This window comes from Allobosea sp. GW821-FHT03A12 (assembly GCF_058986765.1).
In genome coordinates this window covers 1-55,678 of the sequence record NZ_JBYSVZ010000011.1, presented here as the reverse complement: position 1 = coordinate 55,678, position 55,678 = coordinate 1, and the positions used below count along the sequence as shown (strand labels likewise).

Genomic DNA, 55,678 nt, shown 5'->3' with positions numbered 1-55,678 from the left:
CGGCGGTGCCGAGCCGGACATAGCGCAATTGCTCGATGGTGATCGCGTCGCTCATAGCCCGAGATGCTCTTTCTGAAGGTCCTTGTCGGCCAGCAGCATCGCCGATGGCCCGTCGAACACGACGCGGCCATGGTCGAGGACCAGCGACCGTTCGGCCAGCTTCAGCGCCATGGCGAGGTTCTGCTCGGCGATCAGCAGGGTATAGCCCTCGCCGCGCAGGCGCCCGACCGTGCCGATGATGACCTCTTCGATGGCGCGAGGCGAGAGGCCCTCGCTCGGCTCGTCGAGCACGATCAAATCGGCTTGCGTCAGCAGGGCCCGCGCGATCGCGAGCAATTGCCGCTCGCCGCCGCTGAGCGCGCCGCTGGAGAAGGAGCGGCGTTCGGCGAGGCGCGGGAAATCCTCGTAGATGCGCTCCTTGACCCAGCGCCGGTTCGGCTGCTTGCGCGACCACAACGCCGCCATGGTCAGGTTCTCGTCGACGGTGAGGTTGGCGTAGACGCCGCGGCCCTGCGGCACTAGCGCGACGCCGAGCCGGGCGATGCGGTGGCCCGGCCAGCCGGCGACCTCCTGGCCCTTGATCGCGATGCGGCCGGTGACTTGCGGCTCCAGCCCGAACAGGGCCGAGCAGAGTGTGCTCTTGCCGGCGCCGTTGCGGCCGAGCAGCGCCACCGCCTCGCCCTGCGGCAGCGAGAAGTCGACGCCGTGCAGGACGCGCACGCCGTCATAGCCGGCATCGAGTCCCACAACCTCAAGGTACGTGGCGGGAGCCGCCTGCTGCTGTGCCTGTACGGACATCATGCGGCCTCCCCGAGCGAGGCGCCGAGATAGGCGGCCTGCGCGCCCTCATGCGCCTTGATCGCGTCCGGCGTGTCGCAGGCGATCAAGCGGCCGAGATCGAGGACGGCGACGCGGTCGCAGACGCCGAAGACGATATCGAGGTCATGCGCGATCAGGATGGTCGAGAGGTCCTCGCCGAGCGTGCGCACGACCTCGATCAGGTGCTCGCCTTCCGCTCGCGACAGGCCGGCGGTGGGCTCGTCGAGCAGCAGAACGCGCGGGCCCATCGCCAGCGAGACCAGCACATCGACGATGCGCTGCTCGCCATAGGACAGGCCGGCGACCGGCAGTTCGGCCCGATCGCGCAACTGGGCGCGCGTCAGCAACTCATCGGCGGCTTCGTCCGCCGCAGTGACCGCCTTGCGGCTGCCGAACCAGCCATAGCCTTCGCCGGCCCGAGAGCGTGCGGCAAGCGCGAGGTTCTCGCGGACACTCAGCTCCGGGAAGGCCATGCTCTTCTGGAAGGTGCGCACTAGCCCGGCGCGGACGCGAACGTCCGGCTTTGCCCTGGTGATGTCCTCACCCGCGAAGGCAACGCGGCCATGGTCCGGGATGAGGAAGCCGGTGACGATGTTGAACAGGGTCGTCTTGCCGGCGCCATTGGGGCCGATCAGGCCGAGGCATTCGCCCTGGCCGAGCGTGACCGAGACATCACTCAGAACTTTCAGCCCGCCGAAGGACTTGGCGACGCCCTCGATCGCGAGGGCAGGGACCGTGTTCGCGCTCATGAGCGGCCCTCCGCATCCTTGCGCCGTCCGAAGGCGGCCTTCAGCCCGGCGACGACGCCCTTCGGCATGATCATCACGGTCAGCACGAAGACGAGGCCGACGACCAGCTGCCAGCGATCGGTGTAGGACGAGACATAGGTCTGGATGCCCAGATAGATCGCTGACCCGATGAAGGCGCCATAGAGCGAGCCGACGCCGCCGATCACCAGCATGATGATCATCATCGCCGACATCGTCCAATGCACGGCGTTGGGGCCGACATACTGGTTGACGAAGGGATAGAGCGCGCCGGCCGCGCCGGCGATGGCGCCGGAGGCGAGCAGAGCCATCAGGCGGATGCGCGGGATCGAATAGCCGAGCGCGCTCATCCGGAGCTGGCGCTCGCGGGTGCCGAGCAGGGCTCGGCCGATCGGTGCGTCGACGAAGGAGCGGGCAGCGAGATAAGCGGCGAGCGCCAGCACCAGCGCGGCGAGGTAGAGCGCGACGCCGTTGTTGAGCGGGATGGTGGCGAAGCCGGTGTGCAGCGTCAGCACCGGAAAACCGCGCAGGCCGTCGGCGCCGCCGGTGACCTCACGCCAGTGGAAGACCACCTCCCAGACGATCTGGCCGACGATCAGGCTGAGGATCAGGAAGAACAGCGCGATGGTGCGCATCACCACGACGCCCATCAGCAGCGCCGCCGCGATGCCGGTCGCAATGCCGACGGCGAGCATCACCACGATATCGGCGCCGAGCGTCTGTGCCGCGATCGCCGCCGCATAGGCCGCGCCGCCGAAGAAGACGGCATGGCCGAGCGAGACCAGCCCGCCGAAGCCAACCAGGAGGTCGAGGCTGAGCACAGCGGTGCCGATGATCAGGATCTCGGCGAGGAAGCGCAGCTGGTAGTCACCGGCGAACAGCAGGGGGATGGCCGCCGCCAGCGCGAGGAGCGCGAGCTTCACGGTCATAGGCAGGCTGCGCCGCTCACTGGCGGGGGACGCCTTCACGCGGTCGGTCCCGTCGGCGATCGAGCTCATACCTGCCTCATCTTCCTGGCAACCAGGCCTTCCGGCAGCGCGACCAGGAGCGCAGCCATGACGGCGAGGGCGACGACATTGGAGAATTCCGGCACCCAGACCTTGGAGAAAGTCATGGCGAAGCCGAGCAAGAGCGCGCTCAGCACCGTGCCGCGGAAGGTGCCGAGCCCACCGGCGACGACGACGATCAGCGCCAGGATGAGCACCTCCTCGTCGAGGCCGGGATAGGCCGAGAGAATGCCGGCGCCGAGCGCGCCGGAAATGCCGCCGAGACCGGCCGAGATCACCAGCACGGCGGTGAAGATCCGGCGCGTATCGAGGCCGAGCGTCTCGACGAAGCCGCGATCGGTGACGCAGGCCCTGACCACCGCGCCCCAGATGGTGCGGTCGATCACGAACCAGAGCGCGAAGGCGAGCGCCGCGCCAAAGCCGATGATGAAGAGCCGGTAGATCGGGAACGGCATGTCCATGATGAAGACGACGCCCCGCAATGCCTCCGGGATTTCCGCCGAGAGGATCTGCGCGCCAAAGCCCCAGCGCATCAGGTCGGCGAAGATCACCGAGAGGCCATAGGTCAGCAGCACCTGCATCAGATGGGTTCGCGCGTAGAACTGCCGGAACGGGAAGCGCTCCAGCAGGAAGCCGGCGAGGCCGGCCGCCAGGAAGGCGACCGGGAAGGCGAGCCACCAGGGCGCGCCCGAGGCGAGCCAGTAGACGCCGACATAGGCGCCGAGCAGGAAGAAGGAGCCGTGAGTCAGGTTGACGAAATTCATCAGGTTGAGCACCACCGACAGGCCAAGCCCGGTCAGCAGCAAGAGCATCGAGAACGACAGCGCGTTCAGGCTCTGGACGGCGTAGAAGCCCACGGAAAAGCTCCTTCGTAGACCTTAGGCCACCGGGCCCGGATCGCGCACGGCCTTGTAGGTGTGGATCACCTGGTTGACCGGGCCGCCAGCGCCTTCCTTGATCTCGTTGACGTAGATGTCGAGGATCGCCTGGTTGTTGCGCGGATCGAACGGCATCGGCCCGAACACGGTCTCGACCTCCTTGGCGAGCAGCGCCTCCTTGACCTTCTCCTTGTTGGAGAGATCGCCCTGGACGCGCTCGACCGCGGCCTTGATCACCTGGCCGGTGACATAGCCGGCCGTGCCCATCTCGCCAGGCATGGCGTTGCGAGCCGCCTGATAGGCCTTGGTGAAGGCGGCCGAGCTCGGCGCTGTCGGCGACTGGTTGCAGGTGTTGAGCCCACCGAGTGCCGCTTCCTTGACGGCGGAGACGACGTCTTCCTGGTCGAACAGCGCGCCGCTGCCGATCAGCTTGACCTTGCCGTGCAGGCGGTACTCGCGCATCTGGCGCAGGAAGCGCACCGCATCCGAGCCGGCGAAGAAGGAGAAGATGAACTCCGGCTTCTCGGCTGCGATCGTCGTCAGCAGCGGCCCGAAATCGGTGGTGCCGAGCGGGGCCCAGAGCTGCTTGCCGACCTTGCCGCCCTGCTGCTGGTAGCTCGCGACGAAGTCACCGACGGATTCGCGCCCCGCGGCGTAGTCGGCGGCGATGGTCAGGCAGCCGGACTTGCCGAGCTTTTCGAAAGCCCACTGGCCGGCGGTGTGGCCGAGCATCCAGTTGGTCTTGGTCGGCCGGAAGACGAAGGGGCTCGCCGCCTTGCGGGCGAGGTCGTTGGCCGAGCCGGCCGAGATGAAGGTCAGTGCCTTGGCCTCGGTCACCACGTCGCGGACGGCGAGCGCCACGGCGGAGGAGATCACGCCGGAGACGATGTCGACATTGTCCTGCCCGAGGAGCTTGCGGAACTTGCGCACGCCTTCGTCGGGCTTGGCCTGATCGTCCTCGACGATCAGTTCGACGGCGCGGCCGGCGAGCTTGCCGCCATTCTCGGCCAGGAACATCTGCATGCCGGCGCGCATGCTCTCGCCGAGCGCAGTGAAGGGCCCCGATAGCGAGGTCACCATGCCGATCTTCAGCGGCTTGCTGGCGCCCTGTGCCAGAGCGGGTGCGCTGATCGCACCGGAGAGGGCGGTGGCACCTGCAGTCGCGAGGAAGCTGCGGCGGGACAGCGGAAAGCGCTCGGTCATGGGACGTCCTCCAACGGGGCGATCTTGGCGCCACTCGATTGGCCGGCATCCGATCAGAACGGCTTTGGCCTGTCAATATTATTTCGATATTTTTTCGACATGCAGAATTCTCGTTCAGGCGGCCTCTTATAGAGAGTTCCTTGAATTATAGGAATTAAAGGGATTCTGCTCCGCTGAGATTGGTGCCGTCAGGGTTGTAATTTCGAAATTTGATGCTAGAGAGGGTTATCGACAACGGGAGCTGCGTGCTTCGGAATGTCTTCTTCCGACAAGACCCTGGCCGACCGGACCTACCGCCAATTGCGCGGCGATATCGTCAATGGCCGCCTCGCGGCCGGCAGCAAGCTGAAGCTCGAAGGTCTGGCGCAGGACTATGAAGTCGGCATGTCGCCGCTGCGCGAGGCGCTTGCTCGCCTGATGGGCGACCTGCTCGTCGTTTCGGAAGGGCAGCGCGGCTTCTGGGTGGCGCCGCTCTCGCTCGACGAGCTCGACGACGTCTCGCGCGTACGTGCCCTGATCGAGACCGAGGCGCTCAACGCCGCGATCCGCAATGGCGATGCGGCGTGGGAGCGCGAGGTCACGGCGGCGTTCGAGGCGTTGGCGGCGGTCGAGGAGCATCTGCCGCATACCAGCGAGGCGCTGCCGCCGGGGCAGATCGAGATCTGGGAGGCGCGCAACCGCGCCTTCCATGCGGCGCTCGTCTCGGCTGCTGGCTCGCCGATGCTGATCAAGCTGCGCGATCTGCTCTACCAGCAGTCCGAGCGCTATCGCCGCGTCTCGCTCAACGTCTCGCGCGGCTGGCGCAACGTCCATGACGAGCACCGCGCCATCTATGACGCGACCATGCAGCGCAATGCGCTGCGGGCCTGCCGGATGACCGAACTGCATCTGTCGCGCACGGCCGAAGAGGTGCGCAAGGCGATGGCCGCGCTGGCGCGGGACGACGACCAGATTTTCGGAGGCAAGGCGTGAGCGGTTTCGATCTGAGCGGGAAGAGCATTCTGGTCACCGGCGCGGCCGGCGGCATCGGCGCGGTGACGGCGCAGGTTCTGGCGGGCCTCGGTGCCAAGCTCATCCTCACCGACCGGGTCTCCTGTGCCGCGACGATCGCGGGGCTTGGCGAGAAGGCGGGCGCGGCCAGAGAGATCGTCATCGACCTGCTCGACAGTGATGCGCCGCGGCGCCTGTCGGAGCTGGCCGGGCCGATCGATGCCGCCGTCCTCGGCGCCGGCATCTACCGCCCGCTCGACTGGGACGCGGATGGCTGGGAAGAGGTCGCCGAGACCACGCTGTCTCTCAACCTGATGGCGCCGATGCGCCTGGCGCGCGAGCTCGTGCCTGCCATGGCAGCGCGCGGGGGCGGGCGGGTCGTCCTCGTCGGCTCGATCGTCGCCGCGACCGGCGGTTCCTTTCCTGGCGTCGGTCCGCACTACGCCGCGTCCAAGGGTGGCCTGCACACGCTGGTGCGCTGGCTCGCGGCCCGTTTCGGCGGGCAGGGCGTGCTCATCAACGGCGTTGCGCCGGGTGTCACCGACACGGCCATGGTCGGCGTCCACGACCTTTCGGCGACGCTGGCGAAGCATCCGCTCGGCCGGGCCGCCCGGCCGGAGGAGATCGCCTGGCCGATCGCCTTCCTCTGCTCACCGGCGGCGAGCTTCGTCTCGGGCGCCATCCTCGACGTGAACGGCGGCGCGATGATGCGCCCATGACGACATAACCAGACCGGGAGTGAGACGATGAACAGCGCCGTTCCGCGCTACCAGAGCGCTGCCGCCAGCGCCGAGACCGCCCGCCTGTCGCATTTCATCGACGGGCGCTTCGTGCCGGCCGGCCGGAGCAGCTTCGAGAACCGCCACCCGGCGACGGGCGAGCTGATCAACCTCGTGCCGGAGGCCGACTCGGCTGCGGTCGACGATGCGGTCAAGGCGGCCAGGCGCGCGCTCAAGGGCCCGTGGGGCAGGATGAGCGAGCAGCAGCGCTCGGCGATCCTGCGCAAGGTCGCCGACGGGATCATGGCCCGCTTCGACGACTTCCTCGCCGCCGAGGTGCTCGATACCGGCAAGCCGAAGAGCCTCGCCTCGCATATCGATATTCCGCGCGGCGCCGCGAACTTCAACGTCTTCGCCGACCAGGTGCTGACGCTCTCGACCGAAACCTTCCGCATGGCGACGCCGGACGGCGCCGGCGCGCTGAACTATGCGATCCGCGGGCCGCGCGGCGTCATCGCCGTGGTCTGCCCGTGGAACCTGCCGCTGCTGCTGATGACCTGGAAGGTCGCTCCGGCGCTCGCCTGCGGCAACACTGTCGTGGTCAAGCCCTCCGAGGAGACGCCGACCACGGCGACCATGCTCGGCGAGATCATGAACGAGGCCGGCGTGCCGCCCGGCGTCTACAATGTCGTGCACGGCTTCGGCGAGGACAGCGCCGGCGAATACCTGACCAGCCATCCTCTCGTCGACGGCATCACCTTCACCGGCGAGACCCGCACGGGCGAGGCGATCATGCGCGCCGCGTCGAAGGGCGTCCGCCCGGTCTCGCTTGAGCTCGGCGGCAAGAACGCCTCGCTGGTCTTCGCCGATTGCGACATGGACAAGGCGATCGAGGGCGTCGGCCGTGCCGTCTTCGCCAATTGCGGCCAGGTCTGCTTGGGCACCGAGCGCGTCTATGTCGAGCGGCCGATCTTCGCTGAGTTCACGCAGCGCCTGAAGCAGGCGGCTGAGAAGCTCAAGCCCGGCAATCCGTTCGAGGCCTCCACCACGCTCGGCCCGCTGATCAGCCAGGCCCATCGCGACAAGGTGCTGTCCTACTACGCCAAGGCGAAGGCGGAAGGTGCCGAGATCATCACCGGGGGCGGCGCGCCCGAGCTGCCGGCCCCGTATTCCGCCGGCTCCTTCGTCGAGCCGACGATCTGGACCGGCTTGTCCGGGGATTCGGCGGTGATGCGCGAGGAGATCTTCGGGCCCTGCTGCAACATCGTGCCCTTCGACGAGGAGGACGCCGTCATCGCGCTGGCGAACGACAGCCCCTATGGTCTCGCCACCTCGATCTGGACCGAGAACCTGACGCGGGCGCACCGCGTCGCGGCGCAGGTCGAGGTCGGCATCACCTGGGTGAATTCCTGGTTCCTGCGCGACCTGCGCACACCCTTCGGCGGCTCGAAGCAATCCGGCATCGGCCGCGAGGGCGGCGTGCACTCGATGGAGTTCTACACCGAGATGCGCAACGTCTGCATCAAGCTCTGAGGGCTCTTCGCTTTCTCCGTACACCCGGCGGTCGCAAACGACCGTCGTCTCCACAAGCGCGCTCGGCGCCGCAAATCATAGGAAACGTCCATGCTGACCGAAGCCCAGCGCGCGCAGGTGGTGCGCTCTTTGCTCGAGAGCCACCGCACCAAGAAGCAGGGCGAACGGCCCTCGCAGATGTTCCCGGAGATCGAGATCGCCGATTCCTATGCGATCTCCTCGGCGGTGGCGCAGGAGCGGGTCAAGGCGGGGGCCCGCATCATCGGCCACAAGATCGGCCTGACCTCGAAGGCGATGCAGGCCTCCTCGAAGATCGACGAGCCCGACTATGGCTATCTCTTCGACGACCTCCTGCTGAACGACGGTGCCAAGGTGAAGTTCGAGAACTTCTGCGTGCCGCGCGTCGAGCCGGAGTTGACCTTCATCCTGAAGGAGCCTCTGAAGGGGCCGGGCATCGGGCTGATCGACGTGCTCAGGGCGACCGAATATGTCGTGCCCTCGATCGAGATCATCGATGCGCGCGTCACCGAGCCGCGCAAGATCTTCGACACGGTCGCCGACAATGGCGCCGCCGCCGGCATCGTCCTTGGCGGCCGGCCGGTGCGGCCGGAGGATGTCGACCTGCGCTGGGTCGGCGCGATCTTCTACCGCAATTCCGAGATTGAGGAGACCGGCCTCGCCGCCGGCGTGCTCGGCCACCCCGCCATGGCGATCGCCTGGCTCGCCAACAAGCTCGCGCCCTTCGACATCACGCTGCAGCCGGGCGACCTGATGCTGTCGGGCTCCTTCACACGGCCGGTCTGGGCGGCTAAGGGCGATACGCTGCACGCCGATTTCGGGCCGCTCGGTAGCGTCTCCGTGCAGTTCGTCTGAAAGGGAGCGCCATGGATCTGCCCCGCAACGCCTTCAAGGCCGCGCTTGCCCGCGGCGAATTGCAGATCGGGCTGTGGAGCAGCCTGTGCAGTCCGATCGTCGCCGAGATCATCGGCCATAGCGGCTTCGACTGGATCCTGGTCGACACCGAGCATTCGCCGAACGAGCCGCCGGCCGTGCTCGCCCAGCTCCAGGCCCTGCAGGCCGGCACAGCGACCCCGATCGTGCGCCCGGCCTGGAACGATCCGGTGCTGCTGAAGCGCCTGCTCGACATCGGCACGCAGGCGGTGCTGGTACCCTTCGTGCAGAACGCGGAGGAGGCGGCCAAGGCGGTCGCCGCCTGCCGCTATCCGCCGGCCGGCATCCGCGGCATCACCGTGAGCGGGCGCGGCAGCCGCTATGGCCGCGTGCCCGATTATCTCAAGCGCGCCGATGCCGAGATCTGCGTCCTCGTCCAGGTCGAGACCGGCGAGGCGCTGGCCCAGCTCGAGGCGATCGCCTCCGTCGACGGTGTCGACGGCGTCTTCATCGGCCCCGCCGACCTTTCCGCCTCGCTTGGCCATATCGGCAATCCCGGCCATCCCGAGGTGCAAGCCGCGATCAAGGGCGCGGTCGATCGCCTCACGGCGGTCGGCAAGCCGGCCGGTATCTTGACGCCGTCCGAGGCCGATGCGCGCCGCTATATCGAATGGGGCTATCGCTTCGTCGCCGTCGGCTCCGATCTTGGCCTGCTGACTAAGCATGCCGACGCGCTGGCGAAGACGTTCCGGTAAGTCGAGCCCCGCCCTGTCTGAAAGGGCTTACGGCGTCACTCTGTGGAGCGGGAGAGAGACGCCCAGGCGGTCGAGCATCAACCCGAACTCGGCCGCGCTATAGCGCTCATTCTCGGTGACCAGCGCGAGGACAGCGCCGGTGCCGGGCACCGCATGTGATGCGACCGCCGCGATCGCGTCGTCGAGCGGGTCGAACAGCGGACGGCCAGGGCGGGCGCGCTCGATGAAGGCGCGCAACCAGGGCAGGTGCGTGCTCGACAAGGTGAACGCAGCGATATCGGGATGTTGTCCGTCCAGCGCGTCGAGGAAGGCGTCGACCTGCGCCTGCGTCCGCTCCGGCGCGAACAGGAAGGCGCCGCTCTCGACCAGCTCGACCAGCGGCGATGCATTGACCAGATGGACCTGCGCCTTGCGCTCGCCCGCCTGCATGTCGGCGTAAAGGCGCAGCTCCGGGCTCTCCACCATCGACTGCACGCCGAGCACCGCGATGGCGCGCGGGCCGGCGACGGCTAGGGCTGCCGGGATCGGCGGGCGGACGCCGAAGACAGGCGGGTTGATGATCCCCATGAGATCGTCGAGCACGGTGATGGACGGTGCATTCGAGGCGACCAGCACGGCAGCCGGATCGAAGCTGTCGAGATAGCGCAGCGTGCGGTGCAGGATGGCGAGAAGCTCCTGCCGTGACTTGCCGCCATAGGGAAAGCTGGCGCGATCCGCGAAATAGAGGATGTCCTGCTGCGGCAGCAGGCGCTGGATGGCCGCGACGGCCGCATAGCTGCCGATCCCGGCGTCGAAGACGGCGATGGGCCGGACGAGCTTTGGCAGCGCGTCATGGTTGGTCGAGATGCTCATCCTGGGCGCTCGCTGTTCGGCCGGGCACGAAAAAGGCCCCGCAACTGGATGCGAGGCCCTTGATGGAAGGCAATGTCCTGCCTTGCGTCTCAATCGTCGCGGAAGACACGCTCATTGCGCTCGTGGCGCTCCTGCGCCTCCAGCGAGAGCGTCGCGATCGGGCGGGCTTCCAGGCGCTTCAGCGAGATCGGCTCGCCGGTCTCCTCGCAATAGCCGTAGGAGCCGTCCTCGATGCGGGAGAGGGCGGCGTCGATCTTCGAGATCAGCTTGCGCTGGCGATCGCGGGCACGAAGCTCGATGGCGCGGTCGGTTTCGGAAGAGGCGCGATCGGCGATGTCCGGGTGATTCTCGCTCTCGCTCTGCAAGGTGACCAGGGTCTCCTTGGCTTCCTTGAGGATCTCATCCTTCCAGGCCAGCAACTTGTTGCGGAAATACTCCCGCTGCCGCTCGTTCATGAACGGCTCGCTGTCGGAGGGCTTGTAGTCAGGGGCAAGACTGATCTGCTTCGACATGGCAGGCCTTCTGCATGAGCGCTCGAAGGCCCCGCCGGCTTTGCCGTGTCGAGGCCGCCGATTTGGCGCCCTTATAGCGATTGGTCACACCGGGAACAATCGCTTTCGCGCAGCCGTGAACAAGCTGGCAAAGCGCTGGAAAATCAGCGCAATCCGAGGATCGCCGCGGCGATGTCCGCCCCGAGCGGCCCGGCGATCGTCCGCCGGTAGTGGGTATGGTCGAAATAGTTGTCCGGCTCGCGATTCTCCGGCCGGTCGATGCGCCAGTCGACGAGGGCGGTGCGCGGCCGCTCCGCGGCGAGCCTGACATAGGCGTCGCGACAGGCGGCGTCGGCGCTGGCGCCGGGCGTTCCGGGCACGGGCAGGGCGGAGACGAAGTTGGGCGGCCGCACCAATACGACCGGCACGTCCGGCGCCAGCCTGTCGAGCAATTCGCGCAGCGCTGCCGCCGCGGGGAAGGGGCCGGTCGTATTGCCGCCGCTGGCATCGAGCGGCTCGCGCAGCTTGGCGCGGCGGACGGGGTCGCTGTGGAAACCCTGGACCTCGTAGCCGGCCTCATAGTCCCAGTAGCCGTCCGGCCGGGCGCGCTCGGGCGCCTTGGCCGTCAGGTAACGCAATCGGCGCAGTGTTTCCTCGATCACGTCGAAGCGCAGCAGCCCGGCGAGGTAGCGCGGCGCAGAGCGCTCGAACAGCCAGAACGGGAAGGGCTTCTCGATCGCCAATGTCGGATCGGCCGTGCACCAGCGCACGTCGATGCCGATGACCAGCGCCCTGGCTGGCTCCTTGCGATGGCGCAGATACCAGTCGAGCAGGACAAGGCTCTCGCGCGGGCCGGTGGCGGGGGCGATCAGCGAGACGAAGGGGATGCCGGCCTGCTGCGCCAGCTGCTCCGGCGAGACCAGCTGGATATGCGAGTTGCCGAAGATCGCGCCGGAGAACTGCGGATCGCGACCGCGGCTGGCGGCGGCGGTGCGCGGCCCCTGCGGGCTGACGCCGATCTTCAGCTTCAGCGGCGAGCGCCCGCTGTCATAGGGATCGACCAGGAAGGCGAGCGCCAGCAGCGCCGCGGCGAGGAGCGTCGCCGCGGCGAGGAAGGTGCGGCCGAAGCCGCGCCAGCGCAGGTCAGAACTGGAAGTAGATGAACTCATAATTGGCGTCGTCGCCGATCTTGAACAGGACCAGCACGAAGAGAATGGCGGTGAGGATGGCGAGCCAGCGCGCCGGCGGTGCCTTGTGCACTGCCGCCCAGGCGGTCGGGCCGATCATGGCCACGGCGATCGCGGGCAGGAAGGCGCGCCATTTGAAGCCGGTGCCGACCGGGCCGAGGCCGAGCATGGCCTTGTAGATCGCCAGCGCCGCCTCGAAGGAGGTGGCGCGGAACAGCACCCAGCAGACGGCGACGAAGAGGAAGGTCAGCGCCCAGCCGAGCAGCTTCGGCATCGGCAACCCAGCGCGGCGCCAGAGCACGCCGATGGCGAGCACGACGCCATGGGCTACGCCCCAGGCGACGAAGTTGAGGCCGGCGCCGTGCCAGAGGCCGCCGAGCGCCATGGTGGCGAACAGCGCCCAGAGCTGCAGCGGCAGGCCGTGCCGCGAGCCGCCGAGCGGGATGTAGAGGTAGTCGCGCAGGAAGCGCGACAGCGTCATGTGCCAGCGCCGCCAGAAATCCTGCAGGCTCGTGGCGCGATAGGGCGCATTGAAGTTCTGCGGCAACACGATGCCGAAGAGCAGGGCCAGGCCCAGCGCCATGTCGGTGTAGCCGGAGAAGTCGAAATAGATCTGGAAGGTGAAGGCGAGGGTCCCCTGCCAGGCCTGCGCCATGCTGACGACATCGCCGGCCGCGGCTGCGGCGAAGACCGGGTTGGCATATTCGGAGAGCGGGTCGCCGATCAGCACCTTCTTGGCCAGGCCGATCGTCAGCAGCATGATGCCGCGGGCGATGCGCTCGGCCGCGTCGGGGCGCAGATAGGGCCGCTCCTCGAACTGGTGCATGATCTCGCGCCAGCGCACCAGCGGGCCGGCCAGCACCTGCGGGAAGAAGGCGATGTAGAGCGCGTAGCGGACGAGATCGTAGCGCGGCGCTTCGCCCCGGCGCAGATCGGTCAGGTACATCACATGGTGGAAGGTGAAGAAGGAGATGCCGAGCGGCAGCGCGAGATCGAGCTTCGTCGTCGGCAATCCCGGAATCATCGCAGCGAGATCGGCGAAGAAGTTAAAGTACTTGAACAGCGCCAGGATCGCGAGGTTGACCGCGATGGCGAGAGTGATCAGGCCGCGGGCCTTGGTCTTCTGGAAGGCTTCGGCGATCAGCCAGTTGAGCAGGATCGAGAAGGCGAGCAGCGGCACGAAGCGCCAGTCCCACCAGCCATAGAAGGCAAAGGAGAGCACCGCCAGCAGCGGCAGCCGCCAGGCCGGCGCAAAGCGCTCGACCAGCCAGTGCAGGGCGAGCGCGAGCGGCAGGAAGCCGAGCAGGAAGGCGAAGGAGTTGAACAGCATCGGGCGGGAGAGGGCGGCGGGAGAGCGCCGCCTTAGACGATTATCGCCGCGATGTCATGGTCAGCACCGTCGCACGCCACGCTCGCTGGCGCCCTCGCTCAGATGTTGTCGCCGCGCAGCGCGTCGCAGACGGCTTCCGTAACCTGCGCCGTCGTCGCGCTGCCGCCGAGGTCCGGCGTGTGCAGGGCAGGGTCGGCGGTGACGCGTTCGACGGCGCGCATCAGGCGGGCCGCAGCGGCCTTTTCGCCGAGATGCTCCAGCATCATCGCCCCGGTCCAGAAGGTCGCGACCGGGTTGGCGATGCCCTTGCCGGTGATGTCGAAGGCCGAGCCGTGGATCGGCTCGAACATGGACGGCGTCTTGCGCTCGGGATTGAGATTCGCGGTCGGCGCGATGCCGAGCGAGCCGGCGAGCGCCGCGGCGAGATCGGAGAGGATGTCGGCATGGAGGTTGGTCGCGACGAGGGTGTCGAGCGTCTCCGGCTTCAGCGTCATGCGCATGGTCATGGCATCGACCAGCATCTTGTCCCAGCTGACATCCGGGAATTCCCGCGCAACCTCGGCGGCGATCTCGTCCCACATCACCATGCCGTGGCGCTGGGCGTTCGACTTGGTGACGACGGTCAACAGCTTGCGCGGCCGCGAACTGGCGACCACGAAGGCGTAGCGAATGATGCGGGTGACGCCGGCGCGGGTGAACATCGCGACGTCGGTCGCGACCTCCTCGGGAAGGCCCTTGTGGACGCGGCCGCCGACGCCGGAATACTCGCCCTCGGAGTTCTCGCGCACGATCACCCAGTCGAGCTCGGGGCCGGAGACATGGCGCAGCGGGCTGGTGATGCCGGGCAGGATACGGGTCGGCCGGACATTGGCGTACTGGTCGAGCGGCTGGCAGATCGCGAGCCTGAGGCCCCAGAGCGTCAGATGATCGGGAATGTCGGGCGCGCCGACTGCGCCGAAATAGATCGCATCGAAGGCGCGCAGCTGGTCGGCGCCGTCGGCCGGCATCATCACGCCATGCCTGCGGTAATAGTCGGAGCCCCAGTCGAAGGCCTTGATATCGAGGCGGAAGCCGCCGTCGCGCTCGGCGCAGACATCCAGGGCCTGGAGCCCGGCGGCGATGACCTCGGGACCGATGCCGTCCCCGCCGATCGCGGCGATCCTGTGCGTGCGCATGCTCTTGTCCGATGCTGTCTGCTGCTGTGAAGAGATGGCGCCCGGAAGGGCCGGGCGCCGCCGTGGCGATTATTGCGCGGTCACGCCGGCATTGCGGATGACCGGCACCCATTTGTCGATCTCGCTGCGGACGAGCTCACCGAGCGCGGCCGGAGTCTGGCCGGCCTCGTCGGGCAGTTCGGCGCCGAGGTCGAGGAAGCGCTTGCGGGTCGACTCGTCCCTGAGCGCGGCGCGGGCGGCGGCGTTCAGTCTGTCGACGATCTCCTTCGGCGTGCCCTTGGGCGCGAACATCGCGTTCCAGCCGGTGGCCTGGAACTGCGGCAGGCCCTGCTCGGCCGAGGTCGGGACATCGGGAATGACCGAGAGCCGGTTCTTGACCGCGACGACGAGGCCTTTGCCCTCCTTGGCCTGCACGCTCGGGACGATTGCGACGGTCTGGTCGCAGACATAGTCGACCTGACCGCCGAGCAGCGCATTCAGCGCCGGTCCCGAGCCGCGGAAAGGGACGTGCTGCGGCTTGGTGCCGAGGAGCGAGTCGAGGAAGAGGCAGGTCAGATGCGAGGTCGAGCCGACGCCGCCGGAGCCGTAGTTCAGCTTCTCGGCATTGGCCTTGAGATAGGCGACGAATTCACGGAAATCCTTGACCGGCAGGTCCTTCTTGGCGACCACCAGCATCGGCGTCGAGGCCGAGTTCATGACCGGCTCGAAATCGGTGCGGGGGTCATAGGCGAGCTTGGGATAGAGCCCGACGCTGGCCGCCTGCGTGCCGAGGTTGCCCATCAGCAGCGTGTAGCCGTCGGGCGTCGCCTTGGCGACACGGGTCGCGCCGGTGGTGCCGCCGGCGCCGGCGACGTTCTCGACCACGACCGATTGGCCGAGCGTACGGCCCATATGATCGGCCATCAATCGGGCGACGATATCGGTGGTGCCGCCGGCGGCGAAGGGCACGACCAGCGTGATCGCGCGGGCCGGGTAGGGCGCCTGCGCCATCGCCGGGGATGTCGCCGCCAGCCCGAGCGCCAGCGTCAGCAGCATTCGCTTCATCGGTTCTCTCCCTGTGCGGGCGCCATTTGATGGCGCGTCGATCCGCCCTCCCATTTGTCTTCCATGGAAGTTTGCATGGCGGATCGTCATCGCTGGAATGGGTGCTGTCAAGCTTCCATTCTTGCTTGCATGGAAACAATCATTTGTGCTCAATCGGCCCCGGAGGAACCATGGTCGAGCTAGCGCGTGCCGAGATTGTCGAAGCCGGGGCCAGGCGAGGCTCCCTGGTCGACGAGGCCTATGCGGCGCTGAAGCAGGCGATCCGCGATACCGATTTCCCGCCCGGCTATCAGGGCTCGGAGCAGGAGATCGCGGTCCGGCTCGGTATGAGCCGCACCCCGGTGCACGAGGCGATCATCCGGCTGCAGGAGGATGGGCTGGTCCGCGTCCTCTCCAAGCGCGGCGTCTTGATCTGCCCGCTGGCCCCGCAGGATATTCGCGAGATTTACGAGGTCGTCATCGCGGTCGAGTCGATGGCGGCGGAGCTGCTGGCGGCCTTGCCCGAAGCGTCACGTGCGGCCGCTGCCGACGGGCTGGAGGCTGCGACCGCGTCGATGGACGAGGCGCTGGGACGCGATGATCTGCCCGGCTGGGCGGAGGCTGACGAACTCTTCCATCGCCTGCTGGTCGAGCGCTGCGGCAATGGCCGCCTGCGCCGCATCGCCCAGACGGTGACCGACCAGGCGCATCGCGCCCGCATGCTGACGCTGAAACTGCGGGCGAGGCCGACGGGCTCGGCGCAGGCGCACCGCGCGATCATCGCAGCCTTGCGTTCAGGCGATGTCGGGGAGGCGCATCGCAGCGCACGGGCGCACCGTGTCGGCGCTCGCGACGAGATCGTCCCCTTGATCGAGCATATCGGCCTGCGGCAACTTTGAGCCGTCGGTATTCGCTTCGAGCGATGCCGCACGCTCGCGGGATCGATGCATGACGACGGATGCCTTCTTCGCGAAAATCCGGACCTATGCCGAGCTGTCGGAGGCGGCCGAGCACGCCTGGGCGGCCCTGCTGCGGCCGAGGCAGTATCGCAGGGACGACATCTTTATCCGGGCAGGGGATGTTCCGACGCGCTATGCCTTCGTCGTCGAGGGCCTGTTCTACCAGCATTATGCCGGCCCGGATGGCGACCTGATCGTCAAATACTTCTTTCCGGAGAACCGTATCGCCGCCTCGGTCAGCGCGACGCTGCTGGGCGAGCCGAGCCTGTTCACCATCACGGCGATCGAGGACAGCACTGTCCTCGAATACGACTTCGCGGCCTTCAGGACACTCGCCGCGACGTTCCCCGACATCGCCGCCTTCTACATCCGCTACATGGAACGCCACTGGATCATCGACAAGGAGCCGGACGAGATCTCGTTCCGGCACGATGACGCCATGAAGCGCTATCGCGACTTCATCCGCCGCGAGCCGGAACTGCACAAGCGGCTGAAGCAGCATCACATCGCAGCCTGGCTCGGCATCACCCCGGAAAGCCTCAGCCGGCTGAGGCGCGCCATCGCCTATGGCCGGATGGAGCGCGGCTGAGGCGTTTTCTTACCAAAGATCAATTCGCCGAAGCCGCATCGCCCCTAAACACTCGCCGACAAGCAGTGGCGGTGATGGTCATCGCGGCGCTTGTCGGACAGAGCGGGGTGCGCCCCGCCACGATCGCGGGAGATGCAACATGACGAAAATGATTTTCGTGAACCTGCCGGTGACGGAGCTGGCGGGTGCCAGGGCCTTCTACGAGGCGCTCGGCTTCATCAACAATCCCCAGTTCAGCGACGACAACTCGGCCTGCATGGTCTGGAGTGAGGCGATCCATGTGATGCTGCTCACCCATGCCAAATGGCAGGGCTTCACCAGCCGCCCGATTCCGCCCGCGGGCATGAGCGAGGTGATGCTGGCGATCTCATGCGACAGCCGCGAGGCGGTCGACCGAATGAACGAGGCGGCGGTACGCCATGGCGGCACCGCCGACGTCAACCCGAAGCAGGATCTCGGCTTCCTGTTCAACCGCAGCCTTGCCGACCCCGACGGCCACGTCTGGGAGGCGATGTGGATGGATCCTGCAGCGGTTCCGTCGGGGGACTGAGGCGACGTTTCAGCTGCAACCGCCAAGATGACCACAGCGGGCAGGTCCGGAAGCTCGACCTTCAACGCTGATCTCCGCCCCCAAGGAGTGCCCCGGGGGCGGCTTGGATGTGATGGAGCGAGGTCCGTTCTCGGATCGGCGCTCTAGGCTCGAGCGACCTTCGAGCGCCGCAGCAAGGCCGTGACGGCCGGCGTGACGATGGTGGCGATCGCGACGGCCAGGAGCAGCGCCGAGATCGGCCGCGTGACGAAGATCGAGAAATCGCCGCGCGACATCGACAGGGCCTGCCGCATGGCGGTCTCGAAGATCGGTCCCAGGACCAGCCCCAGCACGAGGGGCGCCGCCGGCCAGGCGAAGCGCTTCATCAGCCAGCCGAGCACGCCGAAGCCGACCAGCAGCCAGCAATCCTGGAGGCTGTTCGAATTGGCGAAGGCGCCGAGCAGGCAGATCGCCAGGACCTGCGGGTAGAGCCAGCTGTAGCGCACGGTCAGGAGCTTGGCGAAGAGGCCGGCCAGCGGCATGTTCAGCGCCAGCAGCAGGACGTTGGCGATGTAGAGGCTGGCGATCACGCCCCAGATCAGCGGGCCGTTGGTCGTGAACATGTCGGGGCCGGGCCGCAGGCCGAACATGATCAGCGCGCCGAGCATCAGGGCGGTGGTGCCCGAACCGGGGATGCCGAGGGCGAACATCGGCACCAGCGCGCCCGATACGGCCGAGTTGTTGGCCGCCTCCGGGCCGGATACGCCCTCGATCGCGCCGTTGCCGAAGCGCTCCGGCGTCTTCGAGACCTTCTTCTCGACGACATAGGCGATGAAGGAGGCGATGGTGGCGCCCGCGGCCGGGAGGCAGCCGACGAGGAAGCCGATCAGCGTGCCGCGTGCGATCGGCCAGCGCGAGGCGCGCCAGTGCTCGCGTGTCGGGAAGGCCGGCCCGACCTCGATCGCCTTCTGCGAGGCGGTGTCACGGCAGGTCGCCAGAACCTCGCCGATGCCGAAGATGGCGACGGCGATGATGACAAAGTCGATGCCGTCGATCAGCCAGAGCTGGTCGAAGGTGTAGCGGCCGACGCCGCTCTGCTTGTCGATGCCGATCGTGCCGATGACGAGGCCGAGCATGCCGGCGGCGAGCCCCTTGGCCACCGAGCCGCCGACCGCGGCGAGCGCCGTCAGGCCGAGCAGGACCAGCGAGAAGTACTCAGGCGGGCCGAAGGCGAGCGCGAGCTTGGACAAAGGCGGGGCGAGCAGCATCAGGCCGACGGTGCCCATCGTGCCGGCGATGAAGGAGGCGAGGGCGGCCATGCCGAGCGCCGGACCGGCCTGGCCCTGCTGGGCGAGCTTGTGGCCATCGACCGCGGTCATCACGCTGCTGGCCTCGCCGGGCACGTTGAGGAGGACGGCCGTCAGTGTTCCGCCATATTGCGAGCCGGCATAGAGCCCGGAGAACATGATCAGCGTGCCGGTCGGGTCGGCACCGATGGTCAGGGGCAGCAGCAGGGCGATCGCCGCGGAGGGACCGATGCCCGGCAGGGCGCCGATGATCTGGCCCATCATCACGCCGGCAAAGCACATCATCAGGTAATAGGGGGATAAGGCGGTGGCGAAGCCGCCAGCCAGGTTCGCGAGTTGGTCCATCGTCAGAATCCCCAGGGGCCTTGCGGCAGGGTCACGGACAGCCAGCGGTCGAAGACGACGTAGTAGACGGCGGTCACCACCGCCGAGATCGCGATCGACCGGAGAAGGGGCAGGCGCTCGATCGCGACATAGGTCACGGCCGTCATCAGGAAGAGGGCGGCGACGCCGCCGATCAGCGGAAAGCCGAGCACCGTGAGAATCAGCAGGCCGATCAGCAGGGCCGGCTTGCCGATCGGCTCGGCCTCGCCGGCAGGGCCCTCATGGCCGATGAAGACGATCACGGCGCCGGAGAAGACGATCATCAGCGCGCCGTAGATGAAGGGCATCAGCCCGGAATCGGGACGGGCCCCGTTCCACAGGCCGAGGCGCAGCGCCTCGGCCATCCAGTAGGCTCCCAGCACGACGAGCGCGAGCGGAAGGATCGCTTCGCCGGAGTGCAGCGACCGCGCGATGTTCCTGAATGCGGTCATTTGCCCATCAGCTCCCTGAACACGACTTCCTGCTTGGCGATGTAGTCGAGATAGCCTTGGGCGCTATGGGTCTCGAAGGCCGCGTTGTTCTCGGCGATGTATTTCTTCATCTGGTCGGAGGCGATGACCTTGTCGAAGATGGCCTGCCAGTACTTGGCTGCGTCGTCGGACATGCCCTTGGGGCCGGCAAAGCCGCGCCAGTTCTGGACGAGGGCGTTGCGGTGGCCGAGCTCGGCCAGCGTCGGGATCGCCGAAAGCTCGCCCTCGTAGCGGGCCTGGCGGGTGGTCGCGAGCGCCCGGATCGCACCGCTGCCGATCTGGCCGAGATATTCGCCGGGATTGCTGATGGTGGCGTCGACATTGCCGCCGAGCAGGGCCGTCGTCGTCTCGCCGCCGCCGCTGAAGGTGACGAGGTTGAACTCGGCGCCGATCGCCTTGGCGACGACGCGGGCGGCGATGGTGTCGCCGATTCCGCCGACGGCGAAGGAGACGGCCTGGGGCGAGGCCTTCGCCGCCGCAGCCAGCTCGGCGAAGCTCTTGAACTTGGAGTCGCCCCGGACGAGGACGACATAGTCCTCGGCCATGATATTGGTGAGCGGGCGCAGATCCTTCCAGCCGGTGGCGCCGGGTACCTGGAGCGGCGTCAAGATCGAGGCGGTGTTGATCGGCGTCAGCGTCTCATTGGAGTTGCTGCGATTGGCCTTGACCCAGCCCCAGCCGACGGCGCCCGAGCCGCCGGAGCGGTTCTCCGGCTTGATCACCACGGGAGCGAGCTTCTCCTCGCGGATGATGTCGATCACCTTGCGGGCGAACAGGTCGAGGCCGCCGCCGGGCGCGTAGGAGATCACCATCTGGACATCGCCCTTGGGCGTGTAGCCGCTCTGGCCGAGGACTGTTGTCGGCAGGCCGATCAGGGCGCCGGCGCCCAGCGCAGCCGCCAGCCCTTTTGCCACGATGCGTCGCGAAGATGGCATGATGAAACCCTCCCTTGGTCTCATGGGTCGAGAACCATTGCCGCTCATGGCGGCTTGGCGGCAACCTAGCGAGGTTTGCGCCATTCAATAAATTCATTAATGTGGATGATTATTTGAATTTTCAGAACAGAAGCGCCATGTCGGACAGCGCCCTCGGCTCCAACCGGGTCAATCTCAAGCTGCTGCAGACCTTCCTGCTGGTCGCGGAGAACAACAGCTTCCGCGAGGCCGCCGACCTGGTCTCGCGCTCGCAATCGGCGGTCAGCACGCAGATCAAGCAGCTGGAGGAGCAGGTCGGCGTCGCCCTGTTCCATCGCACGACCCGCAAGGTGAAGCTGACCGTGGAAGGGCAGCAATTGCTGGAGAATGCGCGCCGGGCCGTGAACGAGATCGAGCTTGGCCTGCGCAACATCCGCGAGGTCGCGGACATGCGCCGCGGCCGGGTCGCGATCGCCTGCGCGCCCATGCTGGCGGCGACGCGGCTGCCGCCGATTCTTGCCGCCTTCGAGAAGGAATATCGCGGCGTCCGCATCGTGCTGCAGGAGCTCAAATCGGTCGAATTATTCCAGAGCCTGCGCAATGGCGATGTCGATTTCGCCATCGGCCCGGTGGTCGGCGACGGCGATTTCGAGTTCGAGCCGATCATCGTCGAGCCGATCCATGCGCTGGTGCCGCGCAGCCTGATCAAGGAGGACCGCGACGAGATCGGCTTCGCCGAGCTCGCCGAGCTGCCGATCATCCAGTTCCATGCGACGACGGTCATGGCCCAGCTCGTCGCAGAGGCGGCGAAGGAGAGGGGCCTCGTGCTCAAGAGCCGCTATCAGTGCATCCAGGGGCAGACCCTGGCCGCCCTGGCCGAGGCCGGGCTCGGGGCAGCGATCCTGACCGGATCGGCCGCCAGGACGGCGACCTCCAGCCGCGTGCAGAAGATGCTGATCGTCGAGCCGAGGATCACCCAGCATTTCGGCATCGTGCGCGTGCGTGGACACATGCTTTCGCCGGCCGCCACGCGCCTGGTCGAGCTGATCAAGGCGATGACGGCCGGGGAGGGGAAGGTGAAGCTCTCCGGCCCGCGTCGCCCGAAGCCGATCAGAAAATCAGAATAATCGCTTCGATAATTCGATTATGCGATCAAAAGGCGCCTGCTTATAGCTCGACCCAGTCGCAAGCTGCAGGGCCTTTATCAGATGCTCAACCAGACATTCATGTTCGAGACGCAGGTCGCGTCGAGCCGCCAGACCATCGCCAAGGTCGAGATCCACCAGCTCAAGAACATCCCGATCCAGCCGCCGCCGTTCCGCGAGCTGCCCAAGAAGGAAGGGGCGATGCTGCTGCGGATCGAGACCAATGACGGCGTCGTCGGCTGGGCGACGAGCGGCTACACGCATCCGGTCGTGACCGATCTGATCGACAAGTACATCACGCCGCGGATCGTCGGCGAGGACCCCTTCCGGACGGAGCGGATCCCGACCTTGTTCGACCGCCACATCTACGAGCGGCCGCTCGGGCGCGCCTTCGTCTCGGCCCTGGCGATGATCGACATCGCCCTGTGGGACATCAAGGGCAAGACGCTCGGCAAGCCGGTCCATGTCCTGCTCGGCGGGGCGCGCGACAAGGTCCCGGTCTACGTCACCCATGGCGCCGCCTATGATGGCGCTCCGGTCTACAGCGCCGAGGAGCTCGCCGCCGAGGCCGCCCATCTCGTCAAGCTCGGCAACAACCATGTGAAGAACACGGTCGGTCGCCAGGCGATCCCCGACCCCAAGGACGACTATCGCCGCATGAAGGCGATGCGCGAGGCGATCGGCCCCGAGATCCAGCTCTCGATGGACGGCAATCTGCGCATGTCGATCTCGGAGGCGGTGAAGCTGTGCAAGCTCTGCGAGGAGCTCGACATCGCCTTCATCGAGGAGCCGATCTACTACAACGACCCCGCCGCCCTGGCGCATCTGCGCAAGCAGACGACGATTTCAGTCGCGGCGGCCGAGAACGAGAAGTTCACCGCGCTGCAGCTGCTGCAGGCCGGGGCGGTCGACTTCATCCAGCCCAACATCAACAACGATGGCGGGCTCTCGGCCGCCATCCGCATCGCTGCCCTGGCCAAGGCTTTCAACATCCCGCTCAGCCATGGCAACGGCAACGGCCCGCACAACATTGCGCTGCATGCCGGCCTGTCGAATGGCGGGCTGGTCGAATACCACTTCCACAAGTGGATGACCTACAACGCCCTGTTCGCGGAGGTGCCGCAGCCACTGGACGGCTGGCTGACCGTCAGCCAGGCGCCCGGCTTCGGCCTGGAGCCGAAGGACGGCATCATCGACAGCTATCGCGTGCGCGGCTGAGCGGGGCGGATCATGGATCTTGGTCTCGAAGGCAAGGTCGCGCTCGTCCTGGGCGGGGGCGGCGGGCTCGGCAGCGCGATCGCCCGCACGCTGGCGGCGGAAGGCGTGCGCGTCGCGGTCGCGGACATAGACGCCGCCGCGGCGGGCGCGACGGCGGATGCGATCGCTGCGAGCGGACGGAAGGCCAGCGCCCTGGCCTGGGACCTGGCGGATCTCTCGATCATTCCTGATCGCCTCGCCGCCATCGAGGCGGCCTTGGGTCCGGTCGACATCCTCGTCAACCTGACCGGCGGGCCGCCACCCTCTCCGGCGATGGGGCAGAGCGAAGCGCTCTGGCGCAGGTACTTCGACAGCATGGTGCTCTCAGTCATCGCGATCACTGATGCGGTGCTTCCCGGCATGCGGGCCTGCGGCTGGGGGCGGATCATCACCTCGACCTCGTCCGGCGTCGTCGCGCCGATCCCCAATCTCGGCCTCTCCAATGCCTTGCGCATGTCGCTGCTCGGCTGGTCGAAGACGCTGGCCGGCGAGGTCGGGCGTGACGGGGTCACCGTCAACATCGTCCTGCCCGGCCGGGTCGCGACGCAGCGCATCACCTTCCTCGACGAGCAAAAGGCCAAGCGCGAGGGGCGCAGCGTCGACGAGGTGGCGGCCGCCAGCACGGCCTCGATCCCGCTCGGGCGCTATGGCGACCCGCAGGAATATGCCGATGTCGTGGCCTTCCTCGCCAGCGTCCGCGCTTCCTATGTCACCGGCACCGTCATCCGCGTCGACGGCGGCCTCGTTGCGAGCATCTGAGGGACATCATGCTGATCGATTGGGACACGCTGCCCAGGGCGCCGGGGATGCGTCCGGGCTCGGAGCGCCGCGCCATATCGGGCGAGAAGATCTCCGCGGTGCTGATCACGACCGCTGCGGATGCCGTGTTCGACGGCAGGCCGCACTGGCACGACAACGAGCAGATCCTCGTCATGGTCGCAGGAATCTGTCGCCTGATGATCGACGACAGGATCGTCGAGGCCAAAGCCGGCGACATGGTGTTCTTCCCGGCGGGCTCGCGCCATTGCGCGATCGGGACCGGCCCGGAAGGCTGCATCTATTACGAGATCTTCGCTCCGGCGCGAGCCGACCAGATGCCCGGCTGGGTCGGCCCGTCCGCGCTCCGCTTCGACTGAATGACTGAACAGGACGAGAGACCAGCCATGCCTTTGACCCCCGAAGCCTCCGGCGTGTTCCCGATCGCGCCGACGCCGTTCAATCCGGACGGCAGCGTCGACTGGACCTCGGCCGACCGGCTGTTCGAGTTCTATCACGGCATCGGCTCCGACGGCGTCACCGTGCTCGGCATCATGGGCGAGGCGCCCAAGCTCGAGCCGGAGGAATCGATCGGCCTGGTCAAGCGTGCGGTCGCCAAGATGGGCGGCAAGCCGATCATCGTCGGCGTTTCCGCCCCGGGCTTCGCGGCGATGCGCTCGCTGGCGCGGCAGGTGATGGAGCTGGGCGCCGGCGGCGTGATGATCGCCCCGCCGACGAATCTGCGCACCGACGACCAGATCACCGGCTATTACGCCCAGGCCGTCGAGGCGATCGGCAGCGACATCCCCTTCGTCATCCAGGATTATCCGCTGACGCTGTCGGTGGTGATGACCCCGGCGGTGATCCGCAAGATCATCCAGGACAACCCGTCCTGCGTGATGCTGAAGCACGAGGACTGGCCGGGGCTGGAGAAGATCTCGACCCTGCGCAGGTTCGAGGCGGAGGGGACGCTGCGCCGCGTCGCGATCCTGACCGGCAATGGCGGGCTCTTCCTCGATTTCGAGATGGAGCGCAGCGCCGACGGTGCCAACACCGGCTATGCCTTCCCGGAGCTGCTGATCGACGTGGTCAAGGCCAGCAAGGCCGGCCGCCGCGACGACGCCCACGACATCTTCGACGCGCATCTGCCGCTGCTGCGCTATGAGCAGCAGCAGGGCGTCGGCCTCGCCGTGCGCAAATATGTGATGATGAAGCGCGGCATCCTCGCCAGCGACGCCCAGCGCAAGCCGGGTCCCGGCCTGACCGCCGCGGCGAAGGCCGAGGTCGACTATCTGCTCGGGCGCCTGGCGCGAACCGACAGCCGCGCGAAAGGTTGATCCGCCCCGGAGTCGTTCCAAAGCCTGCAAGCAAAGGAGGGCTGCTCGGCGTCAAGGCGGACTCAGCAGCTAGCGCCCTTCACGGGATGACAAGTTGAGGAGGGCCGGCATGGCCTTGCTCAGTTCGTCGAAGAGCACGCTATCGCGTACCGCGAGTTGGTGGCTGACCTCGAAATGGTTCTGACCTTCGGCAAGCAGCAAGGTGCTCGTCTTTCCGGCTGCCTGCAGGGTTTCGTGGAACGTCCTTGCATGGCGCCGGTACTCGTCGGTCTCGGCTTCGCCATAAGCGACGAGAACGGGGCAATCCAAGCTCCCGACATGGCGAATGGGGCTGAAGATCTCGATCTCTGCTGCCGTCAGGTCGAGATATTTCCCACGCGCGCTGAGCATCGGGCCTTCGAGGTCGTAGGCGCCGCTGGCAAGAAGGGCGCCGGCCACCATGCCCGCCTCGATCCGATGCGGCGTGTCCGCCGTGAGCGCTGCCGCAGCGAGATGGGCGCCCGAGGAATGGCCGATCACGAACAGACGGTGGGCATCGAAGCCGAGCTCGTCGGCATGGTCGACGAGCCAGTGAATGCCCCGCTGGACCTGCATCACCATCTCGGGCAGCCGGGTGGCGGGAATGCTGGCGAAATCGAGCACCGCGAAGTTCAGGCCGGCACCGACGAAGGCTTCCGCCGCGAAGGCGCTGTCCAGGCGGTCGAGCATGCGCCAGGCGCCGCCATGGACATAGACGACGAGGGGCGCGCCCGGCGAAGCAGCCGGGAACAGGTCGATGCGCTCGGCCGGCCCCTCGCCATAGGCGAGATGGCGGCAGGCGAGCTTGCGATGGGCTTCGAGGCTGGCGTCGCGATACCAGGCGATGATCTCCTCGGCATTGGGCGCCCAGGCCGCCTGGTTGTAGTTCAGGTCGAGCCGCGCCTGGTCGTAGTCGAGATAGACGGGTGCTGCCGGTCCGGTCATGGCGGGCTCCGTCATCGCCCGCTCCCGGCTTCCGCCCGATAGACGATCCGGCCGTCGACGATGGTGAGTTCGGACTCGATCCGGGTGAGCTCGTCCGGGGCGCATCGCAGCGGGTCGGCCGAGAGCACGGCGAGGTCGGCGAGCTTGCCGATGGCGATGCTGCCCTTCTCGCCATCCTCGAAGGTGAGCTTCGCCCCGCCGAGCGTGGCGCATTCCAGAGCTTCTTCGCGCGTCAGCGCCTGCTCGGGCGAGATCACCGCGCCCATCCGATCGCGCCGGTTCACCGCGAGTGCGATCGACTGGAACAGGCTGAGCGGCGCGTTGTCGCTGCCGAACGAGATCGGAACACCGGCTTCACGCAGCGAGCGCAGCGGCACGATCTCGCCGGCCCGCTCGCGTCCGAGCTTGTCGACCAGCTCGCTGCCGCGCTTGTAGATATAGGCGGTCAGGTGGGTGGTGACCGCAAGACCGAGGCCGGCGACCTGCTTCACCTGGTCCGGCGTCAGGCTGACGATGTGGCCGAGCACCCAGCGATGGCCCGCGATCGGGGCGATCCTGTCCACCTCGGCGAAGAGATCGAGCATGTTGGGCAGGATGCCGACTGCGCGGATGCCGTTGCGCGCGGCCTCGACCAGCACCTCCTTGAGGGCCTCGCGCGGCAGCGACGAATTGTAGTGGAAGCCAGCCCAGCCCGTCTGTGGAAAGGCCCTGCTGCGCAGCGCGCGCTCGACGGAATCGTCGATCTCGCCATAGACGCCGGCCATGCCGAGCCAGGCGTCGCCGAGCCCCTTGCCGGCGAGCCAGTGTCCCCAGGACTTGAGCAGGCCCCGGCAATCCTCCGCCGAGGTCGAGGGCCAGGCCGGGCTGAAGATCATCGACGCCCGCACGCTCTGGCGCCCTTCGCTGCGCACCTGCCGATAGGCGTCCAACACCTCGGCGGCGATGCCGTGGCCCTCGAACACGCTGGTGGTGCCGGCACGGTTGTAGAGCGTCATCGAGGCGGCGAGCGCGCCGGCCCGCTCGCTGGCGGAGAAATGCGGCGCCCGGCGCATCAGGCTGTGCTCGACCACCGGCATCTTGTTGGTCTCGACGAAGATGCCGTTCGGCTCGCCATCGGCATCGCGGCAGATTTCGATCGAGGGGGCCGGCGGCACCGTTGCGGCATCGATTCCGGCCAGCCGCAAGGCCCGGCTGTTGGCGATCGAGACCAGCGGCAGGCTGGAGCGCCAGTAGCCCCAGATCGAGCGGATATAGACGGGATTGTCGGGGGCGGCGCGGTCGAGGTCGTGGCGATCCGGGAAGCGGTGCTCGGCGATCCCCGCCAGCACGTCCTCATAGCTCGGCGGAATGCCGATCGGCATGGTGATGATCCATTCGCCGGGCTTCTTCTGCCGGGCGATGGCAGCGATGCGCGCGACGATGTCCTCGATCGAGCGGCAATCGGCGAGCGAGGGCAGCACGCTCTTGAGGCCCTCGCGGTCGAGATGGGCATGGCCGTCGACCAGCCCGGGGATGACGGTCCGGCCGGCGAGATCGACGATCTCGGTCGCGGCAGGCGTACGAGCGGCGATCTCCGCCGAGCTGCCAAGCGCGGCGATGCGGTTTCCGGCGATCGCCAGCGCCTCGCAGATCCCGTGCTCGCCGAGGATCCGGCCGTTGATCAGCGCGAGCGAGGCGGGGGCGCTGGAAAAAGTGGAAGGCATGGCTGTCCTCGTCGGGCTGGCGCGCAGGTGCCGTGGCAGACGGTTTAGGAAGGTGAGGGGGTCAGGCCGTCCTGCCGGACACCGTGTCGAGATCAGTGGCGAGGAAGACCTTCCGGGTGAACTCGATATGCTCGTCCAGCAGCCTGACGGCGCGGTCGGCATCGCGATCCAGCGCAGCGTTCATCAGGGCGGTATGCGGTTCGAGCGCCAGCGCATCGCGCAGCGCGGCGAAACCCGGGCTGTCCTGCCATCTTGCGCCGGAGCGCGCATGCGACAGGGCCGGCGCGATCGAGAGCACACGATGGTGGCGTCGTAGCTGGTCCTTGATCTGGACATAGAACCGCATCAGCCAGGGCGAAGTGCTGGCGGCGAGCAAAGCGGTGTGGAAGGCTTCGTGCCGCTCTTCCCAATCGGTCAGGGCGAGCTCCTCCGGGTTTTCCACCGGCGGCGTGCAGCGCGACAGCCGATAATGGGCGGCGACGAGCGCCGTCTCCCAGCCTTCGTCGCCCCGGGTGATCGATTCCGCCAGCATCGGCAATTCGACCAGGCGCCTCGCCCGGGTCAGGTCGCTGAGCTCCTCCAGCGAGACCGGTGCGACCGCATAGCCCTTGTTGGCGCTGAGGATGACCAGCCGCTCGGCTTCGAGGCGGGAGAGCGCCTCGCGCAATGGCGTCCAGCCGATGCCATAGGCCTCGCGCATGGCGCCGAGCTTCAGTGGCGCGCCGGGGCGCAGCCGGGTCTCCAGAATGTCCTGGCGCAGGGTTCGGTAGGCGAACTCGCTCTTCGTGGCGACGTCGGCTTCGTCCATGGGATCCTCATGCGGCTCGCTTCAATATATATAATCTGAGGCCAGAGGCAAAATTATATATATCTATTGACACCTTCGATAATCGCCGGAATCATCCCGCCCGACGAGCCGCAGGGCGGCCATAAGAACCATGGGCGGAGGCGGGATGAGCTTGGCATCGCTGGATAGTGCGAGCGGCAGCTTGGAAGGCGCGCGCCGCGACGCGGCCGATCCCCTGCGGCATCTGCGGGCGCGCTTCCATCTGCCGGAAGGCACGATCTACCTCGCCGGCAATTCGCTCGGCCCGGCGCCGGTCGCCGCGTTCGGCGACATGGAGATCGCGCTGCGCCGGGAATGGGCGGAAGGGCTGGTGCGGAGCTGGAACGATGCCGGCTGGTTCGCGCTGGTCGGCACGCTCGGCGATCGCCTCGGCCGGCTGATCGGTGCCGGTCCCGGCCAGACGGTGGTCTGCGATTCCGTCTCGGTGAACGTCTACAAGGCGCTGCACGCCGCGCTCGCGCTGCGGCCCGGCCGCACCGTGATCGTCGCCGAGGGCGGCAGCTTCCCGACCGATCTCTATGTCGCCGAGGGCGTCGCGGCCGGGCTGCCCGGCGTTGAGCTGAAGCTCGAGGGCGTCGACGCCGCCAGGATCGAGGATCTGATCGACGAGCGCACGGCGGTCGTACTGGTCAACCATGTCGACTACAAGACCGGCGAATTGCGCGACATGGCGGCGCTCAACCGGCTGATCCACGCCAAGGGCGCGATCGCGGTCTGGGATCTCTGCCACAGCGCCGGCGTCGTGCCGGTCGATCTCGACGGTGCGGGCGCCGATCTCGCAATCGGCTGCACCTACAAATATCTGAACTGCGGCCCGGGCGCGCCGGCCTTCATCTACGCGGCCGCGCGGCACCACGAGGCCCTGTCGCAGCCGCTCTCCGGATGGTGGGGGCACGCCGCGCCCTTCGCCTTCGAGCGCGGCTATCGGCCCGCCGGCGGCATCCAGCGCCTGCTCTGCGGCACGCAGCCGATCCTGTCGATGCGCGTCGTCGATGCCGGGCTGGCGGCGATAGAGGATGTCGAGATGAGCGCGCTCCGGGCCAAGAGCCTCGCCTTGACCGATCTGTTCATCGACCTCGTCGAGCCGGTCTGCCGGGCGCAGGGCGCGAGCATCGTCACACCGCGCGATCATGCCGCGCGCGGCAGCCAGGTCTCGATCACCTATGAGCATGGCTTTGCCGTGGTCCAGGCGCTGATCGCGCGCGGCATGGTCGGCGACTTCCGGGCGCCGGACATGATGCGCTTCGGTTTCGCCCCCGCCTATCTCGGCTATGCCGACGTCCAGGCCGCGGCGGAGGCCTTCAACGATGTGATGACCTCGGGGATCTGGCGCGACGAGCGCTTCACGAAGCGCCGCGCCGTCACCTGACGGCGCCGGCGGCAAGAGCGCGGCCGGCCGGGAGCCTGACGCTGCGCCGGTCGGGACGAGACAAGTCCGCGACGCCTTGCAGCGTCGAACGGGCGTTCCAGGGGAGGAACTCATGAGGATTCCATTCAAGTCGGGATTGGCCGCCACCGCGCTGGCGCTCGCCGCATGCTTTGCCGCGCCTGCCAAGGCCGGGCCGACGCTCGACGCCGTCCGCAAGCGCGGCGAGGTCGTCTGCGGTGTCAGCACCGGCATCGGCGGCTTCTCGATCGCCGACAGCTCGGGCCGCTGGACCGGGCTGACGACGGATTTCTGCCGCGCTGTATCGGCGGCAGTGCTGGGGGAGGCGGCGAAGGAGAAATTCGTCCCGCTCAGCCCCCAGCAGCGCTTCACCGCCCTGCAATCGGGCGAGATCGACATGCTCACCACCGTCGCGACCTGGACGCTGACGCGCGACGCCTCGCTCGGCCTCATCTATGCCGGCGTCTATTTCTATGACGGCCAGGGCTTCCTGGTGCCGAAATCGCTCGGCCTGAAGAGCGCGCTGGAACTGGACGGCGCCAGCATCTGCACCGCCACCGGCACGACCAGCGAGCTCAACCTCGCCGACTATTTCCGCGCCAACGGCAAGACCTTCAAGCCGGTGGTGTTCGAGGCCCAGAACGAGGCGCGCGCCGCCTTCTTCAGCGGCCGCTGCCAGGCCTTCTCCGCCGACATGTCCTATCTCTCCTCGGTCCGGGCCTCGGACGCACCGAACCCCGACGAATGGCAGATCCTGCCCGAGATGATCTCGAAGGAGCCGCTCGGCCCGGTCGTCGCCCGCAACGACCTCGATTGGTATACCGCCGTCAAATGGGTGCTGATGGCGCTGGTCGAGGCTGAGGAAAAGGGCATCACCGCCGCCAATGTCGAGCAGATGAAGGACAGCGCCAACCCCGAGATCAAGCGTCTGCTCGGCACGGCCGGCGATATGGGCCAGAGGCTCGGGCTCGATCCGGGCTGGGCCTATCGCGCGATCAAGCGCGTCGGCAATTATGGCGAGATCTTCGAGCGCAATGTCGGCCCCAAGACGCCGCTGCGGATGGAGCGCAATTCCAATGCGCTGTGGACGAAGGGCGGGCTGATGTACGCCATGCCCGTCCGCTGAGATGAGCGCTGTTGCGGTCTCGCCGGTGAGATCGGCGAGGGGCTGGCACGATCCGAGCTTCCGCGCCCTGGCGACGCAGGTGATCGTACTGGCGGTGCTCGTCGGCACGGTCGCCTTCCTCACCACGAACCTCGTCGGCAATCTCGAGGCGCGCTCGATCCGTACGGGCTTCGGCTTTCTGTGGCAGGCTGCCGGCTTCGAGATCGGCCAGAGCTTCATCGCCTGGAGCCCGAGCGCGAGCTTCGGCCGGGCGCTGCTGGTCGGTCTGCTCAACACGCTCGTGGTCGCCTCGCTCGGCATCGTGCTGTCGACGCTCGCCGGCTTCGTCGTCGGCATCGCCAGCCTGTCGCGCAACCCGCTGGTCAGCCCGCTGGCCCGGCTCTATGTCGAGCTTGTCCGCAATACGCCGCTGCTGCTGCAGCTCTATCTCTGGTACGCGGTCCTGACCCAGATGCTGCCGGCGGCCTCGGCCGCGCCGCAGCTTCTCCCCGGCGTCTATCTCGCCAAGAGCGGCTTGCATTTCCCGGTGCTGCAGCACGGGGGAGGGCCGCTGCTGGCGGCGGTGCTCGTCGGCGTCCTCGCCTTCGCCGGCCACGGCTTCTGGGCTCGCCGCAAGGCCGAGCAGACCGGTATGCCGGCGACGCTCTGGCCCGGACTGCTGCTGCTCCTGCTGCCGATCGTCGCCGTGGCGCTGGAGCGCACCGTGACGGCCTCCTTCGACGTGCCGCGGCCGACCCGCTTCGGCTTCTCCGGCGGCGGGATGATCACGCCGGAGCTGACGGCGCTGCTGATCGGGCTGTCGCTCTACAATGCCGCCTTCATCGGCGAGATCCTGCGCGCCGGCATCCTCTCGGTCGGCCGCGGTCAGCTCGAGGCCGCCGCCGCGCTCGGCTTGAGCCGTGGGCAGAGCTTGCGCCTCGTGGTGATCCCGCAGGCGATGAAGGTCGCGGTGCCGCCGCTCGCCAGCCAATATCTCAACCTGGCCAAGAACACCTCGCTCGCCATTGCGATCGGCTATCCCGACCTGATGTCGATCGGGAACACGATCATCAACCAGACCGGCCAGGCGGTCGAGGTGATCGCCATCCTGATGTGCGTGTACCTGGCGCTGAGCCTTGCGATCTCGGCTTTCATGAACTGGTACAATGCCCGCGTCGCGCTGAAGGGTGCGTCATGAACGCCTCGGCACTCTCCCTGCGGGCGCGCCTGTTCGGCAGCGTCGGCAACACGCTCCTGACCGTCGTGATGCTCGCCCTGTTCGCCGCCTGGCTGCCCGGGCTGCTGCGCTGGGCCGTGATCGATGCGACCTGGTCGGCGGCCTCTCCCGCCACCTGCCGCGCGGCGGGCGGCGCCTGCTGGGCCTTCATCCACGAGAAGCTCCGGCTTGTCCTGTTCGGCCGCTATCCGTTCGAGGAGCAATGGCGGCCTCTCATGGCCTTGCTGCTGACCATCGCCTTGGTGCTGGCGGGCTGCTCGCTGCGCTTCGGCTGGCGCAGCGTCGTCGCCGGTGCGCTGGCGGGAATCCTCGCCGTGATCGTGCTGATGCGCGGCGGGGTGCTCGGCCTCAGCCATGTGCCGACCGACCTTTGGGGCGGGCTGCCGCTGACGGTCTTCCTCGCCGTCGGCGGCATCATCGGCGCCTTCCCGATCGCGATCGGGCTGGCGCTCGGCCGGCGCTCGGAGCTTGGCGTCATCAGGGGCATCTGCGTCGTCTTCATCGAGATGGTGCGCGGCGTGCCGCTGGTCAGCGTGCTGTTCATGGCGTCGTTCATGATCCCGCTCTTCCTGCCCGGGAAGCTGCAGGTCGACGCGCTGCTGCGCGCGCTCATCGCAATCACGCTGTTCAGCGCGGCCTATCTCGCCGAGGCCATTCGCGGCGGCCTGCAGGCCGTCCCGGCCGGGCAGGAGCAGGCGGCCAAGGCGCTGGGGCTCGGCTACTGGCAGACATCGCTGCTGATCGTCGTGCCGCAGGCGCTGCGCCTTGCCATTCCCGCGATCGCCAATCTGTGCATCGGACTGTTCAAGGACACGTCGCTGGTCGGCATCGTCGGCCTGACCGATCTCCTGCTGGCGACGAAGCAAGCGCTCGGCGATCCGCAATGGCGCAGTTTTTCGCTCGAAGGCTATCTCTTCGTCGCGCTGCTCTATGTCGCGTTCTGTTCCTTCATCTCGCATTACAGCCGGGCGCTGGAGAAGCGTTCGCAACCCGGCGCCTGATCAACGCTCCGATCGCGGTTGCTGAGCCTTCCATGCCAGGTTTTCGGCTTCGGCATCCTGAGCGAGCGGATAGTAGCGCCGGAGATCGCCGCCCTTCGACAGCATGAGGCGCGAGAAGTCCTCCCATTCGGCATGATGGCTGCCGGCCTCGAGCAGCCTCTCGGCATAGACGATGGGGACGCAGATCGCCCCGTCATCGTCGGCAATGATGATGTCGCCCGGCCTGACATAGGGCTGCTGAAATTCGACGTGCAGGTCTTCGGCCCGTTCTTCGGGCGCGCAGCGGCGCGGAACTGGTCCGGGATCAAGGACGAGGAGGTCTTCCGCCTGGTCGACCAGGGCCGCGAGGAGACCGAGTAGGCCAAGCGCAAGGCCATCGACAAGGAGCTCCAGACCGCGCTCAACAAGAACGACTACTATTCCTGGCTGTTCTTCCGCGAGGCCCGCCATGTGGCGCGCAAGGAGCTGCAGAACATCGTGCTCGATTCCGGCGGCGCCTGGCAGCTCGCGGAAGCTTGGATCGCCAAGGCCTGATGCAGCCGTCACCATCCTCGTTCTTTCGGCCGTGGTACCCGCGGCGACCATCGCGGCGCTGGCGGAGCGCTTCCACGTGCTTGGACCAGGGAGCCCCGACGAGATCGAGGCGCTTGTCTCCGCGCATGGCGCCCGCATCCGCGGCATCGCCACGACGGGCAAGGCGCGGCTGGATCGCGCCTTGCTCGCCAGGCTGCCGGCGCTCGAGATCGTCGCCTGCCCGGGCGGGCCGGCCAATCGTGGACTGGTCGATCGCAGCGTCATCGCGGCCCTTGGGCCCGACGCGACGCTGGTCAACATCGCGCGCGGCGAGATTGTCGACGAGCTGGCCCTCGTCGAAGCGCTGGCGTCGGGGCGGCTTGGCAGCGCCGGTCTCGACGTCTTCGCCGACGAGCCGAACGTCCCGCCGGCCTTGCGGGAGCTGGACAACGTCGTGCTGGCCCCGCATCTCGGCGGCGCGACCATCGAGACCCGGCACGCCATGGGCGAGAGCGTCGTCCGATCGCTGGAGCGGCTGTTGAACCCGGCGTGAAACGGGGCGTCTTGGCCGGCTGTTGCCGGTACGCCGACGGGGCGGCTCAGGCGTATTCGGGCCGGCGCGGGGTGAAGACGTCGAGATTGATCACCGGCTCGTCGCCGACGACCTCGCCCCAATGCTCGACATTCGACGGGATCACCACGAGGCCGCCGGGCCCGATCAGGTGCTCCTGCCCGCCGATGAAGAAGCGGATCGTGCCGCTGACGATATAGGCGATCTGCTCATGGGGATGGCTGTGCGGCTTGGGCTCGTGGCCCGGCATCAGCCGGTGCAGCGCCAGCGTCGCCGCCGAGCCTGAGAACGCCTTGCGGTCGACGCCGGGACGAACCGGCGTCCACGGAATCTGGCTCCAGTCGATCTTGTGAATGTCCATGGCAGCGGCTCCGATCGTCACTTGGTTCGTCATTTGGCGGCGCCGAGGATCCCCGACGGGCGGATGAACAGGAACAGCAGCAGCACCGACAGCGCCGCGACGTTCTTCAGCCCGGCGCCGAAACCGACGATGGCGAGGGCCTGCAGCAGGCCGAGCAGCAGGCCGCCGAGAAAGGCGCCAAAGGGCCGCCCGAAGCCGCCGACGATCGCGGCGATGAAGCCGCTGATCGCGAAGGGGACGCCGACATTGAAGGCAGTGTACTGCGTCGGTGTGATCAGGATGCCGGCGATCGCACCCAGCGCCGCGCTCAGTGCGAAGGCCAGCGCCAGCATGCGTGAAACCGGGATGCCCTGCAGTGCCGCCGCCTCGCGGTTGATCGAGCAGGCGCGCATTGCCTTGCCGATCCGGGTCAGCCCGAAGAAGGCGGCGAGCGCGGCGACAATCGCGAGCGATCCGCCGACGATCCAGATCAACTGATAGCCGATCGCGACCGGGCCGATCATCAGCGGCGGCCGGTCAGTGAAGACAGGCAGCGTCTTGGGCTGGTCGCCAACCGCGATCAGGGTCAGACGCTCGACCACGATCTGGGCGGCGAGCGTCGCCAGGATCATGACGAACATCTTCGCCTTGCGGTTCCACAGCGGCCTGACGACGACACGCTCGATCGCGACGCCGAGCGCCGCCACCGCCGCGATCGCGACCAGCGCCGCCAAAGGCAGGGGCACGCCGTGCCGCGCGAACAGCACATGGGTGATCATGCCGCCCAGCATCACGAACGCCCCCTGGGCGAAGTTCACGATGCCGCTGGCGTTGTAGATCACGCAGAAGCCGATGCCGATCAGCCCGTAGACGCAGCCGATGCCGAGCCCGCTGACCAGGACCTGGGGAATGTAGGACCAGTCAGCCATGCGGCGCCTCCTGCGTGGCCGGCTTGCCAGTGCCGAGATAGGCCGCGATCACGGCGGGGTCGGCGCGGACCTCGGCCGGAGTGCCCTGCGCGATCTTGCGGCCGAAATCGACGACGACGACGCGGTCGGCGGTGTTCATCACCAGCGTCATGTCGTGCTCGATCAGCAACACGCTGGTGCCGTCCTCGGCGATGCGGCGGATGATCCGCGACAACGCCGCCGATTCCTCGGTGTTGAGGCCGGCGGCCGGTTCGTCGAGCAGGATGAGCCGCGGGCCTGCGGCCATGGCGCGCGCCAGCTCCAGCATGCGCTGGCGGCCATAGGGCAGGGCCGAGGCGGGTTCGTCCGCCAGCGCCGCCAGCCCGGCGAAGGCGAGGAGCTCGCGCGAGCGCGCCTCGACCGCCTGCTCCTCGCGGCGCGCGGATGCCGGCCGCAGCAGCGCCGAGAACAGCCCGGCCTTGCCCTGCAGGTGGCAGCCGACCTTGACGTTGTCGAGCACGCTCAAATCCTCGAACAGCTTGACGAGCTGGAAGGTCCTGACGAGCCCGCCGGCGGCGATCTCGGCCGGCGGGCGGCCGGTGATGTCCTTGCCCTCGAACAGGATGCGGCCGGCGCTCGGCGCCAGGAAACCGGAGATCAGGTTGAACAGCGTAGTCTTGCCGGCGCCGTTGGGGCCGATCACGGCGGTGACGCCCTCGGCCGGCACCTCGAAGGAGACGTCGTCGACCGCCACGAGCCCGCCGAAGCGGCGCGTCACGCCTTCCAGTTTGAGCCGGGTCATGAGCGGCCTCGCGGGGAAAACAGGCTGGCGAGGCCGCGCGGGGCATAGATCAGCAGCACGATCAGCACCGCGCCATAAGCCAGGTCCTGATAGTCCTTGAAGGCGCGGAAGGTCTCGGGCAGCAGGCTGACGATCAGCGCACCGACCAGCGGGCCGGCCACCGTCCCGATCCCGCCGACATAGAGCATGGTGAAGGTGACGATGACCATGTGCAGTCCGAAGACCTCGGGGCTGACGAAGCCTACGACGTGGACGAAGAGCGAGCCGGCGAGCGCCGCAAATCCCGCCGACAGCAGAAAGGCAAGGAGCTTGTAGCGGGCGACCTCGATGCCGAGCGCGGTCGCCGCTTCCTCGCTGCCCGCGACCGCCGAGAGCGCCCGTCCGAAACGCGAGCGCCGGATTCGCGCGGCGGCGAAGGCGCAGGCCGCGACGACCAGCGACAGCAGGATGAGCTGGCCGCGGTCGGAGGTGACCTCATAGGGGCCGATGCCGAAGGGCGGGATGCCGGAGATGCCCATATAGCCCTGCGTCACCGACTGCCATTCGACCGTGATCTCATAGGTGATCAGGCCAATGGCAAGCGTGCCCATGGCGAGGTAGTGGCCCTTCAGCCTGAGCGTGGGAAAGCCGACGATCGCGGCGACCAGCACGGCGGCCACGATGCCCAGCAGCATGGCGGGCACCGGCGGCCAGCCATGGCTGGCGGTCAGCACCGCCGACAGGTAACCGCCGATCGCGGCAAAGGCGTTCTGGCCGAAGGAGACCTGGGCGGCAAAGCCCATAAACAGGTTCAGGCCGGTGACGAAGACCGCGTAGATCAGGGCGAAGGAGACGACGGTCGCCGCGTAGCCGCCGACGACCATGGCATAGCCGACCACGACCGCGGCGAAGAGCCAGGGCAGCAGGCCGACCAGCCCGAACCGGCGCCGGTCAGGCGAAGTAATGCTGGGCGAGGTCGTCATGGGAGGTGATGTCATCAGGATCGAGTTCAGCGACGATGCGCCCGAGCGAAAGCAGGTAGACGCGGTTGGCGAGTTCCAGCGCCAGCGGCGCCTTCTGCTCGACCAGCACGATCGACAGGCCTTCGCGGTTGAGGAGGCCGAGCGTCTCCAGGATCTCCCCGGTGACGCGTGGCGCAAGGCCGAGCGAGGGCTCGTCCAGCAGCAGGAGCTTCGGTCCGGCCATCAGCGCGCGGCCCAGCGCCAGCATCTGCTGCTCGCCGCCCGACATCGAGCCGGCGGCCTGGCCAAGCCGTTCCTTCAGGCGCGGAAACAGCGTCAGGACGCGCTCGCGCCGGCGGGCGAACTCGGCCTTGTCGCGCAGGCGATAGGCGCCGAGTTCGAGATTGTCGGCGACGCTCATCGGGGCGAACAGGCCGCGCCCCTCCGGCACCAGCACGATGCCGCGCGCCGCGACCGCGACCGCGTCGTTCCGCGGCAGCGCTTCGCCGCGGAAGCGGACCTCGCCGCCATTGGCCGAGAGCCCCATGATCGCGCGCAGCAGCGTCGACTTGCCGGCCCCGTTGGGGCCGAGCACGGCGACGAGCTCGCCTTCGCCGATGCGCAGATCGACCCCATGCAACGCTTGGATATGGCCGTAGCGCGCCGAGAGGGCGGTCGCGGTCAGAATGGGCGGGGCAGTGCCCGCCCGGGGCGCGGCCGCGGCGGCGAGGCTCATTGCACCACCTTGACCTTGCCGCCTTCGATCGTGGCGAGCACGAACGGGTTCTCGGTGATGCCCTGATGCAGCTCGGGCTTGAAGTGGTAGATGCCGGTCGTGCCCTGGAAGCCGCTCAGCTCCTCATAGGCGGCGCGGACCTTCTCGCCCTCGAAGGACTTCGCCTTCTCGATCGCGGCGGCCGTCAGCATGACGCCGTCCCAGCCGCGCGAGGCCCAGTTGGGGTCACGGTCCTTGAATTTCTCGCGCCAGGGATCGAGGAAGCTCTTGATGCTGGCCTTGAGCGGCCCCTCGGGCAGCGCCTCGTAGACCTGCGAGGGCGAGGCGACGAAGAAGAACTTGTCGCCCAGCACCTCGGCGACCGGGCCGAACACGGCGAGGTCCTCCAGGCTGGTCAGCAGCAGCATATCGGCGCCGAGCTGCTTGATGTTCTTGGCGGCGGTCAAGGTGGTGCCGCCGAGCCCGATCTTCAGGATCGCCCCGGCGCCGGCCGAGCGCGCCTTGCTGATCTGGACGCTGAGATCGGCGTCGTCCTGCTTGTACTGGTCGACCGAGACGACCTCGAGGCCGAATTTGGCGGCGTTGCGCTCGGCCACGCTCTTTTGGAGGTTGGCGTAGGGCGTCGGGTCGTGCAGCACCGCGATCTTGCGGATCTGGGTCTTCTCCTTGAGGTATTCCAGCCGCTTGTCGACCTCGAAGCCGGCCGGCGGCAGCGTGCTGAAGGCCCAGACCAGATGCTCGGCCTGCGTCGGCAGGATCGAGCACAGCATCATCGGCACCTTGGCGCGCACCAGCAGGCCCGCTGCCGCGAAATTGCCGGCCGAGACGCAGCCGCTGACGAAGACGTCGACCTTGTCCGAGCTCAGCATCTTCCGGTAGACGGTCACCGCCTCCTGCGGCTCCGAGCGGTTGTCCTCGACGACGACCTGGATCTTGCGGCCCATCACGCCGCCCTTGGCGTTGAGCGCGGCGGCGGCGAGCTCGACGCCGTCGCGCCAGGCGCGGTCGACGGTCGCGGCGTAGCCGGTCAGGCCGGCGGAGACGCCGATCTTGTAGGGTTCCTGGGCGCTGGCCGGCAGCGCGCCGGCCAGTGCGAGGCTCGCGGCAAGGCCTGCCGCCAATAGGCTCTGCTTCATCATCTATCCTCCCTGTTTCGCTCGTTCCCGGCTGGTAGCCTCGCTCCGAGGTCCCGCCTTATTCTTGGCTTTCAGTCTGGTGGTGGTTTCGGTCAGGTCGGCTTGCCGTAGCCTCCGCCACCCGGCGTCTCCAGCAGCACGACGTCGCCGGCCTGCATGGTCAGCTTCCTGGCCTCGCTGACGGACTTGCCGTTGACGAGGAAGCGGCCGGGCGCGCCGGCGAGGCCGCCATCGATGCCGTCGGGACCGCGATCGAGCCGGCTCGGCACGGCATTCAGCAGCCAGGGATGCTCGGTCAGCATATGGAACTGGATGATCTGGCCGTCGCCGCCCTGCATCCGGCCCTTGCCGCCCGAGCCCGGCCGCAATTCCTTGCGGTCGAACACGATCGGCATCGCCGCTTCGAGGATCTCGATCGGCACGGCCGCGACGCCGGTCGGATAGCAGGTGGCGCTGGGACCGGGCTTGCCGGCGCGGGCGCCCATCCCGCCGGAATAGTTGAACATCGACGAGGTGAAGGCCTCGCCATTGGCGCGCCGGCCCTGGATCTGGATGGTCCAGACCGCGCCGGATCCTTCCGCCAGCACGCGCTCAGGCATCACCTGGTGCAATGCCTTGAGGATCGGCATCGGCACATACATGCCGACGACATGGCGCGCATTGACAGGGGCAGGGTAGGCGCAGTTGACGATCGAGCCGACCGGCGCCCGGACCTCGATCGGCGCCAGCGAGCCGGTGTTGTTCGGCAGCTCCGGATTGAGGCAGGAGCGGATCGCGAAGGTCGAATAGGCGTGGGTATAGTTCAGGACGACGTTGATGCCGGTCGTCGTCTGCGGCGATGAGCCATCGAAGTCGACGATGATCGAGCCGGTCTCGGTGTCGACCGTGACGGCCGTCTTAAGCGTGATGACCTCGCCGCCCGGCACGTCGAAGACGGCCTCGCCGTGATAGGTGCCCGGCTTCAGCTTGCGGATGGCGTTACGCGTCGCCTCCTCGGAGCGGCTGATGATCTCGTCCGACAGGGTCTCGATGTCGGCGATGCCGTAGCGCTCGCACAGGGTAACGAGATGCTCGGCCGCGGCCTCGCCGGAAGAGACCTGCGCCGAGAGATCGCCGAAGACGGCATCCGGGGTCCGGACATTGTGGCGGATGATGTCGTGCAGCATCTGGCTCGGCTTGCCGCGCTCATAGAGCTTGAGCGGCGGGATCCAGAGGCCTTCCTCATGCACGTCGCGGGCGCCGGCGCCGATGCCGTAGCCGCCGATATCGGTGTGGTGGATGGTCGAGCCGATATAGGCGAGCAGCTTTTCTCCATCGAAGATCGGCGTCAGGATGGTGATGTCGAAGAAGTGCCCGGCCGAGAGCCAGGGATCGTTGGTGATCAGCACGTCGCCGGGCTCGCAGCGATCCTTGAACAGGCGAACCAGATGGGCGCCGGCGAAGGCGAGCGAGTTGATGTGGCCGGGCGTGCCGGTATTGGCCTGCACCACCATGCGCCCGCGCTGGTCGAACAGGGCGCAGGCGAGGTCGCCGGCCTCGCGCACGATCGGGCTGAAGGCGATGCGCTGCAGCGCCTTGGCCCGCTCGGTGACGATGCCGATCAGGTTCGACCAGAGGATTTCGAGCTCGACGCCATCCATCGGATGTGACCTTGCCATCGGGTTCAACCTTTCGTGGCGACGATGCAGCCGAGCGCGTCGATCGTCGCGCTCCAGCCGGGCGGCAGCGCGGTCGTGGTCTCGCGCTCCTCGATGATGGCGGGGCCGGCGATGGTCTGGCCGGCGGCGAGCGCCGAGCGCTCGTAGACCGGCACCGACTGGCCGTCCTCCCAGGCATGGACCGGCCGGTGACGCTTGGGCGCGCCGGCGGCGATCGCCGGCACGGTCCGGCCGGCGGACTGGGGCAGGGGGCCGCGCGCGACCACACGCCAGGTCACCAGCTCGATCGGGACATGCGAGGGGTTGACGCCGTAGAGCGTGCGATAGGCCTCCTCGAACTGCGCGGTCAGCGCGCCCGTATCGCGGCCGAGCCGCGGATCGGCTTCGAAGATGATCGTGACCTCGTGCTGCTGGCCGACATAGCGCATGTCGGCGCCGACCAGGATCGTGACGTCGGCGGGCGCGCAGCCGGATTCGCCCAGCGCCGTCAGCCCTTCCTTCTCGAGATCGCCGAGGACGCGATCGACGCGGGTCCAGTCGAGCTGGTCGATCCGCGTCAGGTCGCTGCGCACGAGATCGAGCCGCACGGGTGTGACGAGCGTGCCGAAGGCCGAGAGCACGCTCGATTGCGGCGGCACGATCACGCTGGTGCTCTGCAGCAGTTCGGCGACGCCGCAGGCATGCAGCGGCCCGGCTCCGCCGAAGGCGAAGAGCGGCAGGCCGCGATAATCGACGCCGCGATCGGTGGCATGGGTTCGCGCTGCCGAGGCCATGGCCTCGGTGACGACGCGGTAGATGCCGCGCGCCGCCTGCACCGGGCTGAGGCCGAGCGCCTGCCCGAGCCTGGTCATGGCGCCGTCGCAGGCCGCCTTGTCGAGCGACATGTCGCCGCCGAGGAAGTTCTCGGCATCGATCAGGCCGAGCACGAGGTCGGCGTCGGTGACGGTGGCGCTCTGGCCGCCGCGGCCATAGCAGGCCGGGCCGGGATCGGAGCCGGCGCTCTCAGGACCGACCTTGAGCAGGCCGAGATCGTCGACATGGGCGATGCTGCCGCCGCCGGCGCCGATCTCGATCAGGTCGATCGACGGCACGGTGACGGGCAGGCCGCTGCCCTCGCGGAAGCGATAGCGGCGGTCGACCTCGAACAGCCCGGTGATCAATGGCGTGCGGTTCTCGATCAGGCAGGCCTTGGCGGTGGTGCCGCCCATGTCGAAGGACATCAGCCGGTCGATGCCGAGCAATTCGGCATAATGGCAGGCTGCGAGCGCGCCCGCGGCCGGGCCGCTCTCGATCATCCGCACCGGGTTGCGGCCCGCCGTCTCGGCCCCGACGACGCCGCCGGAGGACAGCATGATCAGCGGGGTATTGGCGAAGCCCTCGCCGCGCAGCCGGTCGCTGAGCCGCTTCAGATAAGGCTGCGAGATCGGCATCGCATAGGCGTTCACCGTCGCCGTCGAAGCGCGCTGGTATTCGCGAATCTGCGGCGCGACCTCCGAGGAGGTGCAGATGAAGACGTCGTTGAGTTCGCGCGCCAGGGCAGCCGCGACCTGCGTCTCGTTGTCAGGATTGGCGAAGCTGTTGAGAAAGCAGATCGCGACGGCGCGCGCGCCGCTGGCCCGGATCTCGTCTGCGAGCCTGGCGATGTCCTGCGGGCTCGGCGCCAGCGCCAGCGTGCCGTCGGCCAGGACGCGCTCCTTCAGGCCGAAGGTCAGCTCGCGCGTGACCAGCGGCTCGGGGAATTCGATCTGCGGATCGTACATGTCATAGCGGTGCTCGTTGCGGATCGCGAGCACGTCGCTGAAGCCCTCGGTAACGACGAGCGCCGTCGGCAGGCCCTTGCGCTCGATCAGCGCGTTGGTCACGACCGTCGTGGCATGGACCACGACGCCGTCGACTGCGTCCGCGCCGATACCGGCTTTGCCGAGCACGGAGTCGACGCCCCGGAAGAAACCCTCCAGCAGGTCGTGATGCGTGGTCAGGGTCTTGTCGACGCTGAGGCCGCCGCGGGAATCGCGCAGGACGATGTCGGTGAAGGTGCCGCCGATGTCGACGGCCAGCGAATAGGTCATGCTCTCAGTCTTTCCAGGTCAAGCCGCGCGAGATGCGCGCGGCGCTGCTGACGACTTCACGGATCTGTTCGGGATCGGGAACGGGCGGGATGAACTGCGTCGCGCCGACGATGGCGATCGAGCCGACCAGTGCCTTGCGGTGGTCGAAGACCGGGGCCGCCAGCGTGTTGACGCCGGTGATCACCTGGTCGGGCGCAGTCGCCCAGCCGCGCTCGCGGACGAGCGCGATGTCCGCCAGCAGCGCCTCGCCGGAGACGATCGTCTGCGGCGTCCATGCCTCCAGCTTGCTGCCGGCAACGGCCTGGCGACGCTCCGGCGAGCCGAAGGCGAGCCAGATCTTGCCATGCGCGCTGGCGTGAAAGGCGAGGCGGGTGCCCGGCCGCATGGCGAATTCGATCATCGTGCGGCCCTGGATCAGCTCCAGGACGATCAACTCCTCGTCGATCACGTCGCAGAGCGTGACAGCCTGGCCACTGCGGTCGCGAAGGGTCATCAGCTCCTCGCGCGCCGCCGAGACGATGTCGAAGCGCTGCCGCAGGGCTTCGCCCAGCACCATCAGCTTGATCCCGGCCTCATAGCGCCCGGTTTCGGTCTCCTGCCGGACGAAGCCGTGGCGCTGCAGCGTCACCAGGTGGCGATAGATCGTCGCCTTCGAGGCAGAGAGCGCATCGGCGATCTGGGCGAGCGAAGCCGGGCGGCTCTGCTGCACCAGATACTCGACCGCGTGGAGCGCGAGATCGAGCGTGCTGGTGCCGGCAGGCGCGGGCTTTCCCGACTCTCTTGGCCGATCCGTGGGCAAAGGACGTTTCCTGCGTGTCATTTCAAATAATGAAATGCTATTTTATTATTTGATACGCTACGGGTTCATCAGCCTTGCTGTCAAGCGGTTGGCAGGGTTGCGATGCCGGAGTGGCCGAGCGTCAGGATTGGTGCAGGGACCGTTGGCGATGCCGATGGCGGAGAATGGCGAGGCGCGGCTTCCCATCGCCCGCCGGCATGCTCTAACTGTGACATGCCGCAAGAGCCCGCCACGCAGACTACAGCCGAGACCGCCGAAGCCGACCTCGCCGCCGAGGGCCTGACGCCTCACACAGGCCGCTATTCGGTTTTCGCGCCGTTGCGCCAGCCGATCTTCCGCGCGGTCTGGATCGCAAGCCTCGTCTCGAACTTCGGCGGCCTCGTCCAGATGGTCGGTGCCGCCTGGCTGATGACCTCGCTCTCCGATTCGCCGGACATGGTCGCGCTCGTCCAGGCCTCGACCACGTTGCCGGTGATGATGTTCTCGCTCGCTGCCGGCGCGATCGCGGACAATTACGACCGCCGCCGCATCCTGCTGACGGCGCAGAGCTTCATGCTCACCGTTTCGATCATGCTGGCGGTCTTCGCCTGGTATGGGCTGCTCTCGCCCTGGCTCCTGCTCGGCCTCACCTTCCTGCTCGGTTGTGGCAACGCGCTCAACAACCCGGCCTGGCAGTCCTCGGTCGGCGACATGGTGCCGCGACCCGAGGTGCCCGCGGCGGTGACCTTGAACAGCGTCGCCTTCAACATCGCTCGGAGCGTCGGCCCGGCGATCGGCGGCGCCATCGTCGCCGCCTTCGGCGCGGTCGCGGCCTTCATCGTCAACGCCTTCAGCTATATCGGCCTGCTCGTCGTGCTGGCCCGCTGGCAGCCGCCGCGCGTCGAGCGCGTGCTGCCGCGCGAGACGTTCCTGCTCGCGATGGGGGCCGGTCTCCGCTATGTCGCGATGTCGCCCAATATTCGCGCCGTCATCCTGCGCGCCTCCCTCTTCGGCTTCGGCGGCATCGTCGGTCTCGCTTTGATGCCGCTGGTCGCACGCGATCTGGTGCGCGGCGGCCCGCTGACATACGGCATCCTGCTGGGAGCCTTCGGCGTCGGCGCGGTCGCCGGAGCCTTCGTCAGCGGCCGGCTGCGCGGTCGATTCAGCACCGAGACACTCGTGCGCCTGACCTTCCTGGCCTATGCGGCTGCGGCCCTGGTGGTGGGGCTGAGCCGAACCCTGTGGCTCACCATGCCGGCGCTCGCTGTCGGCGGTGCCTGCTGGGTGCTGGCGCTCTCGACCTTCAATTCGACGGTGCAGTTGTCGGCGCCGCGCTGGGTGGTGGGCCGCGCGCTTGCGCTCTACCAGATGGCGGCCTTCGGCGGCATGGCCGCGGGTAGCTGGGCCTGGGGCTGGGTCACCCTCCATTCCGGCCCGGCCGGTGCTCTGTACGCGGCGGCGGTCGCGCTCGTCTGCGGCGCGGCCGCCGGGTTGCGCTATCGGCTGCCTCCGCTCGAGGCGCTCAATCTCGATCCGCTCAGCCGCTGGCGCGAGCCCACGGTCGCGGTCGATATCGAGCCGCGCAGCGGCCCGGTCTTCGTCACCATCGAATGGCGGATCCGGCAGGAGGACGTGGTCGAGTTCCTGAAGGCGATGGAGGAGCGCCGGCGCATTCGCCGCCGCGACGGCGCCCGCCACTGGTCGCTGCTGCGCGACCTGACCGATGCCGAGCTCTGGATCGAGCGCTACGACAGCCCGACCTGGGTCGAATATGTCCGCCAGGCCCAGCGCGCCACCCAGGCCGACGCCGACATCGGCGACCGGGTCAGGGGGCTGCATATCGGGCCCGAGCCGCCGGTCGTGCATCGCATGGTCGAGCGTCAGACCGGCGCGCTGCCGCGCGAGGTGCTGCGCGCGAACCGGCAGGCGCAGGCATCACCCTGAGCGGCGGTGCCGAAGCTGCTCGACGTAGCATCGCGTCTGACTTCGGGCCGCCCATTTCCCTGCATAGGGCCTGATGCGATGCGCGGCACGGCGAGCCCGGGCGCATTGCCGCTGGCCGCGGGATCGGGTGTCGTTGTCCTCCTTTTCGACTACTCTTCTCCCCTGCGACGAGAGTAGCCGATCAGCACCGGATTCGGCCTGGCGAGGAAGTCACTTTGGAGCGCGTGCTCGCATCTCAGGCCACCCTGCACAAACTCGAGGTCTTCTGCCTGGTCTGCGAGCTGCAGAGCGTGACCCGGGTCGCCGAGCGGATGCGGGTGGCACAGCCGGTCGTGACCGCGCATCTGCGCTTTCTGGAGGAGAAGCTCGGGGTCAAGCTGTTCGAACGCAGCGGGCGCCGGCTGGTTCTGACGCTCGCCGGCGAGCGCGTCCACAAATGGGCGAGCGACATCATCACGCGAACCCACGAACTGGAGCGCGAGCTCGATCTGGCCATCGACGGCGAGCTGGGCAGCGCCGTGGTCGCAGCCTCGATGACGGTCGCGTCCTATGTCCTGCCGCCGCTGTTCACCGCGTTCCGACGCCTCAATCCGAATGGCGGCATCACCGTGCAGGTGTCGAATCCGCAGCTCGTCACCGCCGCCGTGCGCGACGGCACCTGCGATTTCGGGGTCTGCATCCTCGATCCGCGGCATGACGTCGACGGCCTGAACGTCGAGCGCCTGTGGACAGAGCGGCTGGTGCTCGTGGCGGCCCGCGACGATAGTTCTATCGGCGATACGGCCACGCCGCCGGAGATCGAAGCGTTGCCTTTCGTCTCGTCCCCACGCAACCAGGCGCGCCGCGAGGCCGAGGAAGACGGCCTTCGCGCGCATGGCATCGTCAACCGGCGCGTGCTGCTGGAGTTCGGTCATCCGGAGGCGATCAAGCAGGCGGTGCGCAGCGGCGCCGGAGTCGCCTTCGTCATGGAGACATCGGTCCGCGACGAGCTCGCCCGCGGCCTGCTGCGCCGGGTCGCGACCCCGGAGATCGACCTGCCGGTCCCGGTCTTCCTCGTCCACAGGCGCGGCAAGAGCTTCTCCGGTTTCCAGACGCGGCTCATCGACTTCGTGCGCGCGGCTGCCATCGACGATCATCCGCCGAGCATTTTGACGCCGACCTGATCGGAACCGTCGCCGGACCGGCTCCCGGGGCCGCTCGGCCCCGCATTTAGTCCATAGTCAAATCCTTATATATTTCTTCGAATTATATATTGGATCGCAGCTCCTGCGAGACCTAGGCTCCCGACATTCGCAATCCGCCATGCCTGCGGAGGCGAAAGGGATTTCCCGACGAAGCGACGGTTCCGGCGCGGCCATGGCCTGCGTTTGCCCGATAACGCGTTCGCGAGACCTCAAGGGAGGAAGCCATGTTTCTGGGCGTGGATATCGGCGGCACCTTCACCGATCTCGTCATGCTGGACGAGAACGGGGGCTTGGTGACGACCAAGGCGCTGTCGACGCCGGGCGAGCTCGAGGTCGGCGTCTTCAACGCCGTCGAGGATGCCGCCCGCCAACGCGGCATGACCGGCGAGGAACTGCTCGCCAAGGTGATCGCCTTCGGCCATGGCACGACGCAGGCGACGAACGCCGTCATCGAGCGCGACGGCGCCCGGACCGGGCTCATCGCCACGCGCGGCTTCGGCGACACGCTGGCGATCCAGCGACTCATGGGCTTCACCGCCGGCGTCCCGGTCGACCGGCTCGGCTGGTATTCCCGCCGCCGCTATCCGGAGCCGATCGTCCCGCGCCACCTCGTGCGCGAGGTCCGCGAGCGCCTCGACCATGCCGGCGCGGTGTTGGTCGCGCTCGACGAGGCCGAATTGCGTGAAGCTGCCCGGTCCCTCATCGCCGAGGGTGTGCAGACATTCGCCGTGGCCTTTCTCTGGTCCTTCAGAAATCCCGAGCACGAACGGATCGCGGCGCGGATCATTCGCGAGGAAGCGCCGGGCGCCTATGTCAGCCTGTCGAGCGAGATCGCCCCGGTTCTCGGCGAATACGAACGAACCGCGACTGCGGCGCTCAATTCGTACCTCGCTCCGAAAGTCGTCTCCTATCTCGACGGCATCGAGCAGATGCTGCGCCGCAAGGGCTTCAAGGGTGCCTTCTCGATCCTGAACTCGGCCGGCGGCGTCATGCCCGTCGCCGAAGCGGCGCGCCGGCCGGTCACGCTCGTCACCTCCGGCCCGACCGGCGGCGTCATGGGCTCGATCCATCTCGCCAAGACGCTCGGCTACCGTAACATCATCACCACCGACATGGGTGGCACCTCATTCGACGTCGCCATCGTCGTCGACGACAAGCCGCTGATGTCGACCAAGCACGAAGCGGGCGGCTTTCACATCGCGACGCCGATGATCGAAGTCAGGGCGATCGGCGCGGGCGGCGGCTCCATAGCGCGCGTGGTCGACGGCCAGCTTCGCGTCGGCCCGGACAGTGCGAGCGCCTGGCCCGGCCCCGCCTGCTACGGGCGTGGCGGGACGCTGCCGACCGTCACCGACGCCGACGTGGCGCTCGGGATCATCGACCCCGACAGCTTCCTCGGCGGCAAGATGAAGCTGGACCGGGCCGCTGCGCTCGCCGCGCTCGACCAGCACATCGCCAGGCCGCTCGGTCTTTCCGTCGAGCAGGCTGCGGCCGGCATCCGCCGTATCGTCGATGCGCAGATGGCGGACACGCTGCGCGAGGTGACGATCGGGCGCGGCTTCGACCCGCGCGATTTCGTCATCTTCGCCTATGGCGGCGCCGGCCCGGTCCATTGCGCCGGCTATGGCGCGGAACTCGGCGTGCCGAAGATGGTGGTGCCGGTCACGTCGATGGCGCATTCGGCCTATGGCGCGCTGGCCGCCGATCTGCAGTTCGCCACCGAGCGGGCGCTGCTGATGCGTGGCGGCGGCGGAGCCCGGCCGCTGAACGAGGGGCTCGACGCAGCTCGCATCGCGCAAGCCTTCGCCGAGCTGGAAGCCGAGTGCCTGGACGCGATGGCGCGCGCAGGCGTCGCCGCCGGCGATGTCGGCCTGATCCGCAGCGCCGACCTGCGCTACCGTCGCCAGACCAACGATCTGATCATTCCGCTCGGCAGCGGTGACGCGAGCGAAGCGGCGATCGCCGATCTCGTCCGGCGCTTCGAAGAGACCTACGAGCAGACCTACGGCAAGGGCTCGGCCTTCCGCGAGGCCGGCATCGAGCTGACCAATGTCCGGGTCGAGGCCTTCGGCAAGGCCTGCCGGCCCGAGCTCGCGCCGCGTGCGCCGAGCGGAACCCCGCAGGTCGGCCGGCGCTCGATCTTCGAGCCGGTCGTCGGGCGCCGCATGGATTGCGCCGTCTACAACTGGCGCGAGCTGCCGGTGGATTTCACGGTCGAAGGACCGGCCGTGATCGAGCATCCCGAGACATCCGTCTTCGTCGCGGCGGCGCAGGTCGCCCGGCTCGACGGCAATTCCAACATCACCATCGAAGCGCGGGAGGAAGATCGACATGGCCGCGACTGAACAGGGCATCGACCCGATCACCTTCGAGGTGGTGCGCAACAAGCTGCAGGCGATCACCGAGGAACAGGCGATCACGCTGAAGTCGGTCTCCGGCTCGCCGGTGGTCACCGAGGCCACGGACTTCAACAACGGCCTCTATCTCGCCGACGGCTCGATCGTCACCATGGGGCCGCAGGTGCTGTTCCACACCGGCACGATGTCGTCGGTCATCCGCTCGATTAACGAAAACTTCGCGGACAATCCCGGCATCCGCGAGGGGGACATGTTTATCCTCAACGACCCCTATCGCGGCGCGATCCATCAGCCGGACGTGTCGATCGTCGCCCCCGTCTTCCACCACGGGCGCCATGTCGCCTGGGCGGGCTCCTGCGCGCACCAGCTCGACGTCGGCGGCATGAGCTTCGGCTCCTGGGCGATCGGCGCCACCGAGATCCAGCAGGAGGCGATGCTGCTGCCGGGCATCAGGCTCGTCGAAGGCGGCGTCCTGCGCCAGGACCTCTGGCAGATGATCATGGGCATGACGCGCCTGCCGCACGTGCTCGGCCTCGATCTCAAGGCGATGATCGCGGCGAACAATGTCGCCGTCCGCCGCCTGGTCGAGCTGATGGACCGCTATGGCAGGGCGACCGTCGAGACGATCATGCACGAGGAGATCGCAAGCTCCGAGCGGCAGTTGCGCCAGGTCCTGTCCGCCCTGCCGGACGGCGTAGTGCGGGCGCGCGACTACATCGAGCACGATGGCCACGAGAACGTGCTCTACCAGGTCTGCGTGACGGCCACCAAGACCGGGGACCGGCTGACGCTCGACATGACCGGCACCTCGCCGCAGGCACCGGGCTTCATCAACTGCACGGCCTCGGGCATGCGCGGTGCCGCGCTGACCGGCCTGCTGCCGATCCTCGCGCCGCGCATCCGCTGGAACGAGGGGATCATGCGGGCGGTCGAGTTCGTCGCCCCGGAGGGCATCCTCTGCAACGCCTCCTGGCCGGCGCCGATCTCCTCGGGCACGATCTCCACCGCCTGGATCGTCCAGAACGTCGTCGTCGCCGCCCTGTCGCGGCTGGTCGCCCTGAGCTCTGAGCTCCGCAACGAGGGCCAGGCCGTCACCAAGGGCCATATGATGGTGATGACGCTCGCCGGCCGCGACCGCGACGACGCGCCGTTCGGCACCTTCCTGCTCGATTCGACCGCCGGCGGCGGCGGTGCCTTCCCCGACCATGATGGGCTGGACGGCTCGGGCGACTATTGCGTGCCGCGGCCGGCCATCGCCAATGTCGAGGCCAACGAGGCGAATGGGCCGTTCCTCTACCTCTTCCGCTCCTTCGTGCGCGACACCGGCGGGCCCGGCCGCCAGCGCGGCGGCGCCGGCACCGCCCTCGCCATCGTGCCCTACGGCACGGAAGGCCTGCAGGCGATGATGCTCGGTCACGGCGTCGAGGTGCCCAATGCGGTCGGGCAGTTCGGCGGCCTGCCCGGAGCATGCGGCCGCAACTTCATCCTGCGCGATGCCGGGGATCCGGCCGTGATCGCGGGCCTCGCCGGGGACCTCGACGACATGCTCGCCATCGAAGCGGTCGAGCAGCTCGGACCGAAGCCCGGCCGTATCGGCCTCACCGCCCGCGACGCGCTCGGCTATGCCTTCCAGGGCGGCGGCGGCTACGGCGACCCGCTGAAGCGCGATCCCGACGCGGTCCGGGCCGACGTTGTGAATGGCCATGTCAGCCCGGACGCGGCCCGCAGCCAATACGGCGTCGTGATCGCGGCCGATGGCGTCGACATCGTCTCGACGGAGGCCGCTCGGCTGGCGATCCGCCAGCGCCGGCTCGGCGGCAGGGCACCGGCGAGAACCGCCGGCTCCGGCGAGATGCGCATCGCAGCCGGCCGCTTCGCCTGCGGCTGCGGCTGCGATCTGGGCGCCGCGACGAGCGACTGGAAGCGGCATGCGATCACCCGCTGCGTCGATCCGGCGAGCTACGGCCCGCATGTGCGGACCCATGCCGATCTCGAGCTGCGCGAGCATGCCTGCCCGGACTGCGGCTCCCTGCTCGAGGCAGAGGTGGTCCGCAAGGGCGAGGCATCGCTGAACACCCTCGTACTGGCCGGCGAAAGCGCCGCCTGAGCAAAGGACCCGTCATGCAACGCTATCCCGACAAGCGCGCGGTCATCGTCACCGGCGCCGCGCAGGGGATCGGGCGCCGCCTGGCGCTCGGCCTCGTGGCCGAAGGCATCGACGTGCTGATCGCCGACTGGAACACCGAGAAGGGCGAGGCCGTCGCCCGCGAAGAGGCACCGGGCACGGGGCGCCGCCTGTTCGCACAGACCGATGTCGCCGACGAGGAGAGCTGCCGCCGGGCGGTCGCCGCCGCGGCCGACGTCTTTGGCGGCGTCTTCGGGCTCGTCAATAACGCCTCGATCTTCTCGACCCTGCAGATGCGCCCTTTCTGGGACATCCCCGGCGACGAATGGGACCGGGTGCAGGCGGTCAATCTCAAGGGCGTCTTCAACATGACGCGCGCGGCGCGCGAGCCGCTCGTCGCCTCCGGCGAGGGCGCGGTCGTCAACATCGCCTCGTCGACGATCCTGTTCGGCCGGCCGAACTATGCCCACTACGTCTCGTCCAAGGCGGGTGTCCTCGGCCTCTCCCGGGCCATGGCCCGCGAGCTCGGCCCGCATGGCGTCCGCGTCAACACCCTGACACCGGGGCCCACCTTCACCGAAATCGAGCGCGCCACCGTCACGCCCGAGCAGAAGGCGGCGATGATCGAGCAGCAATGCCTGAAACGGGCCGGCGGACCGGACGACATCGCCGACGCGATCATCTTCCTGCTGTCGCGGCAGGCACGCTGGGTGACGGGCCAACTGCTCAATGTCGACGGCGGCATGGTCGCCCATTGAAGCGCGGCGGCCGTTCGGGCCGGACAACACGGGAACTATCCTCATGGCCTATGTGACCGCATTCGACCGCATGCTGATCGGTGGCGAGCTGGTGCACAGCTCCAGCGGCGCTTTCGACGACTCGATCAATCCGGCGACCGAAGAGGTCATCGGCCGCTCGCCGCGCGGCACGAGGCAGGATGTGGACCGAGCCGTTGCGGCCGCCGAGGCCGCCTGGCCGGCCTGGGCGGCGCTGACGCCGTCGCAGCGCGGCGCCCGCCTGCGGGCCTTCGGGGCGGCCCTCCAGGCCCGCGCCGACGAGATCCTGCATGTCGAGGTCGCCGACACCGGCAACACCATCACGCCGATGCGCGGCGATGTCGGCATGGCCGTCGAGAGCCTCGACTACTATGCCGGCCTCATCCATGAGCTGAAGGGTGAGACCATCCCGGCGACGGCCGAGAACCTGCACATCACCTTGCGCGAGCCATACGGCGTCGTCGCGCGCATCGCGCCCTTCAACCATCCCTTGATGTTCGCGGTGGCGCGAACCGCGGCGGCGCTCGCTGCCGGCAATGCGGTGATCGTCAAGCCGCCTGAGACCAGCCCGCTCTCGGCCCTGGTCCTGGCCGAGATCGCGCGGGAGATGCTGCCGCCCGGCGTCTTCAACATCCTGACCGGAACCGGTGCCACGGTCGGCGATGCGATCGTGCGCCATCCCGACGTCAAGCGCATCGCCTTCATCGGCTCGCCCGATACCGGCCGCGCCATCCAGCGGGCCGCGGCCGAGACCGCCGTCAAGCATGTGACGCTCGAGCTCGGCGGCAAGAACCCGCTGATCGCCTTCCCCGACATGGACCCCGACGTGATCGCCGCCGCGGCGGTGCGCGGCATGAACTTCAGCTGGCAGGGCCAGTCCTGCGGCTCGACCAGCCGCCTGCTCCTGCACGAGGACATCCATGACGCGGTGCTGGCGCGTGTGGTCGAGCGTGTCGCGGCGCTGGAGATCGGCGACCCTGCCGACCCGGCCACCGATATGGGCCCGGTCAATTCGCGCGTGCAGCACGAGAAGGTGCTGTCCTTCTTCGAGGCGGCGCGCAATGACGGCTCGCGCCTGATGACCGGCGGCGGACGCCCCTCCGGCAAGGGCTTCGAGAGGGGCTTCTGGGTCGAGCCGACCGTCTATGCCGAGATGAAGCCGGGCATGCGCCTCTGGCAGGAGGAGGTGTTCGGTCCGATCCTCTCGGTCGGCAAATGGAAGACCGTCGACGAGGCGGTCGCGCTCGCCAACAGCACCGAATACGGACTCACCGGCGCGGTCTGGACCAACGACATCCGCGATGCCCTGAACGTCGCCCGCCGCGTCCGCTCGGGGCATCTGTGGATCAATGGCTGCTCCAGCCACTTCCTCGGCGTCCCCTTCGGCGGGATGAAGAATTCCGGCGTCGGACGAGAGGAGGGGATCGAGGAGATGCTCTCATATACGGAGCTGAAGACCATAAACATCATGTTGTAGCGAATACGAACTTGAGATTCAGGCGCGCCCGATCCGGTCGGCGGCGACATCGGCGCCGCCGTTGTGATGATCGCCGGACGCGCAGCGCCCGCGACCCTGGCAACAGCTTCAATCGCCCAACCGATAGGGCACGGCTTCGCGAATATCCGCGTCGATCCGGATCGATGCGCCCGCCGGCGGGAAAGCCCGTTGCGAGCAATCATGCCGCTCGCAGAGACGGCAGCTCGTCCCGATGTGGACGATCGACTTGACGCTCTCGATATCCAGCTCGTCGGCATAGACGAGCTGTCCGGCATCGGTCAGCTCGCAGCCCAGGCCGATCGCGTATCGTCGGCGCGCCGCGCTATGGCCGATCCCTGCCTTGGTGATGGCTTGCGCCAGCGAGAGGTAGCGAGTCCGGTCGGGCATCTCGGCGATCTGCACGAGCATGCGGTCCGGCGTTTCGAAGGCCTGGTGCACGTTCCAGAGCGGGCAGGCTCCGCCATAGCGTGCAAAACGCAGGCGCGTCGCGCTGTGACGCTTGGTGATGTTTCCCGCTCGGTCGATCCGCAGGAAATAGAACGGTATCCCGCTCGCGCCCGGCCGCTGCAGCGTGGACAGGCGATGGGCGACCTGTTCGAGACTTGCCCCGAACAGGTGCATCAGGATGCCGAGATCGTGGCGGTGCAGCCGGGCGGAATCCAGAAATTTCCGATAGGGGAGCATCAGGGCTCCGGCAAAGTAATTGGCCAGAGCGACGGAGCAGACGGCGTTGGCGCTTTCGCCACGGAAGCTCGCTTGCGTCAGGACCTCGGCCGCCACGTCCTGCGCCTCGAACAGGGCGAGCTGGTGCGCGAGCGCAAAGGTCTGGCTGGACGCGTCGGCCCAACCGTCGATGCGGAGGATTCGGGAGGCCCTGTCGAACTGCCGGATCGGCCGGTCCACGCCGAAGGACCGCTCGATCTTGACAGAAAGCCGGTGACGCAGCTCGAGCCGGTCGATCAGGGCGTCGGGCAATTGGGAGGTGTCGGCGCCGAGTTCCGCATAGGTCGCCTCCGCCTGCCGGTCCAGATCGTCGACATAGTTGCCGATCCGGTGAAAGAAGTCGCGCACTTCGTCGTAGGGGAAGGCAACGGGGCCGGCCGGATGGCTTGCCTCCGAATGCGAGAGGGTTTGGTCCAGGGCCTGGTACTTGTCTTCGAGCGCCCGGTGGGCGGCCTGCAGTCGGATGACGGCCTTGGCGACGTTCGGCGCATGCTGGATCGCAGCTTGCAATTCGGTCGACGGCAGGACCGGGTAGGCGAGTGCGGGATCCGAGAGGGCATCCCGCAGATCGACGAGCAGCCGATCCTCGTCGCTGTTCGAGATCTGCGAGATGTCGACGCGAAAGACACGTGCCAGCTCGACGAGCACGGCGGCGCTGAGCGGCCGCTGTGATCGCTCGATCTGGTTCAGGTAGCTCGGCGAGATTCCGATCTTCCGGGCGAGGAGCTGCTGCGGCCAGCCGGCTTCCTCGCGCAGCCTGCGGACAGCCGGGCCGGCAAACACCTTGCGTTTCATTTAGCAAATTTGCCTTCTTCGCAACTTTGCAAAAATGCACGGTTTCCGAAGACTTGCAAAGCGGCCTGATCCTATGGGGATGGATCGGGGGGCTCGCTGGGTTCGGTTTCTGCCATGAAGGATATTCTTGAACAGCTTGAAGAGCGTCGCGCGGGGGCGCGTCTTGGCGGCGGCGAGAAGCGGATCGCGGCGCAGCACAAGCGCGGCAAGCTCACGGCCCGCGAGCGCATCGAGCTGCTGCTCGACAAGGATTCCTTCGAGGAGTTCGACATGTTCGTGCAGCACCGCGCCGTCGATTTCGGCATGGACAAGGC

General features: G+C 67.9%; 54 protein-coding genes (1 of these 54 cut by a window edge). 25 read left to right on the top strand and 29 right to left on the bottom strand.

Annotated features, from left to right (window positions below; translation table 11 throughout):
• The 6 genes in view from AC3WLC_RS30265 to AC3WLC_RS30240 are tightly spaced (at most 21 nt apart) and all read right to left on the bottom strand, a layout consistent with a single transcriptional unit that may run on beyond the window.
• Positions 1-55, bottom strand: the beginning of a protein-coding gene (locus AC3WLC_RS30265; RefSeq protein WP_493687612.1) for a VOC family protein. 803 nt of this gene lie to the left of the window's left edge; only the first 55 of its 858 coding nucleotides appear in the window; its start codon is at positions 53-55; its stop codon lies off the left edge, out of view.
• Complete coding sequence (locus tag AC3WLC_RS30260) at positions 52-798, bottom strand: ABC transporter ATP-binding protein (RefSeq protein WP_493687611.1); 747 nt, start codon at positions 796-798, stop codon at positions 52-54. The genes AC3WLC_RS30265 and AC3WLC_RS30260 overlap by 4 nt, the downstream gene beginning before the upstream one ends.
• The gene (locus tag AC3WLC_RS30255; protein ID WP_493687610.1) at positions 798-1,568 is read right to left on the bottom strand and encodes an ABC transporter ATP-binding protein; all 771 of its coding nucleotides are present in this window, start codon (positions 1,566-1,568) and stop codon (positions 798-800) included. Before AC3WLC_RS30255 ends, AC3WLC_RS30260 begins: the two co-directional genes overlap by 1 nt.
• Positions 1,565-2,584 carry a branched-chain amino acid ABC transporter permease gene (locus tag AC3WLC_RS30250; protein ID WP_493687609.1) on the bottom strand — a complete coding sequence of 340 codons (1,020 nt, stop codon included), beginning with the start codon at positions 2,582-2,584 and terminating at the stop codon, positions 1,565-1,567. The genes AC3WLC_RS30255 and AC3WLC_RS30250 overlap by 4 nt, the downstream gene beginning before the upstream one ends.
• A complete protein-coding gene (locus tag AC3WLC_RS30245) occupies positions 2,581-3,450 on the bottom strand; it encodes a branched-chain amino acid ABC transporter permease (protein ID WP_493687608.1) in 870 nt (289 codons plus the stop codon). Before AC3WLC_RS30245 ends, AC3WLC_RS30250 begins: the two co-directional genes overlap by 4 nt.
• 21 nt (positions 3,451-3,471) lie before the next feature.
• Complete coding sequence (locus AC3WLC_RS30240) at positions 3,472-4,674, bottom strand: ABC transporter substrate-binding protein (RefSeq protein ID WP_493687607.1); 1,203 nt, start codon at positions 4,672-4,674, stop codon at positions 3,472-3,474.
• Between the two features lie 255 nt (positions 4,675-4,929).
• Here AC3WLC_RS30240 and AC3WLC_RS30235 point away from each other — a divergent pair, with 255 nt between their 5' ends.
• From AC3WLC_RS30235 to AC3WLC_RS30215, 5 genes are all read left to right on the top strand, one after another.
• Positions 4,930-5,646 (top strand): GntR family transcriptional regulator, encoded by a 717-nt coding sequence (locus AC3WLC_RS30235; protein ID WP_493687606.1) that lies wholly within the window; start codon positions 4,930-4,932, stop codon positions 5,644-5,646.
• On the top strand, positions 5,643-6,383 hold the full coding sequence (locus AC3WLC_RS30230) for an SDR family NAD(P)-dependent oxidoreductase (protein ID WP_493687605.1): 741 nt from the start codon (positions 5,643-5,645) through the stop codon (positions 6,381-6,383). The genes AC3WLC_RS30235 and AC3WLC_RS30230 overlap by 4 nt, the downstream gene beginning before the upstream one ends.
• 27 nt (positions 6,384-6,410) lie before the next feature.
• Positions 6,411-7,916: a 2-hydroxymuconic semialdehyde dehydrogenase gene (locus tag AC3WLC_RS30225; RefSeq protein ID WP_493687604.1), complete on the top strand. Its 1,506-nt coding sequence runs from the start codon at positions 6,411-6,413 to the stop codon at positions 7,914-7,916.
• 90 nt (positions 7,917-8,006) lie between these two features.
• The gene (locus tag AC3WLC_RS30220; RefSeq protein WP_485847893.1) at positions 8,007-8,789 is read left to right on the top strand and encodes a fumarylacetoacetate hydrolase family protein; all 783 of its coding nucleotides are present in this window, start codon (positions 8,007-8,009) and stop codon (positions 8,787-8,789) included.
• 11 nt (positions 8,790-8,800) lie between these two features.
• Positions 8,801-9,562: an HpcH/HpaI aldolase family protein gene (locus tag AC3WLC_RS30215; RefSeq protein ID WP_493687603.1), complete on the top strand. Its 762-nt coding sequence runs from the start codon at positions 8,801-8,803 to the stop codon at positions 9,560-9,562.
• A gap of 27 nt (positions 9,563-9,589) precedes the next feature.
• Here AC3WLC_RS30215 and AC3WLC_RS30210 read toward each other — a convergent pair whose 3' ends face one another.
• The 6 genes from AC3WLC_RS30210 to AC3WLC_RS30185 all read right to left on the bottom strand — a co-directional run bounded on the left by AC3WLC_RS30210 (position 9,590) and on the right by AC3WLC_RS30185 (position 15,641).
• Positions 9,590-10,414 (bottom strand): glutamate racemase, encoded by an 825-nt coding sequence (locus AC3WLC_RS30210; protein ID WP_493687602.1) that lies wholly within the window; start codon positions 10,412-10,414, stop codon positions 9,590-9,592.
• A gap of 89 nt (positions 10,415-10,503) precedes the next feature.
• Positions 10,504-10,926: an RNA polymerase-binding protein DksA gene (gene dksA, locus AC3WLC_RS30205; protein ID WP_291674598.1), complete on the bottom strand. Its 423-nt coding sequence runs from the start codon at positions 10,924-10,926 to the stop codon at positions 10,504-10,506.
• A 143-nt stretch (positions 10,927-11,069) separates the two neighbouring features.
• Entirely contained in the window at positions 11,070-12,074 is a 1,005-nt protein-coding gene (locus AC3WLC_RS30200; RefSeq protein ID WP_493687601.1) for an SGNH/GDSL hydrolase family protein, read from the bottom strand.
• Positions 12,049-13,422 (bottom strand): MBOAT family O-acyltransferase, encoded by a 1,374-nt coding sequence (locus tag AC3WLC_RS30195; RefSeq protein ID WP_493687600.1) that lies wholly within the window; start codon positions 13,420-13,422, stop codon positions 12,049-12,051. Before AC3WLC_RS30195 ends, AC3WLC_RS30200 begins: the two co-directional genes overlap by 26 nt.
• Before the next feature lie 98 nt (positions 13,423-13,520).
• A complete protein-coding gene (locus AC3WLC_RS30190) occupies positions 13,521-14,597 on the bottom strand; it encodes a tartrate dehydrogenase (RefSeq protein ID WP_493687599.1) in 1,077 nt (358 codons plus the stop codon).
• 69 nt (positions 14,598-14,666) lie between these two features.
• Positions 14,667-15,641, bottom strand: coding sequence for a tripartite tricarboxylate transporter substrate-binding protein (locus tag AC3WLC_RS30185; RefSeq protein WP_493687598.1), 975 nt, complete (start codon positions 15,639-15,641; stop codon positions 14,667-14,669).
• Positions 15,642-15,811: 170 nt separating this feature from the next.
• Between AC3WLC_RS30185 and AC3WLC_RS30180 the strand changes: the two genes are divergently transcribed.
• The 3 genes from AC3WLC_RS30180 (at position 15,812) to AC3WLC_RS30170 (ending at position 17,718) form a co-directional block, all read left to right on the top strand.
• Positions 15,812-16,519, top strand: a complete 708-nt coding sequence (locus AC3WLC_RS30180; protein ID WP_493687597.1) for a GntR family transcriptional regulator — start codon at positions 15,812-15,814, stop codon at positions 16,517-16,519.
• Positions 16,520-16,568: 49 nt separating this feature from the next.
• Positions 16,569-17,168, top strand: a complete 600-nt coding sequence (locus tag AC3WLC_RS30175) for a Crp/Fnr family transcriptional regulator (protein ID WP_493687596.1) — start codon at positions 16,569-16,571, stop codon at positions 17,166-17,168.
• A 139-nt stretch (positions 17,169-17,307) separates the two neighbouring features.
• On the top strand, positions 17,308-17,718 hold the full coding sequence (locus AC3WLC_RS30170; RefSeq protein WP_493687595.1) for a VOC family protein: 411 nt from the start codon (positions 17,308-17,310) through the stop codon (positions 17,716-17,718).
• A gap of 143 nt (positions 17,719-17,861) precedes the next feature.
• Here the strand turns inward: AC3WLC_RS30170 and AC3WLC_RS30165 are convergent, their stop codons facing one another.
• The 3 genes from AC3WLC_RS30165 to AC3WLC_RS30155 are packed head-to-tail and all read right to left on the bottom strand — an operon-like array spanning position 17,862 to position 20,793.
• Entirely contained in the window at positions 17,862-19,349 is a 1,488-nt protein-coding gene (locus AC3WLC_RS30165; protein ID WP_493687594.1) for a tripartite tricarboxylate transporter permease, read from the bottom strand.
• 2 nt (positions 19,350-19,351) lie between these two features.
• Positions 19,352-19,819, bottom strand: a complete 468-nt coding sequence (locus AC3WLC_RS30160) for a tripartite tricarboxylate transporter TctB family protein (protein WP_493687593.1) — start codon at positions 19,817-19,819, stop codon at positions 19,352-19,354.
• The gene (locus AC3WLC_RS30155) at positions 19,816-20,793 is read right to left on the bottom strand and encodes a tripartite tricarboxylate transporter substrate binding protein (RefSeq protein WP_493687592.1); all 978 of its coding nucleotides are present in this window, start codon (positions 20,791-20,793) and stop codon (positions 19,816-19,818) included. Before AC3WLC_RS30155 ends, AC3WLC_RS30160 begins: the two co-directional genes overlap by 4 nt.
• A gap of 137 nt (positions 20,794-20,930) precedes the next feature.
• Here AC3WLC_RS30155 and AC3WLC_RS30150 point away from each other — a divergent pair, with 137 nt between their 5' ends.
• From AC3WLC_RS30150 to AC3WLC_RS30130, 5 genes are all read left to right on the top strand, one after another.
• Positions 20,931-21,899 carry a LysR family transcriptional regulator gene (locus AC3WLC_RS30150; protein WP_493687591.1) on the top strand — a complete coding sequence of 323 codons (969 nt, stop codon included), beginning with the start codon at positions 20,931-20,933 and terminating at the stop codon, positions 21,897-21,899.
• Positions 21,900-21,980: 81 nt separating this feature from the next.
• A complete protein-coding gene (locus AC3WLC_RS30145) occupies positions 21,981-23,135 on the top strand; it encodes a mandelate racemase/muconate lactonizing enzyme family protein (protein ID WP_493687590.1) in 1,155 nt (384 codons plus the stop codon).
• Between the two features lie 12 nt (positions 23,136-23,147).
• A complete protein-coding gene (locus AC3WLC_RS30140) occupies positions 23,148-23,933 on the top strand; it encodes an SDR family oxidoreductase (RefSeq protein ID WP_493687589.1) in 786 nt (261 codons plus the stop codon).
• A gap of 8 nt (positions 23,934-23,941) precedes the next feature.
• The gene (locus AC3WLC_RS30135) at positions 23,942-24,310 is read left to right on the top strand and encodes a cupin domain-containing protein (RefSeq protein WP_493687588.1); all 369 of its coding nucleotides are present in this window, start codon (positions 23,942-23,944) and stop codon (positions 24,308-24,310) included.
• Between the two features lie 27 nt (positions 24,311-24,337).
• On the top strand, positions 24,338-25,267 hold the full coding sequence (locus tag AC3WLC_RS30130; RefSeq protein ID WP_493687587.1) for a dihydrodipicolinate synthase family protein: 930 nt from the start codon (positions 24,338-24,340) through the stop codon (positions 25,265-25,267).
• A 69-nt stretch (positions 25,268-25,336) separates the two neighbouring features.
• Here the strand turns inward: AC3WLC_RS30130 and AC3WLC_RS30125 are convergent, their stop codons facing one another.
• The 3 genes from AC3WLC_RS30125 to AC3WLC_RS30115 form a co-directional block, all read right to left on the bottom strand.
• The gene (locus AC3WLC_RS30125) at positions 25,337-26,230 is read right to left on the bottom strand and encodes an alpha/beta hydrolase (RefSeq protein WP_493687586.1); all 894 of its coding nucleotides are present in this window, start codon (positions 26,228-26,230) and stop codon (positions 25,337-25,339) included.
• Between the two features lie 11 nt (positions 26,231-26,241).
• Positions 26,242-27,933, bottom strand: coding sequence for an amidohydrolase (locus AC3WLC_RS30120; protein ID WP_493687585.1), 1,692 nt, complete (start codon positions 27,931-27,933; stop codon positions 26,242-26,244).
• A gap of 61 nt (positions 27,934-27,994) precedes the next feature.
• Positions 27,995-28,741 carry a GntR family transcriptional regulator gene (locus AC3WLC_RS30115; RefSeq protein WP_493687584.1) on the bottom strand — a complete coding sequence of 249 codons (747 nt, stop codon included), beginning with the start codon at positions 28,739-28,741 and terminating at the stop codon, positions 27,995-27,997.
• A gap of 145 nt (positions 28,742-28,886) precedes the next feature.
• On the opposite strand from AC3WLC_RS30115, the gene kynU reads away from it, so the two are divergent.
• The 4 genes from kynU to AC3WLC_RS30095 all read left to right on the top strand — a co-directional run bounded on the left by kynU (position 28,887) and on the right by AC3WLC_RS30095 (position 33,510).
• On the top strand, positions 28,887-30,149 hold the full coding sequence (gene kynU, locus AC3WLC_RS30110) for a kynureninase (protein WP_493687583.1): 1,263 nt from the start codon (positions 28,887-28,889) through the stop codon (positions 30,147-30,149).
• Positions 30,150-30,261: 112 nt separating this feature from the next.
• Complete coding sequence (locus AC3WLC_RS30105; RefSeq protein WP_493687582.1) at positions 30,262-31,293, top strand: amino acid ABC transporter substrate-binding protein; 1,032 nt, start codon at positions 30,262-30,264, stop codon at positions 31,291-31,293.
• A gap of 1 nt (position 31,294) precedes the next feature.
• Complete coding sequence (locus AC3WLC_RS30100; RefSeq protein WP_493687581.1) at positions 31,295-32,470, top strand: amino acid ABC transporter permease; 1,176 nt, start codon at positions 31,295-31,297, stop codon at positions 32,468-32,470.
• A complete protein-coding gene (locus AC3WLC_RS30095) occupies positions 32,467-33,510 on the top strand; it encodes an amino acid ABC transporter permease (protein WP_493687580.1) in 1,044 nt (347 codons plus the stop codon). The genes AC3WLC_RS30100 and AC3WLC_RS30095 overlap by 4 nt, the downstream gene beginning before the upstream one ends.
• Here AC3WLC_RS30095 and AC3WLC_RS30090 read toward each other — a convergent pair whose 3' ends face one another.
• Complete coding sequence (locus AC3WLC_RS30090) at positions 33,511-34,059, bottom strand: hypothetical protein (protein ID WP_493687579.1); 549 nt, start codon at positions 34,057-34,059, stop codon at positions 33,511-33,513.
• 61 nt (positions 34,060-34,120) lie between these two features.
• Between AC3WLC_RS30090 and AC3WLC_RS30085 the strand changes: the two genes are divergently transcribed.
• Positions 34,121-34,576, top strand: coding sequence for an NAD(P)-dependent oxidoreductase (locus AC3WLC_RS30085; RefSeq protein ID WP_493687578.1), 456 nt, complete (start codon positions 34,121-34,123; stop codon positions 34,574-34,576).
• 46 nt (positions 34,577-34,622) lie between these two features.
• Here AC3WLC_RS30085 and AC3WLC_RS30080 read toward each other — a convergent pair whose 3' ends face one another.
• The 9 genes from AC3WLC_RS30080 to AC3WLC_RS30040 form a co-directional block, all read right to left on the bottom strand.
• Complete coding sequence (locus AC3WLC_RS30080) at positions 34,623-34,955, bottom strand: cupin domain-containing protein (protein ID WP_493687577.1); 333 nt, start codon at positions 34,953-34,955, stop codon at positions 34,623-34,625.
• A 29-nt stretch (positions 34,956-34,984) separates the two neighbouring features.
• Entirely contained in the window at positions 34,985-35,863 is an 879-nt protein-coding gene (locus AC3WLC_RS30075) for a branched-chain amino acid ABC transporter permease (RefSeq protein WP_493687576.1), read from the bottom strand.
• Complete coding sequence (locus AC3WLC_RS30070; RefSeq protein WP_493687575.1) at positions 35,856-36,644, bottom strand: ABC transporter ATP-binding protein; 789 nt, start codon at positions 36,642-36,644, stop codon at positions 35,856-35,858. The genes AC3WLC_RS30075 and AC3WLC_RS30070 overlap by 8 nt, the downstream gene beginning before the upstream one ends.
• Positions 36,641-37,606, bottom strand: a complete 966-nt coding sequence (locus AC3WLC_RS30065; protein ID WP_493687574.1) for a branched-chain amino acid ABC transporter permease — start codon at positions 37,604-37,606, stop codon at positions 36,641-36,643. Before AC3WLC_RS30065 ends, AC3WLC_RS30070 begins: the two co-directional genes overlap by 4 nt.
• The gene (locus AC3WLC_RS30060) at positions 37,575-38,321 is read right to left on the bottom strand and encodes an ABC transporter ATP-binding protein (RefSeq protein WP_493687573.1); all 747 of its coding nucleotides are present in this window, start codon (positions 38,319-38,321) and stop codon (positions 37,575-37,577) included. Before AC3WLC_RS30060 ends, AC3WLC_RS30065 begins: the two co-directional genes overlap by 32 nt.
• Positions 38,318-39,460, bottom strand: a complete 1,143-nt coding sequence (locus tag AC3WLC_RS30055) for an ABC transporter substrate-binding protein (RefSeq protein ID WP_493687572.1) — start codon at positions 39,458-39,460, stop codon at positions 38,318-38,320. Before AC3WLC_RS30055 ends, AC3WLC_RS30060 begins: the two co-directional genes overlap by 4 nt.
• A gap of 89 nt (positions 39,461-39,549) precedes the next feature.
• Positions 39,550-41,115 (bottom strand): hydantoinase B/oxoprolinase family protein, encoded by a 1,566-nt coding sequence (locus AC3WLC_RS30050; RefSeq protein WP_493687571.1) that lies wholly within the window; start codon positions 41,113-41,115, stop codon positions 39,550-39,552.
• A gap of 5 nt (positions 41,116-41,120) precedes the next feature.
• Complete coding sequence (locus AC3WLC_RS30045; RefSeq protein ID WP_493687570.1) at positions 41,121-43,184, bottom strand: hydantoinase/oxoprolinase family protein; 2,064 nt, start codon at positions 43,182-43,184, stop codon at positions 41,121-41,123.
• 4 nt (positions 43,185-43,188) lie between these two features.
• The gene (locus tag AC3WLC_RS30040) at positions 43,189-43,983 is read right to left on the bottom strand and encodes an IclR family transcriptional regulator (RefSeq protein ID WP_493687569.1); all 795 of its coding nucleotides are present in this window, start codon (positions 43,981-43,983) and stop codon (positions 43,189-43,191) included.
• 213 nt (positions 43,984-44,196) lie between these two features.
• Here AC3WLC_RS30040 and AC3WLC_RS30035 point away from each other — a divergent pair, with 213 nt between their 5' ends.
• The 6 genes from AC3WLC_RS30035 (at position 44,197) to AC3WLC_RS30010 (ending at position 53,825) form a co-directional block, all read left to right on the top strand.
• The gene (locus AC3WLC_RS30035; protein WP_493687568.1) at positions 44,197-45,906 is read left to right on the top strand and encodes an MFS transporter; all 1,710 of its coding nucleotides are present in this window, start codon (positions 44,197-44,199) and stop codon (positions 45,904-45,906) included.
• A gap of 224 nt (positions 45,907-46,130) precedes the next feature.
• Positions 46,131-47,069 carry a LysR family transcriptional regulator gene (locus tag AC3WLC_RS30030; protein WP_493687567.1) on the top strand — a complete coding sequence of 313 codons (939 nt, stop codon included), beginning with the start codon at positions 46,131-46,133 and terminating at the stop codon, positions 47,067-47,069.
• A 245-nt stretch (positions 47,070-47,314) separates the two neighbouring features.
• Complete coding sequence (locus AC3WLC_RS30025) at positions 47,315-49,435, top strand: hydantoinase/oxoprolinase family protein (RefSeq protein WP_493687565.1); 2,121 nt, start codon at positions 47,315-47,317, stop codon at positions 49,433-49,435.
• Positions 49,422-51,554: a hydantoinase B/oxoprolinase family protein gene (locus tag AC3WLC_RS30020; protein WP_493687564.1), complete on the top strand. Its 2,133-nt coding sequence runs from the start codon at positions 49,422-49,424 to the stop codon at positions 51,552-51,554. Before AC3WLC_RS30025 ends, AC3WLC_RS30020 begins: the two co-directional genes overlap by 14 nt.
• 14 nt (positions 51,555-51,568) lie before the next feature.
• Positions 51,569-52,330 carry an SDR family NAD(P)-dependent oxidoreductase gene (locus AC3WLC_RS30015; protein WP_493687563.1) on the top strand — a complete coding sequence of 254 codons (762 nt, stop codon included), beginning with the start codon at positions 51,569-51,571 and terminating at the stop codon, positions 52,328-52,330.
• A gap of 43 nt (positions 52,331-52,373) precedes the next feature.
• Entirely contained in the window at positions 52,374-53,825 is a 1,452-nt protein-coding gene (locus AC3WLC_RS30010) for an aldehyde dehydrogenase family protein (RefSeq protein WP_493687562.1), read from the top strand.
• Positions 53,826-53,933: 108 nt separating this feature from the next.
• On the opposite strand, the gene AC3WLC_RS30005 is transcribed toward AC3WLC_RS30010, so the two are convergent.
• Positions 53,934-55,364 carry a helix-turn-helix domain-containing protein gene (locus AC3WLC_RS30005; RefSeq protein WP_493687561.1) on the bottom strand — a complete coding sequence of 477 codons (1,431 nt, stop codon included), beginning with the start codon at positions 55,362-55,364 and terminating at the stop codon, positions 53,934-53,936.
• Positions 55,365-55,478: 114 nt separating this feature from the next.
• On the opposite strand from AC3WLC_RS30005, the gene AC3WLC_RS30000 reads away from it, so the two are divergent.
• Positions 55,479-55,678 (top strand): carboxyl transferase domain-containing protein (locus AC3WLC_RS30000; protein WP_493687560.1); only part of this gene is annotated, 200 nt, incomplete at its 3' end.

Coding starts and splice junctions, on each gene's coding strand:
- AC3WLC_RS30260 (WP_493687611.1), bottom strand. CDS start 798: ATGTCCGTACAGGCACAGCAGCAGGCGGCTCCCGCCACGTACCTTGAG.
- AC3WLC_RS30255 (WP_493687610.1), bottom strand. CDS start 1,568: ATGAGCGCGAACACGGTCCCTGCCCTCGCGATCGAGGGCGTCGCCAAG.
- AC3WLC_RS30250 (WP_493687609.1), bottom strand. CDS start 2,584: ATGAGCTCGATCGCCGACGGGACCGACCGCGTGAAGGCGTCCCCCGCC.
- AC3WLC_RS30240 (WP_493687607.1), bottom strand. CDS start 4,674: ATGACCGAGCGCTTTCCGCTGTCCCGCCGCAGCTTCCTCGCGACTGCA.
- AC3WLC_RS30235 (WP_493687606.1), top strand. CDS start 4,930: ATGTCTTCTTCCGACAAGACCCTGGCCGACCGGACCTACCGCCAATTG.
- AC3WLC_RS30225 (WP_493687604.1), top strand. CDS start 6,411: ATGAACAGCGCCGTTCCGCGCTACCAGAGCGCTGCCGCCAGCGCCGAG.
- AC3WLC_RS30220 (WP_485847893.1), top strand. CDS start 8,007: ATGCTGACCGAAGCCCAGCGCGCGCAGGTGGTGCGCTCTTTGCTCGAG.
- AC3WLC_RS30215 (WP_493687603.1), top strand. CDS start 8,801: ATGGATCTGCCCCGCAACGCCTTCAAGGCCGCGCTTGCCCGCGGCGAA.
- AC3WLC_RS30210 (WP_493687602.1), bottom strand. CDS start 10,414: ATGAGCATCTCGACCAACCATGACGCGCTGCCAAAGCTCGTCCGGCCC.
- dksA (WP_291674598.1), bottom strand. CDS start 10,926: ATGTCGAAGCAGATCAGTCTTGCCCCTGACTACAAGCCCTCCGACAGC.
- AC3WLC_RS30200 (WP_493687601.1), bottom strand. CDS start 12,074: ATGAGTTCATCTACTTCCAGTTCTGACCTGCGCTGGCGCGGCTTCGGC.
- AC3WLC_RS30195 (WP_493687600.1), bottom strand. CDS start 13,422: ATGCTGTTCAACTCCTTCGCCTTCCTGCTCGGCTTCCTGCCGCTCGCG.
- AC3WLC_RS30190 (WP_493687599.1), bottom strand. CDS start 14,597: ATGCGCACGCACAGGATCGCCGCGATCGGCGGGGACGGCATCGGTCCC.
- AC3WLC_RS30185 (WP_493687598.1), bottom strand. CDS start 15,641: ATGAAGCGAATGCTGCTGACGCTGGCGCTCGGGCTGGCGGCGACATCC.
- AC3WLC_RS30180 (WP_493687597.1), top strand. CDS start 15,812: ATGGTCGAGCTAGCGCGTGCCGAGATTGTCGAAGCCGGGGCCAGGCGA.
- AC3WLC_RS30175 (WP_493687596.1), top strand. CDS start 16,569: ATGACGACGGATGCCTTCTTCGCGAAAATCCGGACCTATGCCGAGCTG.
- AC3WLC_RS30170 (WP_493687595.1), top strand. CDS start 17,308: ATGACGAAAATGATTTTCGTGAACCTGCCGGTGACGGAGCTGGCGGGT.
- AC3WLC_RS30165 (WP_493687594.1), bottom strand. CDS start 19,349: ATGGACCAACTCGCGAACCTGGCTGGCGGCTTCGCCACCGCCTTATCC.
- AC3WLC_RS30160 (WP_493687593.1), bottom strand. CDS start 19,819: ATGACCGCATTCAGGAACATCGCGCGGTCGCTGCACTCCGGCGAAGCG.
- AC3WLC_RS30155 (WP_493687592.1), bottom strand. CDS start 20,793: ATGCCATCTTCGCGACGCATCGTGGCAAAAGGGCTGGCGGCTGCGCTG.
- AC3WLC_RS30150 (WP_493687591.1), top strand. CDS start 20,931: ATGTCGGACAGCGCCCTCGGCTCCAACCGGGTCAATCTCAAGCTGCTG.
- AC3WLC_RS30145 (WP_493687590.1), top strand. CDS start 21,981: ATGCTCAACCAGACATTCATGTTCGAGACGCAGGTCGCGTCGAGCCGC.
- AC3WLC_RS30140 (WP_493687589.1), top strand. CDS start 23,148: ATGGATCTTGGTCTCGAAGGCAAGGTCGCGCTCGTCCTGGGCGGGGGC.
- AC3WLC_RS30135 (WP_493687588.1), top strand. CDS start 23,942: ATGCTGATCGATTGGGACACGCTGCCCAGGGCGCCGGGGATGCGTCCG.
- AC3WLC_RS30130 (WP_493687587.1), top strand. CDS start 24,338: ATGCCTTTGACCCCCGAAGCCTCCGGCGTGTTCCCGATCGCGCCGACG.
- AC3WLC_RS30125 (WP_493687586.1), bottom strand. CDS start 26,230: ATGACCGGACCGGCAGCACCCGTCTATCTCGACTACGACCAGGCGCGG.
- AC3WLC_RS30120 (WP_493687585.1), bottom strand. CDS start 27,933: ATGCCTTCCACTTTTTCCAGCGCCCCCGCCTCGCTCGCGCTGATCAAC.
- AC3WLC_RS30115 (WP_493687584.1), bottom strand. CDS start 28,741: ATGGACGAAGCCGACGTCGCCACGAAGAGCGAGTTCGCCTACCGAACC.
- kynU (WP_493687583.1), top strand. CDS start 28,887: ATGAGCTTGGCATCGCTGGATAGTGCGAGCGGCAGCTTGGAAGGCGCG.
- AC3WLC_RS30105 (WP_493687582.1), top strand. CDS start 30,262: ATGAGGATTCCATTCAAGTCGGGATTGGCCGCCACCGCGCTGGCGCTC.
- AC3WLC_RS30100 (WP_493687581.1), top strand. CDS start 31,295: ATGAGCGCTGTTGCGGTCTCGCCGGTGAGATCGGCGAGGGGCTGGCAC.
- AC3WLC_RS30095 (WP_493687580.1), top strand. CDS start 32,467: ATGAACGCCTCGGCACTCTCCCTGCGGGCGCGCCTGTTCGGCAGCGTC.
- AC3WLC_RS30090 (WP_493687579.1), bottom strand. CDS start 34,059: ATGGTGACGGCTGCATCAGGCCTTGGCGATCCAAGCTTCCGCGAGCTG.
- AC3WLC_RS30080 (WP_493687577.1), bottom strand. CDS start 34,955: ATGGACATTCACAAGATCGACTGGAGCCAGATTCCGTGGACGCCGGTT.
- AC3WLC_RS30075 (WP_493687576.1), bottom strand. CDS start 35,863: ATGGCTGACTGGTCCTACATTCCCCAGGTCCTGGTCAGCGGGCTCGGC.
- AC3WLC_RS30070 (WP_493687575.1), bottom strand. CDS start 36,644: ATGACCCGGCTCAAACTGGAAGGCGTGACGCGCCGCTTCGGCGGGCTC.
- AC3WLC_RS30065 (WP_493687574.1), bottom strand. CDS start 37,606: ATGACGACCTCGCCCAGCATTACTTCGCCTGACCGGCGCCGGTTCGGG.
- AC3WLC_RS30060 (WP_493687573.1), bottom strand. CDS start 38,321: ATGAGCCTCGCCGCCGCGGCCGCGCCCCGGGCGGGCACTGCCCCGCCC.
- AC3WLC_RS30055 (WP_493687572.1), bottom strand. CDS start 39,460: ATGATGAAGCAGAGCCTATTGGCGGCAGGCCTTGCCGCGAGCCTCGCA.
- AC3WLC_RS30050 (WP_493687571.1), bottom strand. CDS start 41,115: ATGGCAAGGTCACATCCGATGGATGGCGTCGAGCTCGAAATCCTCTGG.
- AC3WLC_RS30045 (WP_493687570.1), bottom strand. CDS start 43,184: ATGACCTATTCGCTGGCCGTCGACATCGGCGGCACCTTCACCGACATC.
- AC3WLC_RS30035 (WP_493687568.1), top strand. CDS start 44,197: ATGCCGCAAGAGCCCGCCACGCAGACTACAGCCGAGACCGCCGAAGCC.
- AC3WLC_RS30025 (WP_493687565.1), top strand. CDS start 47,315: ATGTTTCTGGGCGTGGATATCGGCGGCACCTTCACCGATCTCGTCATG.
- AC3WLC_RS30020 (WP_493687564.1), top strand. CDS start 49,422: ATGGCCGCGACTGAACAGGGCATCGACCCGATCACCTTCGAGGTGGTG.
- AC3WLC_RS30015 (WP_493687563.1), top strand. CDS start 51,569: ATGCAACGCTATCCCGACAAGCGCGCGGTCATCGTCACCGGCGCCGCG.
- AC3WLC_RS30010 (WP_493687562.1), top strand. CDS start 52,374: ATGGCCTATGTGACCGCATTCGACCGCATGCTGATCGGTGGCGAGCTG.
- AC3WLC_RS30005 (WP_493687561.1), bottom strand. CDS start 55,364: ATGAAACGCAAGGTGTTTGCCGGCCCGGCTGTCCGCAGGCTGCGCGAG.